This window comes from Paenibacillus sp. FSL M8-0212 (assembly GCF_038004645.1).
Lineage (GTDB): Bacteria > Bacillota > Bacilli > Paenibacillales > Paenibacillaceae > Paenibacillus.
This window is the reverse complement of record NZ_JBBORP010000001.1, coordinates 2,364,147-2,421,817: the sequence shown is the minus strand read 5'-3', so window position 1 is coordinate 2,421,817 and position 57,671 is coordinate 2,364,147. Positions and strand designations below refer to the sequence as shown.

Below are 57,671 nucleotides of genomic sequence, written 5' to 3'. Positions count from 1 at the left end.
TGGGACTGTCCCAGCTGTATCAGCTGCGCGGACGTGTGGGTCGTTCCAACCGTATTGCGTATGCCTATTTTACGTACCAACGGGATAAAGTGCTTACTGAAGTTGCTGAGAAACGTCTGCAATCAATTAAAGAATTCACTGAACTGGGTTCAGGATTCAAAATTGCCATGCGTGACTTGTCGATTCGTGGTGCGGGAAACCTGCTAGGAGCGGAGCAACATGGTTTCATCGCTTCCGTTGGGTTTGATCTGTATTCCCAGATGCTCGCAGAGGAGATCAACAAACGCAAAGTTACGATGCTTGGCGAAGAGCCGGTACCTTCAGACCAGTGGAACACAACCCTGGATCTCAGTATCGATGCCTACTTGCCGTCCGATTATATCTATGACAGTATTCAGAAGATTGAGATCTACAAAAAAGTGGCGGTTATTGCATCCTTCGACGATGCGATGGAGTTGGAAGACGAATTGGTTGACCGATTCGGTGATCTTCCGGAAGCCGTCATTAACTTGCTGGCTGTTGCGCGGATGAAAGTATACGGCAAAATCTACGGTATTGAGTCCATTTCCCAACGTGGTGAGGACATTACCGTGAAGTTTTATGAAGGGCGTGAACATGCCTTTGAACTCTCGAAAATCGCGCACATTGGAAATCAGTTCGAAAGACGTGTACAATTTGAACAAGGACCCCATATGCTGATTCACGCTAAAGGCAAGGGGCTTGGGGATAAGCAACTGATGGAGCTGGTAGAGAAAATTCTGGAGTCCATGAAAACTGCTTTTAAATCAAAGGGGGAACTAAAGGATGTTACCAAAGTATAAAAAAGTAGGAAAAGTACTGTCTGTGAGCATGGTCGCAGTACTATCCTTATCACTGCTTGCTGCATGTGGCAAGAAGGAAGAAGCAAAAACACCGGAATCGACGGATACAAGTGCTGTAGTCGCTACGTATGATGGTGGTACTATTACAGCCAATGAATTCGACATGGAGCAACGTGTCATGAAATTCCTCTATCCGGAGTATGCACAAATGATGGATATGGACGATTTCAAAGAGTATCTGGTGAAACAGGAAGTTGCTTATGAATATCTGAGTGGCAAAGCAAGCGAAGATGCCAAAACAGCCGGTACCAAAGCGGCAACTGAGCAATTCGATAAAATGAAAGCTTCTGTTCAGGCAGATCAATGGACAGAAATGCTCAAAGCTCAGAACCTGACAGACGATAACATTAAAGACTACATGACTCGGATCATGACAGTAATCAAAGACAAAGAAACAGGCGTTACGGACGATGCAATTAAGGCTGAGTTTGAGAAAAACAAAGATCAGTTCACAACGGCTTCCGTTCGTCACGTGCTGATTAACTTCACAGATCCAAAAACGCAAAAAGAGCGTAAAAAAGAAGATGCACTTAAAATTGCAAAAGAAGTAAAAACCAAGTTGGATGGCGGCGCTGATTTTGCTGAAATTGCAAAAAAATATTCAGAAGATCCAGGTTCTGCTGAAAAGGGTGGACTGTATGAAAATACACCTGTAGGCAGCTGGGTAGAGGCATTTAAGGAAGCTGCAAAAACGTTGCCGCTGAACAAAATCAGTGATCCAGTAGAGACAGAGTACGGTTACCACGTCATGAAAGTGGAAGCTCGTACTGAAGCGGACTTCACCAAATTGACGGCTGAGCAAAAAGAAAGCCTGAAGAGCCAATTGGCAGCTGCTGAGATCGATACGTTCATGCAAAATGAGTTGGACAAAATCGTAAAAGAAGTGAAGTTGCCAAAAACAGAAAAAGCTGAAGAAGGCACAACTGAAGGTACGACTGAAGGAACAACGGGTACAGGAACTGAAGGAGAGAAAACAACCGAACCAAAAACGGATGACTCCACAGGTACGGATACCAAGACTGACCAAGGTACGACTGGAACAGACAAAGATGCAACTACAGATGAAGGTACAAGCAGCAAGTAAGCTGGCAAAATTGCTGTGTTAGCATACGTTCAGGGTTAAATTCGCCCGAATGAATGCCTTGTACTACGTAAATATGGACAACCATACAGAGAAGCAAGGGGAGGACTTAGGACCTCCTTCTTGCTTCTTCTTGTATATATTCAAGCCGTATGGGTACATGGTCGCCTTCTTCGAAAGTTACACAACTATATTCTCCGAAGCATGTATAAGGAAATGGGAACAGATGAATACTATGGTCAAGATATCACACTAAACGTTCTGGGACTTTCCTCTACCCATTAAGGAACAGTAGTTGAAAAATCTTCTCGAGAAAGTGGGGCAACATGTGAAATGAAAGCTACTGGTATTGTCCGCCGTATAGATGACCTTGGTCGTGTGGTCATTCCAAAAGAAATCCGCCGTACGTTACGTATTCGTGAAGGTGATCCACTGGAAATTTTCGTGGATCGTGATGGAGAAGTTATCCTTAAAAAATATTCGCCAATTGGCGAACTTGGTGATTTTGCCAAAGAATATGCAGAATCCCTGTATGAGAGTACAGGACATGTAACGATGATTTCTGACCGGGATACCATTATCACGGTGGCAGGTGGTTCGAAAAAAGAGTATTTGGACAAGCAGGTAGGTCAACTGTTAGAGGGATGTATGGAAAACAGGAAGACCATTCTGGAAACAAACAACGGTTCTTATGAGCTTAGCAAAGATCATGACGAGACGTTATCCTCTTTTGTTATTGCGCCGATTATTTCAGGTGGTGACCCCATCGGAACGGTTATCCTGTTCAATAAGGATGAATCGGTGAAGATGTCTCAGATGGAAGTGAAGATGTCCGAGACAGCTGCTGGTTTCCTTGGCAAGCAAATGGAACAATAGACCGCAGATCAACTCCTGGTGCCCTGTCTTGGGCATACGGGAGTTTTTGCATTTTAAGGGGCAACGAAGTTAATCCGGATGATTGTGATGGGGAGGGTTAGTCTGTGTGCCTTCAGGCAGTTATAATAGCAAGGTATGCTTAAAAGGATTACGCGGGAGGGACTTATGAAACAGCCGTCTACAGGCTCAAGGCTGCTACAGGGTGCATTTATACTTGGGCTTGCTGCCATTATCTCTAAAATCATTGGTGCTTTTCAGAAGATTCCGCTGCAGAATCTGGGGGGAGACGGTGTATTTGGCATCTACAATACGGTATATCCGTTATATATGCTCATTATTACACTTGCTGCTGCAGGACTGCCTCTGGCCGTATCCAAATTCGTAGCAGAGCAGAATGCACTTGGAAGACCAGACGAGAGCAGAAGAATTATTCGACTATCTTCCTTACTGCTCGGGGGAATTGGAATTATAATGGCGCTCTTGATGTATGCAGGTGCGCCACTGATCGCTGACATGATTGGCAACCGCCATGTGGTTCCATCGATTCGTGCAGCTTCATGGGCGTTATTGTTCGTCCCGGTGATGACAGGGCTGCGTGGATATTTTCAGGGATTACAACAGATGGTTCCAACAGCGGTATCACAAGTGGTGGAGCAGACGATACGTGTCACCGTCATGATTGTTCTGCTTCTGTGGTTGATGAGACGGGACGCATCGCTTGAGACTATTGCTGCTGGTGCCATGATGGGATCCGTTGCCGGCGGAATGGTTGGGCTGCTTACCATGTTAGGGTACATGGCTCGTCATCGGCGGAAAGGCAAGGAAGTGCGAACTGGGCAACTGGTTTCGGAATGGAGCAGTAACGGCGGAGAGGTTGGATCAAATCGATTAAGATCCAATGGGGAATGGATCAGGACGCTGCTCATGTATGCCATTCCCGTCTGTCTCGGGTCACTCGCCGTGCCGTTGATGAATCTGGTGGATACCTTCACCGTACCCCGGTTGCTACGGGGAGAAGGGCTGGATGAGCTTCAGTCGATGGTTTCCTTCGGCATCTACAACCGTGGATTGCCGCTGGTTCAACTGGTGACGATGCTGGCCACGTCACTATCTGTGCTGTTTATTCCGGCGATGGCGGAAGCCCGGTTAAAGGGCGGGCCAGAAGCCGTCCGGCAGCAAGCAGGCCTCGCGCTGCGCTGGTTCTGGTTGATCGGCCTGGCGGCATCCGCGGGTCTCGCGGTGCTGGCGGAGCCGATTAACCGCATGCTGTACGGAGATGCCGCAGGCACCGAAGCACTGCGGTACATGGCGCTGACGGCTGCGGGCAGCACCGTCAGCATTATTGCGGCGGCGCTGCTGCAAGGCCTCGGCGCCGTGCGCGCACCCGCGTTCAGCATGCTGGCCGCCGCAGGCGTCAAGGCGCTGCTGAACGTCATGCTTGTGCCGGCGCTGGGCATCAGCGGCGCGGCCCTGGCAGGCGCAGTCGCCTACATGCTGGCGGCTGGCCTGAATGTGGCGCTGCTGGCGCGACTTGTCGCCCTGCGCCCTGCCCCTGGCGCCGTCCTGGCGAAGCCGGCGCTGGTGATCGCCGCCATGAGTCTGGCGGCGGTAGGCACGGCCTTGGCCGCCGAAGCGGTACTCGGCGGCATGGGTATCGCGGCCGACCGCCGGCTGGCCGCGATGGGCGTGAGCCTGCTGGGCATTGCCGCAGGCTCGGCCGTGTTCTTGCTGGTGGCGGCCCGGACAGGGCTACTGACCGCCGCGGAGCTGGCGGCTGTGCCCAAGTTGGGGCCTCACCTTGCCAAGCTGCTGCGCAGACTCCGTGTGCTGCGCTAGCTTCATGCTCACGGTGCTTCTGCATCATGCACCACGAATATGCAATTATAGGATATCGAATGATTCTGGTATAATACGTGTAATTAGTCCTGTTCAGGCACGATGAATCAGTGAGCCTGAACAGGATAGTCCGGATGGAGGTTTACGTAATGAGTGCAGCTTTAACCGTAGTGGGTCTTGGATCTGGAGATGCAGACCAACTGACCGTAGGTATTATCAAAAAAATGAAACATGCAGCTACGCTGTATGTACGTACCCTGGATCATCCCGTATTGAATGTTCTGAAGCAAGAGGGGCTGGAGATGACATCATTTGATGCTATCTATGAGGCGAAGTCCTCCTTCCCTGAAGTATATGATGAGATCGCGAATCAACTCATAGAAGCCGCTCGCAAGGGTGAGGCCGGAACCGAGATTGTGTATGCCGTACCGGGTCATCCGATGGTGGCAGAAGCAAGTGTACGCCTGCTCAAAGAGCGTTGTCCGCAGATGGGCATTTCACTGCGTGTCATGGGCGGGGAGAGCTTTCTGGATGAAGCTTTTATACGGCTTGGATTCGATCCAATCGAAGGGTTTCAACTCCTGGATGCCAGCAGCCTGAACACGGAATTGGTACAACCACAGCTACATACATTGATTGGACAAGTCTACGATGTGTTCACTGCTTCGGATGTGAAGCTATGCCTGATGGAGGTTTACCCGGATGATTATCCGGTATTTGTGGGTCACGCGTTGGGTGTACAGGGCCAGGAGGTCATTCACAAGATTCCATTGCACGAACTGGACCGGATCGAAGGATACGGCAATCTGTCACTGATCTATGTCCCGAAGAACACCGATGATGCCCTGCGTCGTCGATCCTTTGCACGTTTGCATGAGATCGTCAATATTCTTCGCAGTCCGGGTGGCTGTCCATGGGATCAGGAGCAGACACATCAATCCATTCGCAAAAACCTGATTGAAGAGACCTATGAGGTCATTGAGACGATCGATGAGGATGATCCCGACCATATGAAAGAAGAGCTGGGTGATCTGCTGCTGCAGATTTTATTGCACTCCCAGATGGAAGAAGAAGTGGGCACATTTAATGTGTATGATGTCATCGAGGGCTTGAATGATAAGCTGATCTTCCGCCATCCACATGTGTTTGGAGATAATCAGGCAGAAGATGCGAATGAAGCTCTTCTGAACTGGGAACAGATGAAAGCAGAGGAGAAGAAGCGCAAAGGCCAGGATCAGCAGAACGTTTCCGTGCTGGACGGTATACCGCGTGACTTGCCTGCATTGATGAAGGGATACAAGTTACAGAAGAAAGCAGCCAAAGTTGGCTTTGACTGGGATGATGTTGAAGGTGTGTTTGCCAAGATCGAGGAAGAACTGGCGGAGTTGAAAGAAGCGGTGCAACAAGGCCAGTCTGCGGAAGAACGGAAGCTTGAACTGGGGGATTTATTATTCGCAGCCGCGAACGTTGCAAGATTTATCGATACGGACCCGGAAGAGGCACTTGCTGCGACCAACCGCAAGTTCGTTGGGCGGTTCCAGTATATCGAGGAGCGTTTGCGTGAACAGGGAAGAACACCAGCAGATAGCAATGTAGAAGAGATGGAGCAATTCTGGCAGGATGCGAAGAAGGCAGGATTATAACGGGTTCAATTTTCTGGAAAATACCGATAAACCTTATTCCATCATGTTATGCAGTGTGTTATGATATACGAACATGTGTTCATCTGTGTAAACTGGAGTTGGTGTTTAGCGCCGGATAGTTTCGGGTACTGGTCTTAGACTGTTCCCTGCGGACCATCGACAAAAAGCTAAAAAAAGTCGCGGACCAAGGCAGGATTTCAGATGCCAAGCCAGAATACATGTGTAGTGACCTAACGCGAATCAGCGGCAATCCATGTATTGTCAGGAATCGCAGATACTTTTTTTTCAATTTGGGAGGCTTTTAAAAATGAACAAAACAGATCTGATTAACAACATTTCAACCAAAAGTGGTTTGACTAAAAAAGACGTTGAGTCCGTATTGAACGGCTTTTTGGGAGAAATTACAGATGCACTTGCCAGCGGAGACAAAGTACAATTGATCGGCTTTGGCACTTTTGAGACCCGCAAACGTTCCGGTCGTACCGGACGTAACCCACAAACAGGGAATGAAATCGTGATTCCTGAGTCTACTGTTCCTGCATTCAAAGCAGGCAACAAACTTAAAGAAGCCGTAAAATAATGCGTCTTGATAAATTCCTGAAGGTCTCCCGGCTAATCAAACGCCGCACTGTGGCCAAGGACGTCTCTGAACAGGGACGTGTTCTGGTGAACGGACGTGAAGCAAAGCCTAGCGCCGCTGTCAAAGTGGGCGATGAGCTGACGGTTCAGTTCGGTCAGAAACTGGTCACCGTGAGGGTGGAACGAATTGCCGAGAGTACTAAGAAGGATGAGGCGAGCAGCCTCTACACCTTGGTGAAGGAAGAGCCGATCGTCAAGGATAACGGAATGAACTGGTAACAGTACATCTGGTATTAAATATTCATTCAATGCAAGTTAAATCGAAACGTCCTCCTGTAAAAGGGAAGGGCGTTTTTGTTTTTACTGGATGCCCAGTTATTTGTTCAACAACGCTGGTTCTATTCGAACCTCCACACCCATAAGCTAGGTGTAAGAAGGAGGGGTACATGCCATGGTTGAGCACGGTAAGGCCAAACAGCATCATCTGAGCATGCAGAATCGGAAACTGCTGGATCTGACGGGTGTCTCCAACGTGGAGAGCTTCGACAGTGAGGAATTTTTGCTGCAGACTGAACTTGGGCATCTGACCATCCGGGGGCACAATTTACATATCAAAAACCTGAGCCTGGAGGAAGGTCTGTTATCCATTGAAGGCACAGTCAGTTCGCTCCAATATCTGGACCCCGGTTCCCAGTCCAAAAATGGTAAAGGCCTGTTTGGCAAGATGTTCCGATGAGTCCGGACACTCAATGGATCACATTGATGTGGATGCTTACTTCGGGGGTCGTGATGGGAATGGCCTACGACAGTTACCGGGTACTGTCCGGACAGCTGCGGTTTCCGAGATGGAGTATTCACACGCTCGATCTGTTGTACTGGGTTGCTTCCGCGCTGTTCGTTTTTCGGATGCTATACGCCGGAAACCACGGACAGTTGCGGTTTTATGTCTTTTTGGGGCTGATTATAGGGGTTTGCTTCTATTTTTGGCTTTTAAGTGTTACAACCCAGCGTTTTGTGGTAATGTTAATTAAACTCGCAAGAACGCTGATTCATTGGTGTGGACATATCCTTAACATCCTGATCGTTATGCCGGTTAAAGGAATTTATAAGTTAGTTCGCGTATTATTCGGTTTTGTAATTGCGATACTATTATTCCTGGGCAGGCTGGTGCTGCAGTGTTTGGTACCTTTCGGCAAGTTGTTCCGCTGGATGTTTAGGCCGCTCCTGAAACATTGGGTAACGCCACGCTTCATGATCCGTGTGGGTACAAGAATTGCAGCGATGTGGAAACGCTGGTTTTAAGGAGGTCCGTAATGGGTAAAACACCTGTGGGCAGAGCAAAGGCTCCAACTAACCAAGGAAAATCTGCCGGTGCAAAAAGGCGCCTCATGCTTTGGATGACGTTTATGATTGTATTTGTAATATGGGCAGGATATACATTCCTTGTGCAGACTGCACAAATTTCGGACAAGAGTTCTCATCTGGCCACTCAGCAAGCTTCAAAGGAAGATACGTTGAAGAAGCTGGAACAGTTGAAGTACGAAGTCAGCCGGTTGAATGACCCTGAATACATAGGACAACTGGCACGGAAAAAAGGATATTATCTTCCTGAGGAAACGCCGATTCAGGTTGAAGAGTCAGGGAACTGATGGAATTTGGTCTATTACCGAGCTAGGTTTGTTATCCGTGTGTCTGAAGCCGTTAAACCGGAAAAAATAGGCTCTCTGATAGGGTAGTGTTCAGTTGACCTTGGTTTACGGCATAAGGTATAATTACATTAGCGCAGCATTGATTTTGGCATTCAAAAAATCGGGTTGTATATTTTTAAGGGAGGATCATTTTATTCTATGGCAATTGAAGTGGGCACCAAGTTAGAGGGCAAGGTGACAGGAATCACGCATTTTGGAGCATTTGTGGATCTGTCAGGAGGTGTCACGGGTCTCGTTCACATCTCGGAAATCGCCGACAATTACGTCAAAGATGTCAACGACCACCTGAAGCTGAATGACCTCGTTACAGTGAAGGTTATCAACGTTGACAAGGATGGCAAGATCGGACTTTCCATTAAGCAAGCTGTTGACAAACCGGTTGAGCAACAAACCCAATCTAGACCCCCGAGAGCTCCTAGACCGGAACGCAGTGGAGGAGATCGCGAACGATTCAGCGGCGGAGGCCCAAGTGGTGGCCAAGGTCGTGGTGGTGGCGGCGGTGGATTTAACCGTGGTGACCGCGGAGGCCGTTCTTTCAAGCCCGCAGCAGGCAAACCTTCATTTGAGGATAAAATGTCACGCTTCCTGAAAGATAGTGAAGAGCGGATCTCTTCGCTTAAGAAGAACACAGAAGGCAAACGCGGAGGCCGTGGAGCCAAGCGTGTGTAATCTGTCACAACCTGATCTAAACATATAAGTAAAACCGTTAGCCCATGGGCTAACGGTTTTTTTGCGTTTCTTTCACAGATAAGTAGTTGAATAGCTTTTTTTGTAAGGTGAAGCTCCATATCCCCAGTTTTTCTGCACGGCAAAATGGAACCATAAGAACATTTGTCGTCTACCATTTTTTACCGACAGGTTTCCGTGGCATTCCACAGTTATCCTGCTCAAATGATGGCGAGACCCAACCATCGCCGGTTCAAAATCAGACATTCCGATTGTCTGAATCAAGTAGCAGAATGAATGAAACCACAATAAGGCCGGGGGTTTCGCTCCACCGCGCCAGGCTTGTTTCTTTTGTCGTAAACTTTTTGGACCCTGCCCACCTATTCTGACAAACTACGTCTTCTAATCTATCTATAATCAGAACCATCGAGAACGAAACACGAAAATTCAAATTAATCGAATGGGGTGCCTTGAGGATGATGGAAAAGTGGAATGTCATTCAATTTCCGGGAATGAAAGCAGGTAAAGGAGGTACGGAAGCTCGGGAGGAGCTGTCTGTACGTCTGAAACAATGGCTTGGCTCCCGCAAGGCTGTCCAGATGGTTGCTTCCCGCAAATGGGTACTGCTGCTAACGTTTATGGGATTCCTGCTCGGAAAGGCGATGATCCTGAATGAGTTATCTCCCTTTGCCATTGCTTACTTCGCCGTGATTGCTTTCATGCGCAGGGATTACATCATTCCGGTAGGCGCCGCTCTACTCGCAGGTAGTCTCTTTGCACCGTTTCCAGTACCACTCATTGTTGCATCGGAGATCGCTATCTTTTATCTGCTCTTTCGTGGGCTGGAGTCATATGATCGTGCTGAATTATCTTATGCACCAACGATGGTGTTTACGACTACATTTATGGTCAAATTATTCGCGGTCGTGATCGGGCCATCCTTCAGCTGGTACGCGATGCTGATGCTCACGATGGATTCCGTACTAAGTTTCGTGCTCACCCTAGTTTTTATACAAGCCATACCGATTTTCACTTACCGCAAAAAAAAGTTCAGCCTAAAGAACGAGGAGATCCTCTGCCTGATTATATTGCTCGCTTCCGTTATGACGGGAGCCGTAGGGTGGACCATTCAATCCTTATCCGTCGAGCATATGCTTTCCCGTTATCTCATATTAATCTTTGCGCTGGTGGGCGGAGCCCCCCTCGGAGCCTCGGTTGGGGTCATTACCGGCTTGATTCTGAGTCTGGCTGACATGTCAGCGGTGTATCAGATGAGCCTGCTTGCTTTTGCCGGGATGCTTGCAGGTATGCTTCGAGAGGGTAAACGTGCGGCGGTTGCACTGGGCATGCTGCTTGGTTCGTCCATTCTATCCATATACTTGGGTGGTCCAGGTGATGTGATGAATTCATTATGGGAGACGTGTGCAGCTATTGTTCTGTTTATGTTGACACCTAAGAGCCTGATGACGGCGATATCCAAATATGTACCGGGTACGCAGGATCATACGAAATCCCAGCATGAGTATGCCAAACGGATACGGGATATCACAGCAGAACGGGTAACCCGGTTCTCGCAGGTATTCCGTCAATTGTCACGCAGCTTCGATCAGATGTCCGGTGCAGGCGAAACGGTACAGAAAGAAGGTGGAATGGATCATTTCATGAATGCGGTTGCCGAGGGCACATGTGCAAGCTGCTTCAAGCGTACGCAATGCTGGGATGCAAAGTTTATTCAAACCTACAAATATATGACGGACGTGATGAGTACCATTGAAGGAAACCCGGAGATCTCAGGCAAGCAGATTCCAGTGGACTGGAACAGGGTATGTGCGAAACCGGAAGAAGTTCTTGAAGTCATGCGTGCCCAGTATGGGTTGCATCAACATAACATGCAGTGGAAACGCCAGATTATCGATAGCCGGCAGCTGGTTGCAGAGCAATTGTCCGGTGTATCTCAGGTCATGGAGGACCTGGCCAAAGAAATTCAGCGGGAAAGTGAGGAGATGGTACAGCAGGAGGAGCAGATTCGGGACGCACTGGAGTCACTGGGCCTGTCCATTCACTCTATCGAGATCATCAATCTGGAAGCGGGCAATGTTGAAATTGAGATTGTGCATGCATATACACGTGGATTTGATGAGTGCCGGAAAATGATTGCTCCGCTGATCTCGGATGTATTGGACGAACATATTGCCGTCTTGCATGAGACCATGACCGATCCTCGTCAGGGACTGGCGACTGTTACGTTTGGTTCAGCCAAAACGTTCGAGGTAACTACCGGTGTTGCTGCTGCTGCCAAAGGGGGAGATGTGATGTCAGGCGACAGCTTCAGTACGGTTGAATTAGGCAACGGTACATTCGCGGTGGCGCTCAGTGATGGAATGGGCAATGGAGAACGGGCACGTATGGAGAGCAGCGCAGCGCTGAATATACTGGAACAGTTGCTACAGTCCGGCATGGACGAGAAACTGGCGATCAAATCCGTGAACTCCGTTCTGATGCTGCGCTCCCCTGAAGAGATGTATGCCACAGTAGATATGGCGCTGATTGATGAATATACGGCAGAGACAACGTTTATGAAAATCGGATCGACGCCAAGTTTTATCAAACGTGGACAGGAGGTTATTCAAGTTTCAGCTAGTAATTTGCCAATCGGTATTATTAAAGATATCGAAGTGGATTTGGTGACGGTACAGCTGCAACCTGGGGATATCCTCATTATGATGACGGATGGCATCTATGATGCACCGGGGTATGCTGTGAACAAAGAGTTATGGATGAAACGGCTCATTCAAGAGATTGATACAGATGATCCGCAAGATTTGGCCGATTGCCTGCTTGAAAGTGTCATAAGATACCAGCAGCATGAGATTTTGGATGATATGACCGTCGTTGTTGGAAAAGTAGAGCATTTCCGCCCTGAATGGGCCACACTGCGTGTGCCTGGCATCAACCGGATGGAGCGTCCACGGACCGTCAGCTAATTGCATATTCTTCTGTTTGAAGTCTCTTCATTCTGGCAATGCTAGTCATAGAGTTGGAGAGTAACGAATAACGGAGGGATATCGGATGAAGCAAATCTTATTAATCACCGACGGTTGTTCCAATGTAGGACCAAGTCCGGTGCTGGCAGCGGCCGAAGCACAGGAAGAGGGGATTACGGTTAATGTGGTTGGCTTGATTGATTATGGAACCATTGGTGAGTTGGGCAGTCGGGAGATTGAGGATATTGCCAGAGCCGGAGGTGGAATCAGCCAAATTGTAGGTACACGGCAGCTTGCCCATACCATGCAGATGATGACAAGGAAAACGGTGGTTCAGACCATTCAGCAGGCGGTTAATAGAGAGTTAACACAAATTTTGGGAGAGAAGGAGCCCAAAACGGTAACCGATCTGGAGCCTGCACAACGCGCCCGGGTCGTGGAAGTGATGGATGATATGGCTGAAACTACAGCCTTACAGGTTATATTGCTAATAGACGTCAGTGCCAGCATGAAGCCCAAACTGGCTGCGGTAGAAGAAGGCATCCGTGATTTAATGTTGAGTTTGCAGGCGCGTATAGGTCAGAGCAAGCTTTCCGTATTTCATTTTCCGGGACGACACAGTGGAGAAGATGCAGTAATGGATATTGACTGGACAACGGATCTGGGCCGTGTCCGGTCCTTGTTTGGAAGGTTGCAGATGAAGGGTGCAACGCCGACAGGTCCTGCAATTCAGAAGGTGATTGATTTTTACCGTTATGGTACACTGGAGAAACAGCAGGAAATAGAAGGGAACTATCGCATTGAAAGAGAAGGGATGCTCGGTGACAACGTTGTCTGACGCCTCTTTCCCGCCAGGAACAGTGGTTACAGGGAAATGGAATCGCAGTCGTTACACGATTCGGAAGCTACTGGGCAAAGGAGCTAATGGCATCGTTTTTCTTGTCCAACGGGGTGAAAATGGCAAACACTACGCGCTAAAAATGGGATTTGATCCGGTTGATCTGCAATCGGAAGTCAATGTGCTCAAATCTTTTCAACTACAGCGTAATCATGAGGCCCTTCGGCAGAGCGGCATTCCTTCCTATCTTAAAGATGTGGATGATTATGCCGTTCGTGGCCGGGATATTCCCTTTTATGTGATGCGTTACGTTAGAGGTGAGGCACTTCATCACTTCATTCGGCGTCAGGGGACAGACTGGACACTTCTGGTGGGACTTAGACTCTTGCAGAAGCTGGCACAATTGCATCAGGCGGGATGGGTGTTTGGTGATCTCAAACCTCAGAATGTGTTGGTATCCGACTATGGGCAGGTGGAATTGATCGACTACGGCGGAGTTACGTCGATTGGTCGAAGCGTCAAACAGTTCACCGAATGGTATGATCGGGGCTTCTGGAATGCAGGCAGCCGTACGGCAGATGGTACCTATGATGTATTTGCATTCGCATTATTGTTGATTCATGTACTTGAAGCAGACGCGCTTAAGGCACTGGCAGCCGAAGGATTACCGCAACTGCGAAGTGTGAACCAGCTCGTAGCGCTGGTGGAGCGCAGTGAACGACTGGGTCCTTTTCGCAATTGGACGATTCAGGCCTTACGAGGTCAGTTTCGTGATGCAGGTCATGCGGCACAAGGGTGGAAGGAAATGATGGCACGCCCCACGCCTCTTCGTCGTCGTTCCAAAAGTACAACACCGCGCTGGCTTAAGAACGCATTTGTTGCATCTGTGATATTACTTATTGGAGTGCTCATCTATGCACTACGTTTCTGATTCTGTGAGAGTGCATATACATAACGCAAGGAATGAGGAACAGGTATGGAGGCTTTACGCTGGAACATGCTGGTGAAGAACGTGCTGGATGCAGCGGAAGAGCATCAGTTATGGGTTCCCGGGGATCGGATTGTCGTCGCAGTATCGGGCGGGCCGGACTCGGTAGCTTTTTTGCATATCATGCACGAGATCAGCAAGCGACATGTCCCGCTTGAATTGATCTGTGCCCATGTGCATCATGGTTTCCGGACCGAATCTGATGAAGAAGCGGAGAAAATGATGGAACTGGCACAGCAGCTTGGTATTACATTTGAATGGACCAAGGCCGATGTACCTTCATATATGGAGTTGACGGGTCAAGGACCACAGGAAGCAGCCCGCAACAAGCGATATGCTTTTCTGTACGAAGTGGCTTCCAAATATAATGCGACAAGCATCGCTTTGGCACATCATGCGGATGATCAGGCGGAGACGGTCATGCTTCATTTGCTTCGTGGAACCGGCTTGTCGGGACTCTCAGGAATGAAGTTTAAAAGACGAGAAAAAAATGTGGAACTTATTCGTCCATGCCTTCGTATAAACAAGACAGACCTTGTAGAAGCTTGTAATACCCAGGGTTTTATGTATTTCAATGATGAGAGCAACGCCTTGCGTAAATATCGGCGTAATGCCATTCGCTTGGATGTGCTTCCTTTTTTGGGGCAGTATAATGGACAACTCACGCCGTCATTGAATCGGCTTGCCGAAATTGTGGGTGATGAAGACGATTTCATGGAGCAGAGTGCATATGACACATACAGGTGTCTAGTGCAGGTGAACGGCGGAAGGCAAACCTTTGAGGTGCCTTCCTTCTTGAAGTTACATGTCGCTTTACAACGAAGGTTGATTAAACTAATATTGAATTATCTGCCTTTGGACAGTGATTTTGTCGACTTTACCCGTATAGAAACCATTCGACGCAAGGTCATGGAGACCCATGTGACGACCTGGAGCCTGGATATAGGACAGACACTCGCCTGCACTCGGGAGTATAATCTGATTTCTTTTGGCATACGGACAGACGTACAGGATCAATCTTACGAGTATCGTCTTGCGCAATGGAGTGGAACTTCTGAGCTTTCACTCACCCCAATTAACCGGTATATTCGGTTGATGACGGTGAGTCCCGAGGACTATCATGTACCGGAATCGGCGGATCAAGCCGCGTTTGATGCGGATCAACTGCTTTTGCCGCTGGTTGTGCGTTCACGGTTACCTGGAGATACCATGAAAGTGATGGGATTAAACGGAAGCAAAAAGGTGAAAAATATTTTCATCGATGAGAAAATCCCCCCATCTGTCCGTCCACGAATTCCTGTGGTATGTGATGGAGCAGGTCATATCATCTGGTTACCGGGTGTTCGACGGTCCAATGTGGCCCCTGTCAGGGAGGGCACTTCCGCAATCCTGTACATGACTGTAGGCGATTCAGCGATTCAGGGGTAGTGGTTATGGTTCAGGTAAGGCTTTCATAGTATAACTTAGGAGGTTCGCACAGTTGCAGAACGACATTCAGGAAGTATTGATCAGTGAAGAAGAAATTCAGAGTAAAGTCAAGGAATTAGGCGCAACACTAAGTGCCGAATATGCAAATCGCAATCCTTTGGTCATTTGTGTGCTCAAGGGTGCGTTTATATTTATGGCTGATTTGGTTAAAAACATAACGGTACCTGTTGAAATGGATTTTATGGCGGTATCCAGTTATGGCGCTTCCACCAAGTCATCAGGTGTTGTTAAAATCATTAAGGATCTGGATGTATCCGTTGAAGGACGGGAAGTTCTGATTGTCGAAGATATTATCGACAGCGGACTTACACTCAGCTATCTGATTGAACTGCTGGAAAACCGCGGTGCCGAGTCGGTGCGTGTGGTTACGCTCTTCGACAAGCCTTCAGGCCGTAAAGTTGAGTTGGAAGCTCATTACACAGGCTTTGACATTCCTGACGCGTTCATCGTTGGTTACGGTTTGGATTTTGCGGAGAAGTACCGGAACCTGCCCTATATCGGGATTTTGAAGCCGGAAGTCTATAGTAGCTAATATCCTGCCCGACCCAAGCCTTGAGCTGTTCTTGGCTTCTGTTGAGAAGCCATGTCGGGCTATGTTAAAATAATTAAAGTGTCTCGAGAGGAGGTAGGGGATGAATCGGTTCATCCGGAATTCTGGTTTTTATTTGATTCTTTTTTTAGTTGTGGTGGGGATAGTCCAGTTCGTCAGCAATGGCGGCGAAGCCACCGATAATCCTAGATATGATCAGTTGCGTGCAGCGATCAAAGCCAACAATGTCTCTGAATTGACGGTTCAATTCAACGGTCAAACGTATCTCGTGACCGGTCAATACAAGAAGGCACCTGATGGCGCCAAATCAGAAAATTTCTCAACGTATATTCCTCCTACGGATGAGGCAATTAGTGAACTTGTAGCTGCAAGTGAAACTAACAATTTCCAATATCATCAGGAGCCAATGAAAGGTGACAGCATCTGGTTGACGTTGCTGACTTCCTTTATTCCTTTGATCATTATGTTCCTGCTGTTCTTCTTCCTGTTTAATCAGGCTCAAGGCGGCGGCGGTAAAGTAATGAACTTTGGTAAAAGCCGTGCTCGTCTCTATAACGAAGAGAAGAAGCGGGTTACATTCGAAGATGTTGCGGGTGCTGACGAAGAGAAACAGGAACTTGTTGAGGTTGTAGACTTCCTCAAGGATCCTCGTAAATTCGCAGCAGTAGGTGCACGGATTCCTAAGGGCGTATTGCTCGTAGGTCCTCCAGGTACCGGTAAAACGTTGCTCGCTCGTGCCGTAGCCGGTGAAGCGGGTGTACCATTCTTCAGTATTTCAGGTTCCGACTTCGTTGAAATGTTTGTCGGTGTCGGTGCATCACGTGTACGTGATTTGTTTGAAAATGCGAAGAAAAATGCGCCATGTATCATCTTTATCGATGAGATTGATGCTGTAGGACGTCAGCGTGGTGCTGGTCTTGGTGGTGGTCACGATGAGCGTGAGCAAACACTCAACCAGTTGCTCGTTGAAATGGACGGTTTCGGAGCTAACGAAGGTATTATCATCGTAGCTGCAACGAACCGTGCAGATATTTTGGACCCTGCCTTGCTGCGTCCAGGACGTTTTGACCGTCAAATTACGGTTGACCGCCCTGATGTAAGAGGTCGTGAAGCTGTCCTGAAAGTACATTCCCGTAATAAACCACTGACCAAAGATGTGAAAATGGATATTATCGCGAAACGTACAACAGGTTTCTCTGGTGCGGATTTGGAGAATCTCTTGAACGAAGCGGCATTGCTTGCAGCGCGTCGTAACCGTAAAGATATTTCCATGAAGGAAGTTGACGAAGCGATTGACCGTGTCATCGTTGGTACGGAGAAGAAAAGCCGTGTCATCAGTGATCGCGAGAAACGAATCGTTGCTTATCACGAAGCAGGTCATACCATTGTAGGATATTTCCTCGAACATGCTGATATGGTACATAAAGTGACCATTATTCCGCGCGGACGTGCGGGTGGATATGTAATCATGTTGCCAAAAGAAGACCGTATGCTGGTTACCAAGCAGGAACTGTTGGATAAAGTAACCGGACTTCTCGGGGGTCGTGTAGCTGAAGAATTGTTCATCGGAGAAATTGGTACTGGTGCATACAGTGACTTCCAGCAAGCGACAGGTATTGTTCGCAGCATGGTTATGGAATACGGTATGAGTGAGAAATTGGGACCTATGCAATTCGGAAGTTCACAAGGACAGGTATTCCTTGGTCGGGATATCGGTCATGAACAGAATTACTCGGATTCCATTGCTTATGAGATTGATCAGGAAATGCAACGCTTTATCAATGACTGTTATGAGAAGTGTAAAGACTTGCTTGTTAAACATTCAAAAGAGATGCACCTGATCGCTCAAACTTTGCTTGAGGTAGAGACTTTGGAAATGGATCAGATCAAGCAATTGATCGAAACAGGTTCTTTGACTCCAAAAGCAGAGAATGACAATGATGGTGAAGGCACACCAACTGAAGGCGGAGAGCCAATCATCGACAACATCGGTGATGTGCGTGTCCGTATTCAAGGTAAAGATGAAACGCCTGAGCCACCAGCCGGAGATATTCCAAACGAAGCTCCGAATCTGGAAAAGGGTAATAACAATAACCCGGATGATGGCGGAACAAAGCCAACGTCTTAATGTATAATACATCTGGCTATGATAGCAGGTGAAATCAAGAGAGCCCCTGGGGCTCTCTTTTTTTATCCATTATTTTAAAAGAGGATAGATAAAGATAAACGGGAGTTAGATGGCGAACCAGTTAGCAAACAGGTGGTTACAGCGCTGTTCCGGGCCTTTTTCATTTATTGACAGAGTCGTGAACGTTGTGTAAATTAGTTGTTAAACCGCTTGTGATTCGTTTCTCAAGCGAAGATAACGACTTAGGTTAGCCCACGAAACAGCGCATGACGCTGTCCCGATAAAGGAGAGGATCACAGGTGGAAGCTCTGGCTTTAGAGCGCAAGGCTGAGATGAACCGCGAGCTGCGTGCGCGGCTTATGGAGTTGAAGAAGGAACGTAATGCCATTATTCTTGCCCATTATTATCAACGTGACGAAGTACAGGAGGTTGCCGACTTCCGTGGAGATTCGTTTCTGTTAGCCCAGAAGGCAGCACAAACAGATGCGGATGTGATCGTTTTCTGTGGTGTTCATTTTATGGGTGAAAGCGCTAAAATTCTTGCGCCAAATAAAACAGTTATTATCCCGGACGAACGTGCGGGCTGCCCAATGGCAGATATGGTGAATGTGGATGGACTACGCAAATTGAAAGCACAACATCCTAATGCCAAGGTGGTTACGTATATCAATTCCTCGGCTGAGATCAAAGCAGAGACTGACATCTGTTGTACATCGGCGAACGCAGTCCGGGTTATTCAATCGGTGGATTCCGACGAAATTATCTGGGTACCGGATAAAAACCTGGGACATTATGTGCAGCAGCATACAGACAAGAAAATGATTATCTGGGAAGGTTATTGCAACACTCACGATATGCTTACAGTCAAAGATGTGGTGGAGATGAGAGCCAAGCATCCGAATGCAGAGTTTGTTGTCCATCCAGAGTGTCGCCCTGAGGTTGTAGAAATGGGTGATTTTGTAGGCAGCACAACAGCTATTCTGGAGTATTGCAAAAATTCATCAGCGAAGGAATTTATCGTAGGTACCGAAGATGGTACAGGATATCAGCTTCGTCTGGATAGTCCGGATAAACAGTTCCACTTTGCTACCAAGTTCCTCGTATGTCCCAACATGAAGGTGAACAACTTGAAGAAACTGGTGAAATGCCTGGAAACGATGAAGCCGCAAATCTACGTGCCACCGGCCGTTGCCGACAAAGCCAGAGAATCACTAGAGCGCATGTTGTTGGTAAAGTAGGATGCGCTACTCTTGCTCCAAGACAGGTGAATAACATGATACCGCAATATTTAGTTGATTTTGATCTGTCTGCGCTACACATGGTAGAGACGGATGTACTGGTTATAGGCTCAGGGATTGCTGGTTTGTTTACTGCCATTAAGGCAAGTGAACAACAACGTGTGTTAATGATCACGAAGAAGTCATTACTTGAAAGTAACACCAGATATGCGCAGGGAGGCATCGCTGCGGTTATTGCTGAGGATGATTCACCTGCTTACCACTTGCAGGACACACTTGTAGCAGGAGCGGGCTTATGCCGCTCCGAAGCGGTAGAGGTATTGGTGAATGAGGGGCCGGACGGAGTGAAGGAACTGATTCGTTTGGGTACTTTATTTGATCTGGAGAACGGCGAGTTGGCGTTGACGCAGGAAGGTGCGCATAGCCACCGCCGTATTTTGCATGCCAACGGAGATGCAACGGGATATGAGATTGTACGTGCGCTTGCTGTTGAAGTGAATGAGCATCCCGGGATTGAAGTATGGGATGAGCATTTTGTTGTTGACCTGATTACAGATCGAGATCGAGGGGAGTGCATTGGCGCTCTGGTTCAGACGGACGACGGATCGCAAGTGTTCGTGAAGGCACAGGCAACTGTTCTTTGCTCTGGTGGGGCAGGACAACTGTACCGATACACGACGAATCCGGATGTAGCTACTGCCGATGGTGTAGCCATGGCCTATCGGGCTGGGGCTATTGTTCGTGACATGGAATTTATCCAATTCCACCCCACTTCTCTTTGTTACCCGGGGGCCCCGCGTTTCCTTGTGTCAGAAGCCGTACGCGGCGAAGGGGCATATTTGCGCAATGTGAAGGGCGAGCGCTTTATGGATCGTTATCATGCCCAGCTTGAACTGGCCCCACGCGATATCGTGGCACGAGCGATTGTTAGTGAGATGGAGTCCACCAACAGTACCTTTGTGTACTTGGACATTACGCATGAACAACCAGAGATGATCAAGCATCGGTTCCCTACCATATATGAGACTTGTATGCGTTATGGATTGGACATGACAACGGACTGGATTCCCGTTGCACCTGCTGCCCATTACATGATGGGTGGAGTGAAAACGGATCTTAGTGGAGAGAGCAGCATCTCCCGGTTATTTGCTTGTGGTGAGGTGTCTTCTACAGGAGTGCACGGAGCTAATCGCCTGGCAAGTAACTCTTTATCAGAAGCGATTGTATTTGGGCGGAGAATTGTTGATCGTATTCAATCTCTTCCTCCGCTTGGTTTATTACAAGTAAGAGGGGCTGCGCCTTCATCTGTAGAGATGAATAACAAGATCAATAAGATCACGGAAGAGCAAAAGCCGGTATCCGAAAGACGTTTACGACTACAGAAAATGATGGTTCGTCAGGTAGGCTTGCGCCGGAATGGTGAGGATCTGCAGAAGGCCATGGACAAGCTGCAACAGGAATTGCAATTTTTTGATCAGACTCTCACCCATAAGGAAGAGCTGGAGTATGCCAACCTTCTGACCTGTGCCTGGTTAGTTACCAGCGGAGCATTACACCGCGAGGAGAGTCGGGGGGCTCACTATCGTGAGGATTTCCCGGCGCGTGATGATATCGTGTGGCAGAAGCATAGTCTGCAGCAGCGAGAACAAGCGATTGTGGAGGAATTGATGTCATGATACTGAATGGATATAATGAAGGGCTTATCGAATCAATCAAAAACTGGCTTCGTGAAGATGTTGGTGCAGGTGACGTTACAACAAGTGTGACGATCCCGGCAGGCAACCAATCCAAGGCCATTATACACGCCAAAGACAATGGTGTTATTGCAGGCATGACCGTAGCTGAACTTGTATTTCAGGTCGTTGATCCTGATCTTGTATTTACACCGAAGGTAACAGACGGAGACAAGGTTACCCATGGCACGATTTTGGCCGAGGTAGAGGGAAGTACACATTCTCTGCTTACGGGGGAACGACTGGCACTTAACTTGCTGCAACGTATGTCGGGAATAGCTACGCGTACGCGTGCCTACGTGGATGTTCTGGATGGTCTTGAGACCAGGCTTGTGGATACACGTAAGACAACGCCTGGCCACCGATTACTTGAGAAATATGCAGTGCGCGTGGGTGGCGGAGCGAATCATCGATTTGGACTGTACGATGCCGTTATGATTAAGGATAACCACATCAAGGGTGCAGGTGGAATCACCGAGGCGGTACAGCGTGCGCGAACCGTTATCCCACATACGATGACGATTGAAGTGGAGACTGAAAATCTAGAGCAGGTGAGAGAAGCCTTGCAAGCCGGGGCAGATATCATTATGCTGGATAACATGCATCCAGAGCGGATGCGTGAAGCAGTTGAGCTTATTCGTGAACAGGCTCCTCATGTGAAGGTTGAAGCATCCGGTAACGTGTCCCTCCAGACCATTCGTGGTATTGCAGAGAGTGGTGTGGATGTAATTTCGGTTGGCAGGTTAACCTATTCCTTTGAGAGCCTGGATATTAGTCTGGATTTAAATGAAAAGAAAGAGGGGTGAACCTCTTTGATTCTAGTTGTAGACGTGGGGAACAGCAATATGGTGCTCGGCGTATATCAAGGCCGGGAATTGCTGCACCACTTTCGTCTGAGTACATCACGTCAGTCAACAGTGGATGAATACGGCGTATTGATTTATAATTTATTTCATATGTCCGGCATCAGGGCAAGTGACATCGAAGGTGTCATCATCTCATCTGTGGTTCCGCCACTGGTGAATGTAATCGAAGCGATGTGTGAGAAGTATGTAGGCAAAAAAGCTTTGCTTGTCGGGCCTGGTATCAAAACTGGCTTGAACCTGCGATATGAGAACCCTCGTGAAGTGGGTGCAGATCGTATTGTTAATGCAGTGGCAGCCGTTGAGAAGTATGGCGGCCCTCTCGTCGTGGTCGATTTTGGTACCGCAACGACCTTTGACTGTATTGACGAGAAAGGCCACTACCTGGGGGGCGCTATTGTACCTGGCATTCAGATCGCCACTGAAGCGCTCTATGAGCGGGCATCCAAGTTGCCTCGTATAGAGTTGGAGAAACCTAAAAAGGTCATTGGCCGTAATACTATTCATGCCATGCAAGCGGGTATTATATTTGGCTATGCAGGCCAGGTTGATGGTATTGTAGAACGTATTCGCGAGGAGATGGGAGCGAAGCCCCGAGTTATCGCGACGGGTGGTCTCGCTACACTTATCGCAGAAGAAACCCGTAGTATAGAGGAAGTTGATCCGCTGCTTACGCTTGAAGGGCTGCGTATTATATATGAGCGGAACCGGGAAAGGTGAGCATAGAGACGGCATACAGCGGGCTGAGATTACAGCTTAAGTGTTGTGCCGTTTTTTCTGTGTTACTACTATTATGGCGATACGCCAAAGGAGGCTGAATGACTTGGAAAACAACAACAAGCATGACCGGTTAATTCGTGGTACAGCAATGAATGGAAAGGTAAGAGCCTTTGCTATCCAGACTACGGAACTGGTTGAGGAACTACGCAGAAGACACGATACGTTTCCCACGGCTACAGCTGCCATGGGGCGTACGGTTACAACAGCAGCCATTATGGGTGCAATGCTCAAAGGTGAAGAGAAGTTAACGGTACAAGTCAACGGTGATGGCCCTATTGGACAGATTGTAGCTGATGCCAATGCCAAAGGCGAAGTACGAGGATATGTTTCTAATCCGCATGTACATTTGCCAAGCAATAGTGTGGGAAAACTGGACGTTGCAGGCGCGGTTGGAACGGAAGGTTTCATCAATATAACGAAGGATCTGGGACTGAAAGAACCATATCGTGGCAGTGTGCCTATTATTTCAGGAGAACTGGGCGAAGACTTTACGTACTACTTTGCTCAATCGGAGCAAACACCTTCTGCTGTAGGCGTTGGTGTGCTCGTTGATACGGATAATTCCGTTATTGTCGCAGGCGGATTCATTATGCAGCTGTTGCCGGGATTGACAGATCCAGAGATCACGGCGATCGAAAACGCCATTAGTACGTTGCCGCCAGTGACCACGTTGCTGGAGCAGGGGCTTGAATTGGAAGAGTTGCTTCGCCGATTGTTGCCAGATGTACAAGTGATGGAAGGATTGGATATTCATTTTAGCTGTGAGTGTTCACGTGAGCGGGTAGAGAAGACACTAATCAGCCTGGGCCAAACGGAGATGGAGCAATTAATTGAAGAAGAGGGCCGAGCTGAAGTGGTCTGCCAATTCTGTAATGAAGCCTATGACTTTAACAAAGAACAACTTGAGACCATCCTAGAGCAAGCCAAGAACTGATCTATGCGGGGACGGGATGCGGAATGACAAGACAGGAAAAAGGGTTGTGGACGGCTGTAATTGTCTTGACGCTAGGCATGCTGGTCATGGGTACAGTGATGGCTATGCATGGTCTCAGACAGGGCAAAGACGAGGCAGATGCATCCCATGATGCCAATACGGAAGAAGGAAGCACCGTAGCCACGATCAACGGAGAAGTTATCACGGACAAAGAGTGGACCGATGCGCTGAAAAGACGTTATGGCAGTGAGTTATTACTCCAGATGTTAAACCGCAAAGCGGTATATGCCGAAGCAATTGAACGCAAGCTGATCGTCACTCCCCAAGAGATTGCAAGAGAACTAGCGGCCGCGATGGATGGGTACGATTCAGAGAAATCATATTTTGACGAAATGAAGTCCCAGTTGGGTCTGTCCAAACAGGAACTTGAATTGGAAGCCGGCTACAGGCTACTGCTTGAGAAAATCGCAACGATTGGCATACAGATCAAGGATGCAGATATTGAGCATTACTGGACTGAACACCGTGAGGATTACGTCTCCCCCGAGAAATATGACTTGTCCATCATCGTAGTGGAGGAAGAAGAGGAAGCCGATTCCTTACTGGATGCGTTGGAGAAGGGGGAAGGCTTTGAAGAAGCTGCTCGCAAACAATCAACAGACAGCTTCTCTCGTGATGCTGGTGGGAGGCTGGGATGGATTGAGCGGAATGATCCATTCCAGTCAGAAGAAATCCTTCAACTTGCTGCCGGGCTGGATGTAGGCGATATTGCCGGACCGGTTCGAGTGGAAGAAGGTTATGTTATTATCAGACTTAATGATAAAGAAGAACGCCAGGTGCAATCGGCTGAAGAGGTCCGTGAGGAGATTCGAATGCAACTGGCTCTGAGTCAGGCTGATCCGTTGCCGCAGGTAGAGCAAATGCTGCGTAACAAGTATGAAGCCGTAATCCTGTCCGAGATTCCTGCCTCCTGAATTCAATGGAAAAGATTGTATCGTACTGCTGCATCTTGATAAAAATACTCTGTCTGCGGTCTTAGGGCCAAAGGCAGAGTATTTTTTTTGAGTACTCATATTGACAATAAGGGTTAACGTTGATAAGATGAAAATAATAAATACCTACTCGTTTACTCGGATATAAAAGATTTACTTATGAACAAAGAAACTTTCGGAAACCTCCGCCCTGTCTAGAAATCTTAGCAGTAAGGGATAGGATCAACAGGATTTCCGCAGTTCTTCTATAACAGCTAGAGGCTAACGGCCGCACAGTATAGGTTAACAGGACTCAAGTTTTATTCATCCACTAAGGAGGGCATTCATATGGCTAAAGTAGTTAATAACGTAACAGAACTCATCGGAGGTACTCCGCTTGTTCGTCTGAACCGTATTGTACCTGAAGGCAGTGCTGAAGTATTCGTGAAGCTGGAGTACCAGAATCCAGGTTCGAGCGTGAAAGACCGTATCGCAATTAGCATTGTGGAAGAAGCGGAAAAAGAAGGCAAGCTAAAACCAGGTGATACCATTATTGAAGCAACAAGTGGTAACACGGGAATTGGACTCGCGATGGTGGCTGCAGCCAAAGGCTACAAGTCCGTTATTGTAATGCCTGAGACGATGAGCTTGGAGCGTCGCAACTTGCTTCGTGCGTATGGTGCCGAGCTTGTGCTTACACCTGGAGCTGAAGGTATGAATGGTGCTGTTAAAAAAGCCGAAGAACTGCTGAAAGAAAACCCATCCTATTTCATGGCTGAGCAATTTAAAAATAAAGCCAACGTGAAGATCCACCGTGAAACGACTGGCCCTGAGATTGTTGAAGCAATTCAATCTGTAGGCGGTACGTTGGATGCTTTCGTTGCAGGAATCGGTACAGGTGGAACAATTACAGGTACAGGCGAAGTGCTGAAAGAAGCTTTCGCTGGTATTAAAATTGTTGCAGTTGAGCCAGCAGCTTCACCAATTCTCGCGGGCGGCAAACCAGGACCACATAAGATCCAAGGAATTGGTGCCAACTTTATCCCTGAGATTCTGGATCAGGAAATCTATGATGAGATCATTCACATTGAGAATGATGATGCATTCGAGACGGCGCGTCAGGTAGCGAAGGAAGAGGGCATTCTGTCCGGTATTTCTTCCGGTGCGGCGATCCGTGCAGGTCTTCAGGTTGCGAAACAGTTGGGTGAAGGCAAGCGTGTTGTCGTAATCGTGCCAAGTAACGGCGAACGTTACCTCAGCACACCTCTTTATAACTTCGAAGGCTAAGTCTACAAATGACAAAACCAATCCTCCTTGCCCATATGACGGGTATGGAGGATTTTTGGCGTAATGCTTTTAAAAGGGGCGGCGCTTTAGTATACTATCAGACAATAGAACTAGCGACAGATGGAGGGCGGCACACCGCAATGACACACCTGATGACAACATACGCCGACTGGATGGAGTGGGCTGAACAAGGCTGGACCATGATGCCCTATATCACCAAGTCGGATGAGGGGCCGTATCATGGCGGTTTACCGTTATCGTGGGAGGCAGCCTGGGAGCAGGCGTCACCATACGCAATTGTGCTGGAGAATGGCAAAGGCGGGAGATATACATTTCTGGGGTTAGACCCGGTATCCGTAATTTCTGGTAAAGGTCAAGAAGCGGTTATTCATGATTTGACGCAAGGAACCACCTCGACGGACAGCGGCAACCCGCTTGATGTATTGAAGAGATGGACTGCCACGTATAGCGCACCCAAGGTTAATGGGGCTCCAGACTTTGGGGGTGGGTACGCAGGTTATCTCAGCTACGATGTAGCAAGATCATTGGAGAAGCTTCCAGTGTTGGCTGAAGATAACCCGGCTCTGCCGGATTATTGGTGGATGCGTTTTGAAGAAATATGGGCGTATGACCATGAGCAGCAGGCACTTTTCTGCATGGTTCATCTGGCTATAGAGCCTAACCGGAATGAAACTGATATCCGTAGCCTATATTTAGCGGCAGAAACACGAGCGACAGCGATGCAGCAAAGATGGCTTCATATTATGGGGGCTGCACAGGCCGAGGAACAACAACAGGCACTGGAACGCCGCAACAAGCAGGTAAATCTTACACCGCAGCCTGAAGATGCGGAAAGGGAATCCGAAGGGTGGGAGACCTCCTTTCCCCAAGAGGACTTTGAACAGGCTGTACGCACAGTACAGGAATATATCAGGCAGGGCGATGTGTTCCAGGTGAATCTGTCCTTGAGACAGGAAAAGCGGCTTCATTCGAGCGCTGAGCATATTTATGAATGGCTGCGTCTCGTGAATCCATCACCGTATATGGGTATGCTGCGTAGTCCAGACTTTCAACTGGTAAGTGGATCTCCCGAACTTCTGGTCAAAGTGGAGAATGGCAGAGTCAGTGCACGTCCCATCGCAGGGACCCGAAGAAGGGGCCGTGATGAGGCAGAGGATAAGGCTATGGCGGATGAACTGCTGGGTAGTGAGAAGGAACGTGCGGAGCATATTATGCTCGTTGATCTGGAGCGTAATGATATCGGACGGATTGCATCCTACGGTTCGGTTCATGTGCCCGAATTGATGACCATCGAGAAGTATTCCCATGTCATGCATCTGGTTTCCCAAGTGGAAGGCAGGCTGGCAGAAGGGTTATCCGTATTTGATGTGATCGCTGCGACATTCCCGGGTGGAACGATTACAGGAGCGCCCAAGGTCCGCACCATGGAGATTATCGAGGAACTTGAGCCTGTGCGACGTGGGCCTTATACGGGTTCCATCGGCTGGATGGATTACAGTGGAAATATGGAATTGAACATCGTCATTCGTACACTTGCCATTAAGGACGGCATTGGTTATGTACAGGCTGGGGCAGGGATTGTTATTGATTCCAATCCATATCGGGAATACAAGGAATGCCGCAACAAGGCAAGGGCCATGATGAGAGCTGTGAACTACAGCGAAGAGGCGGAAGCAAGCAGAGCTATTGAACAAGAACAAGCGGAGCGAACAGATGCTGTTAAACTAAAATAAAACGAAGCAACCGTCATTAGCATTGACGGAAGATGAGGAGGAGCAGGCATATGATACTGGTTATCGATAATTACGATTCCTTCACGTACAACCTGGTTCAATATCTGGGTGAACTGGGTGAGACGGTGGAAGTTCGCCGCAACGACGAGATTGATTTGGCAGGCATAGAGGCACTGGCACCTGATCATATTCTGATCTCTCCGGGCCCCTGTACACCAAATGAAGCCGGCATTAGCCTGGCAGTCATTGAGCATTTCAAGGGAAGCATTCCGATCTTTGGTGTTTGCCTGGGTCATCAGTCCATTGGACAAGCCTTTGGTGGCAATGTTATTCGTGCGGAGCGCATGATGCACGGTAAAACATCCGAGATGCATCACAATGGGACATCGGTATTTGCCGGATTGCCATCTCCATTTACAGCTACCCGTTATCACTCCCTGATTGTGGAGCGCAGCAGCTTGCCTGACTGCCTGGAAATTACAGCGGAGACAGCTGAAGGTGAGATTATGGGTTTGCGTCACAAAGAATATGCGATTGAAGGTGTTCAGTTCCACCCGGAATCCATTATTACTGACCACGGTCACCAGATGCTTCGCAACTTCCTGTCCCAACAGGTGAAGGTATAACATGCAATATGCCGCGATAAACGGAGAGTTGGTTAATATGGCGGCAGCCGTGGTTCCTGTAACGGATCACGGCTTTTTGTACGGACTTGGGTTGTTCGAGACGTTTCGGACCTATCAGGGTGTCCCTTATCTTCTGGAACGGCATCTGGAGCGTATGGCCTCGGGGTGTAAGGAACTTGGCATTCCTTTTACAACGACCGCAGCAGAGGTGACAGATTGGATTGAACGTCTGATGCATGCGAACGGACTTCAGGATGCGTATGTACGTTATACGGTATCAGCCGGTGAAGCACCGCTAGGGTTACCTTCTGGTGACTATTCGAAGCCAAATCATATTTTACTGGCAAAAGCATTACCTGAACCTTCTCCCTCTTTATATGAGTGCGGCAAAATGCTCCAACGGTTGTCTACACCTCGCAACACGCCTGAAGGAGAAGTGCGTCTCAAGTCGCTACATTACATGAACAGCATTTTGGCGAAACGAGAGATGAACCGCTACGGGCAGCATGTGCAGGGTGCGGAAGGGTTACAATTAAACCGGGATGGTCATGTAGCGGAAGGGATCGTCAGCAATGTATTTTGGGTACGGGAAAATGTGCTCTACACGCCAGCAATCTCAACCGGCATTCTGCCGGGTATCACTAGAGCTGTGGTAATTGAGATCGCCACGCAGCAAGGAATCTCCTGCATAGAAACGTTAGCGGCTTGGGAGGATCTCCTGCAAGCCGATGAAATATTTCTAACAGGCTCGGTTGCCGAACTGGTTCCGGTTACGACTCTGCGGGATCAGGAGGGAGCCGAAACGATAATCAGCAACGGACATATAGGCCCAGTTACAGCAGTCCTTCTGGGTATGTACCGGCAGAAAGCGGGGTATACTTCATGACACTTACACCTGTCATCTATGAACGGAACTATGTATGGGGGCCAGCTGAGTTGAAGCTGGGGGCAAGAACACAGATTATGGGCATTCTTAACGTCACGCCTGACTCGTTCTCGGATGGTGGACGTTATACCAACGTGGAGCGCGCGGTTGCGCATGCCAAACAGATGATGGAGGACGGGGCGGACCTGATTGATATCGGCGGGGAGTCCACCCGTCCGGGTTCAGAGGTTGTGGGCGCCGATGAAGAGCTGAGCCGAATCATTCCGGTTATTGAAGCATTGCATCAGCAAGCGCCGCATATTCCAATATCGGTAGACACGTATAAGGCCGATGTTGCACGTCAGGCTATTCTGGCAGGTGCCCATATCATTAATGATGTGTGGGGTGCCAAGGCAGATCCAGATATGGCCCACACGGCAGCAGAGCTGGGGTGTCCCATCATTCTGATGCATAATCGGCAGGAGCGAAACTATACCGATTATCTGAGTGATGTCATCAGCGATTTGCAGGAGAGCATTCAAATTGCACTGGCAGCCGGTGTGAAAGCAGATCAGATTATCCTGGACCCGGGTATTGGTTTTGTGAAGGACTTGAAGGAAAATCTGAAGCTTATGTCATCGCTCGGTTTGCTCAATGAAATGGGATATCCGGTCCTGCTAGCCACTTCACGCAAAAGATTCATCCAGAACACCCTGGATGTCACTGCGGATGATGCGCTGGAAGGAACGGCTGCGACCGTTGCATTTGGCATTGCCCAAGGCTGCCAGATGGTTCGGGTTCATGATGTGAAGCCGATTCGGCGGACGGCAGACATGTGTGATGCCATGTTATATGCGTCTCCGGGTCTACGGAGGAAATAATGCTGGCGGGTCCGAGTGACCCGTCCAGTGGAAGCGCAGCGTTTTTCAAAGGCAAAGCAAAAGATATCTTTAAAATAGAGAACTATTTCAATATATATAGAGGGCAGGCGGATCGTATGGATAGAATGGTATTGCATCGTATGGAGTATTACGGATATCATGGCGTTTTTGCAGAAGAACGGAAGCTTGGGCAGCGGTACTATATTGATCTGGAGATTGATATGGATCTGAGTGAAGCTGGACGTAACGATGATCTGACCAAAACAATCAATTATGCAGAGATCCATGAGTTGGTAAAACAGATTGTTGAAAATAAATCATTCCAGTTAATTGAAGCCTTGGGCGAACATATTGCATCTTCTTTACTAGACACTTATACTATTATCAATGCATTGACAGTCAAGGTGACGAAGCCACATCCGCCATTCGATATTCATTTTGAGGGCGTAACGGTAGAGCTTCGCCGCACAAGAAAGTGAGAACCGATCATGATTGCACATTCGACCTCTGAATCTTCAGAGGCTTATATTGCTTTAGGGGCCAATTTGGGTGACCGGGAACAGACGCTATTTGAAGCATTGTCTTTGCTGGATGAACACCCTCATATATCCGTTCTACGTTGTTCTGCACTATATGAGACGGAGCCTGTAGGATATGTAGATCAGCCTGCGTTTCTGAATATGGCAGTCGCCGTACAGGTGATGCTGTCACCGGAGCAGTTGCTCACGGAACTACTGGATATCGAGAACCGGCTCGGACGTGTCCGTGATATTCGCTGGGGACCGCGTACCGTTGATCTGGATCTGCTCTGGATGCACGGTGAGACACGAGATACCGAATTGCTTCAATTGCCTCATCCCCGTATGGGCGAACGGGCTTTTGTACTGGTGCCACTGTCGGATATCGTACCGGAGGGCGAGATTTCAGGTTTGTATACCTTTGTACACTCATCGTTGTCTGTACTGGATGGAAAGGATGGAATACAGCTTTGGAAAACATGCAATTGGCCAATCGAATCCGGGCATTCCGGAAGCTGAAAGGTTTAACACAACATGAACTTGCGGCCGAGACCGGCATCTCGCTGGCTATTCTGGGAACCATTGAACGGGGAAACCGTAAGGTATCACAGCAAGAGCTCGATCGAATTGCTGGTGTGCTGGCAATCAGTATTGAGGAGTTGCAGGGCAACTAGGACCGTTTCGGTTTCGTCATGGTTACAACAACCAACACAAAGATCGAACTTTATATCGTTGATTTATACAGAATTAAAAAAGGAGTGGAACGACTACCGTGCTTAACATTGGTGGCATTGAAATGAAAAACCAGGTCGTACTTGCGCCGATGGCTGGCGTATGTAATCCGGCTTTTCGTTTGATCGCAAAAGAATTCGGAACAGGCCTCGTATGCGCGGAGATGGTGAGTGGCAAAGCCATTGTCCATGGCAACCAGCGTACACGTGAGATGTTATTTGTAGATGAGCGTGAGAAACCGCTGAGCCTTCAGATTTTTGGGGGAGATCGTGATTCCCTCGTAGAAGCAGCCAAAATCGTGGACAAAGAAACGAATGCAGACATCATCGACATTAACATGGGATGCCCTGTGCCAAAAGTGACGAAATGTGATGCAGGTGCACGTTGGTTGCTTGATCCGAACAAAATCTATGAGATGGTATCCGCTGTCGTGGACGCGGTTGAGAAGCCAGTGACCGTCAAGATGCGTATCGGCTGGGATAACGAGCATATCTTCGCGGTGGAGAATGCGCTCGCGGTTGAACGTGCTGGTGGACAGGCGGTAAGTGTGCACGGCCGTACGCGTGAGCAACTCTATACAGGCACAGCTGACTGGTCACACATCAAAGATGTAAAAGAAGCTGTCTCTATTCCCGTGATCGGCAATGGTGATGTCCATACTCCAGAGGATGCACGCCGTATGCTGGATGAAACGGGTTGTGACGGAGTTATGATCGGTCGTGCTGCCCTGGGTAACCCATGGATGCTGTATCGTACCATTCAATACTTAAGCACGGGGGAATTGCTTCCTGACCCGAATGGTGAAGAGAAGATCCGTGTTGCGATCCTGCATATGGATCGCCTGATCGCACTGAAGAATGAGACGGTTGCCGTACGCGAGATGCGTAAACATCTGGCTTGGTATTTGAAAGGCTTGAAAGGGTCTGCCCGCATTAAGGACGTTATTATGGAAGGTACCAAGCGTGATGAGATGGTACAGATTCTGGAGAACTTTGTGAGTCAGCTGAAAAGCGAAGGCAATTTGGAGTCAGAACCGGTAATTGCCGGAAGTGCATCGTAATTAAGACTGTAAAACGTTTACAGCTATAGAGGACGTAACATTGACTTTTCGAGATCGTTCCCCTATACTTTCACAGTATAAATTCGCCATGTGCGTTAATTAAAGGCTAGTCATCAGGAGGAATATTCTATTTCTCTGGAGAACTTCATATAGTTTTGAAGATGTATGCGGGCGGAGCTATGTAATTGGCACTGATTCCGTTGCCGTACAATCCAAATTATTCCCATGACAGGAGAATCGGTTGAGATGAGCGACAAGGAAGTTATCCTTACACCAGAGGGACTTAAGAAGCTGGAAGAAGAACTGGAAACATTGAAATCAGTGAAGCGCCGCGAAGTGGCTGAACGGATTAAGGTAGCCATCGGGTATGGAGATATCAGTGAGAACTCTGAATACGAAGATGCCAAGAACGAACAGGCTTTCATTGAAGGTCGTATTATTACTTTGGAGAAAATGCTTCGGAACGCACGCATTATTAACAGTGATGAGATTGACACCGATGTCGTGAGTGTAGGTGCAACAGTTACTGTGGAAGATTTGGAATTCGGTGATATCACAGAATATACAATTGTAGGTTCTGCTGAATCTAACCCGCTTCAGAACAAGATCTCAAACGAAAGCCCTGTTGGTAAAGCGATCCTGGGCAAGAAAAATGGTACAGTGGTTGATGTAAGTGTGCCTGCTGGCGTAATTCAATATAAAATTGTAGATATTAAAAAGCTATAGTAACGAAGCAGTTGGGCACGGTAAACAAAAGCTTCCTTAGGGAAGCTTTTTCAACATTTGAGGAAGAGTGTCCTCACGGGATGCCTGCAATGTAAATAAGGAGATGAATACAGATCATGACGGATGAAGTCTTGAATCAGGAAACCGAACTTAGCGAGCTTTTACAAATTCGCCGTGACAAATTGGACGAGCTCCGCAAATTGGGAATCGACCCTTTTGGCCAAAAATACGTACGTACCGAAGAAGCCGGCTCCATTCTGAAGAAGTATGAAGAACTGACCAAGGAAGAGCTGGAAGAGAAGCACATCGAAGTCAGTATTGCCGGACGGATTATGGCGAAGCGGGGAATGGGTAAAGCAAGCTTCGCACATATTCAGGACCTGAGCGGCAGAATCCAGATCTATGTTCGTCAGGATAGCGTGCCTGAAGACAAGTATGCGGCATTTAGCCTGCTGGACCTTGGCGATATCGTTGGGGTAACGGGTGTGATCTTTAAGACCAAAACAGGTGAAACTTCTGTCAAAGTGAAAGATCTTGAAGTGCTGTCCAAATCGCTCTATCCGCTTCCGGATAAATTCCATGGTCTCACCGACGTAGAGCTGCGTTACCGCCAGCGTTATGTTGACCTGATTATGAGCCCGGATGTACAACAGACCTTTATCGCACGTTCCAAAATCATTCAATCGATGCGTCGTTACCTGGATTCCCTCGGATATCTGGAAGTGGAAACACCTACGTTGCATACCATCGCAGGAGGAGCGGCAGCACGTCCGTTCATCACACATCACAATGCGTTGGATATGGAACTGTACATGCGGATTGCGATTGAACTTCACCTGAAACGTCTGATTGTTGGCGGACTGGAGAAGGTATATGAGATCGGCCGTGTATATCGGAATGAAGGGATGTCCACACGTCACAATCCGGAGTTCACAATGATTGAATTGTATGAGGCATATGCCGACTACAAGGATATTATGCAATTGACGGAGAACCTGGTTGCTCATATTGCACAGGAAGTACTGGGTACGCAAGTGATCCAGTATGGAGATTATGAAGTAGATCTTACGCCGCAGTGGCGTCGTGTTACGATGGTGGATGCGGTTAAGGAAGTTGTGGGCGTAGACTTCTCCGTACACATGACGGATGAGGAAGCACATAACTTGGCGAAGGAACATAAGGTTCCGGTTGAAAAACATATGACATTTGGTCATATTCTGAACGCGTTCTTTGAAGAGTTTGTGGAAGAGACGTTGATTCAACCAACCTTCATCACGGGACATCCTCTTGAAATCTCACCGCTGGCGAAGAAAAATGATGTAGATCCGCGCTTCACGGATCGCTTCGAATTGTTCATCGTTGGACGCGAGCATGCCAATGCCTTCACAGAGCTGAATGATCCAATCGATCAACGTCAGCGCTTTGAAGCACAGATGCTGGAGAAAGAGCATGGGAATGACGAAGCTCATGAGATGGATGACGACTTTATCCGTGCACTCGAATATGGTATGCCACCAACAGGCGGATTGGGAATCGGGGTTGATCGTCTGATCATGCTGCTTACCAACTCCCCGTCGATTCGTGACGTACTGCTCTTCCCGCACATGCGTCCTCGTACGCAAGATTAAATAAGGAACGTAGGATACGTTCATAATAGAAGAGGAACCTGCCGTTCAGTATGATGCTGAGGCAAGTTCCTCTTTAGGTTTACATAGGCGCCAAAAATAAAGTTTGTCAGAACGCCCTGTTCACAGCAAGCCATTATGGTGGAACTGCGTCTTGGATTTCGGTTAGAATAACCTGTTCGTATTTTGTTAAAAGAGGTGCCCTTCATGAAGTTCAGGCTTCACTTTGCCAAATTCTTATCTCCCCCGTTAATTCTGGTCGGTGGTTTTCTACTTATCATTGCGATTGGAACGGTGCTTCTCATGTTGCCAATCTCCAACCAAAGTGGTATGCATTTGGCGTTTATTGACGCGCTCTTTACATCAACCTCTGCCGCATGTGTGACTGGATTGGTTGTTGTGGATGTAGGGACGACGTTTAATTTGTTTGGTCAGATCGTCATTATGGTATTGATGCAGCTTGGTGGGCTCGGCTTCATGACCATGGCTACCCTCTTTGCGCTTGTATTGGGCAAGCGAATCTCGCTCAAAGACAGGTTATTACTCAAAGAAGCCATTAATGCAGACAGTATGGAAGGGATTGTACGCATTATCCGCAAGGTGTTGATTTTTTCCTTTACGATTGAAGGGGTGGCTGCTGTCATACTGGCGCTGCGTTGGGCAACGGAGATGCCATTGGGGCAGGCGGTATACTATGGAGTATTTCATTCCGTTTCATTGTTTAATAATGGCGGATTTGATCTGTTCGGCAATAGCTTTCAATACTACACCGGAGACTGGATATTCAACCTGACTGCTTCCGTGCTCGTTATCTCTGGTGGACTAGGTTTTGTTGTGTTAAATGATCTGTTTGAGTATCGCAAGCGCCGCCGTCTATCTCTTCAGTCCAAACTAGTGCTGTCTGTATCCGGAGCGCTGATCGGTATAGGAGCGATTGTGTTGTTTGTTTTCGAATTCACCAATGGACATACACTGGCTTCACTCACCTGGAGCGAGAAAATCTATGCGTCCTTCTTCCAGTCTGTCTCTACACGCTCGTCGGGAACAAGTACAATCGATATCACGGAGATGAGGCAGGCTACCCAATTTTTCTTCATTCTGCTGATGTTCATCGGGGCTTCCCCGGGATCGACCGGGGGCGGGATCAAGACGACTACATTCCTGATTATGATTGGTGCAGTGTATGCCATGATTCGGGGAAATAAGGATATTGTGTTTTTCCGCCAGCGTGTTCCGAAAGAACTGCTGATGAGGGCGCTGACCATTATTATGGTTTCTCTGATCATATTCATGATCGTGGTGATGCTTCTGCTTACGACAGAGGATGCGCCATTCCTTTCACTAATGTTTGAAGCTGCATCCGCAATCGGTACCGTGGGTCTTTCTGTGGGAGTGACTGATGAGTTGACCAATTGGGGAAAAATCATTATTACCTTTACCATGTTTGTAGGTCGGATTGGGCCATTAACCATCGCGTATGCCCTTCGTCCGCGCAAAGAGAAGAAACTGTATCGTCATCCGGAAGGCCGGATCATTATCGGATAAAAAGAAAAACCGTCAGACATTCAGAACTAACTCCTGTTATTGTAACAGGCCTTAGTCACAACGAATGTGCTGCGGTTTTTTTGGTTTAACGGCACAAGGAAGCAAGATGCAAAGTGAGAACATCGTCCATGAGCTGGGCATTCATCTGATCCGGTCTAAGCACGGTATGTATGCCTAAGCCATCCACCAGTGCATACAATCTCTCAATCTCCAGTTCTCTGTCCAGATCAGGTCTGGAGAGGTCGAGCTTCATCAGGTAGGTGATAACAGAACCTACAGCGTGTCTGAGTTCATCATATACGGTATTAGCAAGTTCTTTGAGTGTAGGATCGGTATTCGATCTGGCTGTAAAAGCGTACCACACCTCCATTTCGGCCAGTTTTTCTTCCGTGTTTGGTAAGAATTCGAGCAATAGGCGTTTCATATTGTCCATGGGAGAGCCGGTAAAGGTCATTTTTTGGACTCGATGGGATACCCGTTCGGATACCAGATTCATGGCATATCGTAGTAGTTCCGACTGTGTAGAAAAGTAGTGACGCATCGAACCGACCGAAACTCCAGCTTCTTCAGCAATATTCCGAACAGAGGCCTGTTCCATGCCATCTCTTCGTATAATACGCCAAGCTGCCTCGGCTACGAGCACACGTTGTTTATCATGATCAACAATTTTAGGCATAGATGTATTATATCATTGTTGATTATTATAATACATACGTGCTAAATTATATTTAATACATTTGTATCAAAAAAGGAGAGACTGAAATGATTGGTTATTTCATTATAGGTTGTGAGATTGCCTTTTGGGTATTTGTGTTTGCGGGTCTGAGCGTCAGGTATCTCCTTGGCATGAAGCGGTTAGGCATCGGTTTGTTAACGGTCACGCCGGTTATTGATCTGTTATTGCTGGTAGCTACAGTTATGGATCTACAGCGAGGAGCTACAGCAAGTATGATTCATGGTATAGCTGCGGTGTATATAGGAGTAAGCATTGCTTATGGTCATCAGATGATCGCTTGGGCGGATCGATATTTCCTATATTGGTTCAAGGGTGGAGAAAACCCTCGCAGCAGCAAGTTATATGGTAGAGAACATGCGAGTCGTGAGCGTAGTGGATGGTTTAGACATCTATTGGCTTGGGCTATAGGAAGTGCTTTTCTATTCGCCATGATATGGTGGATTGGAGATGCTGAACGTACAGCTGTCTTCAATAATCTGATCAAAGTGTGGGGAATGATACTCGGTATCGATTTTCTGATAAGCTTTAGCTACAGTTTATGGCCAAGAAAGGTTCCTGCTAGGAGTGTTAAACATTAAAATGATAATGGGCGTGCGTATGAACTTGCTATGTTGGGAGATAACATATGTACGTCCGTATTAGATCAAACCGATTGTATATATAGTTTCAAAAAAAGACTTGCAATCAATATCTGTACATGGTATATTCTAATTCCGGCCAAGAAAACACGGTTTACACGGTGCGGCAAGCGAATGAATTAAGCTTCGAAAGAAACTTAAAAAAAGAGCTTGCAAAGTTGGTTCGGATGTGGTAAGATATAAAAGTTGCTGAAGAGAACGACATTCGGTAACGGAACAAGTTTGATCTTTGAAAACTGAACAACGAGTGAGTAAACATTCTGCTTGCAGAATGAACGCGAAAGTTCGAGACAAGCCTTGGCTTGAATCGACTGGAGCACAAATGAGATTTTTAATCTCGTCAGATTCAAAATGAGCTTATCGCTCTTTTCAATACTTTATTGGAGAGTTTGATCCTGGCTCAGGACGAACGCTGGCGGCATGCCTAATACATGCAAGTCGAGCGGACTTGATGAGAAGCTTGCTTCTCTGATAGTTAGCGGCGGACGGGTGAGTAACACGTAGGCAACCTGCCCTCAAGTTTGGGACAACTACCGGAAACGGTAGCTAATACCGAATAATTGTTTTCTTCGCCTGAAGGAAACTGGAAAGACGGAGCAATCTGTCACTTGGGGATGGGCCTGCGGCGCATTAGCTAGTTGGTGGGGTAACGGCTCACCAAGGCGACGATGCGTAGCCGACCTGAGAGGGTGATCGGCCACACTGGGACTGAGACACGGCCCAGACTCCTACGGGAGGCAGCAGTAGGGAATCTTCCGCAATGGGCGAAAGCCTGACGGAGCAATGCCGCGTGAGTGATGAAGGTTTTCGGATCGTAAAGCTCTGTTGCCAGGGAAGAACGCTTGGGAGAGTAACTGCTCTCAAGGTGACGGTACCTGAGAAGAAAGCCCCGGCTAACTACGTGCCAGCAGCCGCGGTAATACGTAGGGGGCAAGCGTTGTCCGGAATTATTGGGCGTAAAGCGCGCGCAGGCGGTCATTTAAGTCTGGTGTTTAATCCCGGGGCTCAACCCCGGATCGCACTGGAAACTGGGTGACTTGAGTGCAGAAGAGGAGAGTGGAATTCCACGTGTAGCGGTGAAATGCGTAGATATGTGGAGGAACACCAGTGGCGAAGGCGACTCTCTGGGCTGTAACTGACGCTGAGGCGCGAAAGCGTGGGGAGCAAACAGGATTAGATACCCTGGTAGTCCACGCCGTAAACGATGAGTGCTAGGTGTTAGGGGTTTCGATACCCTTGGTGCCGAAGTTAACACATTAAGCACTCCGCCTGGGGAGTACGGTCGCAAGACTGAAACTCAAAGGAATTGACGGGGACCCGCACAAGCAGTGGAGTATGTGGTTTAATTCGAAGCAACGCGAAGAACCTTACCAGGTCTTGACATCTGAATGACCGGTGCAGAGATGTACCTTTTCTTCGGAACATTCAAGACAGGTGGTGCATGGTTGTCGTCAGCTCGTGTCGTGAGATGTTGGGTTAAGTCCCGCAACGAGCGCAACCCTTATATTTAGTTGCCAGCACTTCGGGTGGGCACTCTAGATAGACTGCCGGTGACAAACCGGAGGAAGGTGGGGATGACGTCAAATCATCATGCCCCTTATGACCTGGGCTACACACGTACTACAATGGCCGGTACAACGGGCTGCGAAATCGCGAGATGGAGCCAATCCCAACAAAGCCGGTCTCAGTTCGGATTGCAGGCTGCAACTCGCCTGCATGAAGTCGGAATTGCTAGTAATCGCGGATCAGCATGCCGCGGTGAATACGTTCCCGGGTCTTGTACACACCGCCCGTCACACCACGAGAGTTTATAACACCCGAAGTCGGTGGGGTAACCGCAAGGAGCCAGCCGCCGAAGGTGGGATAGATGATTGGGGTGAAGTCGTAACAAGGTAGCCGTATCGGAAGGTGCGGCTGGATCACCTCCTTTCTATGGAGAATCGTTTCCCGAGTGGAAACATTCAAATAGCAGACTAGATCTGCACAAACTACTCACTCGTTGCTCAGTTTTGAGAGCTCAAACTCTCAAACAGCTTGCTTTTGCATGGAGCTTGTTCTTTGAAAACTAGATATCGAAACGAAACAAACGCGAATTAGAACATTCCTTTTTAGCTGAACTTGTGTAAACAAGTTTCAATAAAAACGGTAGTCAAATTGCTTTTGTGATGGTATCGGGTGAGAGTGACTTTTGGCTTTGCGTAAGCAAAACAAGGGAAGCGAGCGACCGAAACCGGAACAAAATGGTTAAGCTACTAAGAGCACACGGAGGATGCCTAGGCGCTAGGAGCCGATGAAGGACGTGGCGAACAACGAAACTGCCTCGGGGAGCTGTAAGCAAGCTTTGATCCGGGGGTGTCCGAATGGGGAAACCCAGCTGGGGTAATTTCCAGTTACTCATAACTGAATACATAGGTTATGTAGAGGCATACCAGGGGAACTGAAACATCTAAGTACCCTGAGGAAGAGAAAACAATAGTGATTCCGTCAGTAGCGGCGAGCGAACGCGGAGAAGCCCAAACCAAAGAGCTTGCTCTTTGGGGTTGTGGGACGTCTCACATGGAGTTACAAAGGAACCGGTTAAGCGAAGAGGTCTGGAAAGGCCCGCCAAAGAAGGTAAAAGCCCTGTAGTTGAAAGTTGGTTCCCTCCGAGACGGATCCCGAGTAGTGCGGGGCACGTGAAACCCCGTATGAATCCGGCAGGACCATCTGCCAAGGCTAAATACTTCCTAGCGACCGATAGTGAAGCAGTACCGTGAGGGAAAGGTGAAAAGCACCCCGGAAGGGGAGTGAAATAGAACCTGAAACCGTGTGCTTACAAAAAGTCAGAGCCCGTTTTAGGGGTGATGGCGTGCCTTTTGTAGAATGAACCGGCGAGTTACGTTCCCGTGCAAGGTTAAGGTGAAGAGCCGGAGCCGCAGCGAAAGCGAGTCTGAATAGGGCGACTTAGTACGTGGACGTAGACCCGAAACCGGGTGATCTACCCCTGTCCAGGGTGAAGGTGCGGTAACACGCACTGGAGGCCCGAACCCACGCATGTTGAAAAATGCGGGGATGAGGTGGGGGTAGCGGAGAAATTCCAATCGAACTCGGAGATAGCTGGTTCTCCCCGAAATAGCTTTAGGGCTAGCCTCGGAAAACAGAGTCGTGGAGGTAGAGCACTGATTGGGTGCGGGGCCCGCAAGGGTTACCAAGCTCAGTCAAACTCCGAATGCCATAGACTTACTTCCGGGAGTCAGACAGTGAGTGCTAAGATCCATTGTCAAAAGGGAAACAGCCCAGACCATCAGCTAAGGTCCCCAAGTGTGTGTTAAGTGGGAAAGGATGTGGAGTTGCACAGACAACCAGGATGTTGGCTTAGAAGCAGCCACCATTGAAAGAGTGCGTAATAGCTCACTGGTCGAGTGACTCTGCGCCGAAAATGTAACGGGGCTAAACACACCACCGAAGCTATGGCTTGATGCTTTGCATCAGGGGTAGGGGAGCGTTGTATAAGGGTTGAAGGTGTACCGTAAGGAGCGCTGGACATTATACAAGTGAGAATGCCGGTATGAGTAACGAAAAGATCAGTGAGAATCTGATCCGCCGAAAGCCTAAGGGTTCCTGAGGAAGGCTCGTCCGCTCAGGGTAAGTCGGGACCTAAGGCGAGGCCGAAAGGCGTAGTCGAAGGACAACAGGTCGAAATTCCTGTACCACCGTAAGCCGTTATGAGCAATGGGGGGACGCAGTAGGGTAGTGACGCGGACTGATGGATGTCCGTCTAAGCAGTAAGGCTGATGTGTAGGCAAATCCGCACATTGTAAGGCTGAGCTGTGATGGGGAGCGAAAATTATAGTAGCGAAGGTCATGATCTCACACTGCCAAGAAAAGCCTCTAGCCAGGTGATGGTGCCCGTACCGCAAACCGACACAGGTAGGCGAGAAGAGTATTCTAAGGCGCGCGGAAGAACTCTCGTTAAGGAACTCGGCAAAATGACCCCGTAACTTCGGGAGAAGGGGTGCCCCGGTAGTGTGAATAGCACGAGGGGGCCGCAGTGAAAAGGCCCAAGCGACTGTTTAGCAAAAACACAGGTCTGTGCGAAGCCGTAAGGCGAAGTATACGGGCTGACGCCTGCCCGGTGCTGGAAGGTTAAGGGGAGTGGTTAGGAGCAATCCGAAGCTGTGAACCGAAGCCCCAGTAAACGGCGGCCGTAACTATAACGGTCCTAAGGTAGCGAAATTCCTTGTCAGGTAAATTCTGACCCGCACGAATGGCGTAACGACTTGGGCGCTGTCTCAACGAGAGATCCGGTGAAATTTTAATACCTGTGAAGATGCAGGTTACCCGCGACAAGACGGAAAGACCCCATGGAGCTTTACTGCAGCTTGATATTGAATTTGGGTACGATCTGTACAGGATAGGTGGGAGCCTTTGAAACGTGAGCGCCAGCTTGCGTGGAGGCAACGTTGGGATACCACCCTGATCGTATCTAGGTTCTAACCTGGTACCGTAATCCGGTGCGGGGACAGTGTCAGGTGGGCAGTTTGACTGGGGCGGTCGCCTCCTAAAGAGTAACGGAGGCGCCCAAAGGTTCCCTCAGAATGGTTGGAAATCATTCGAAGAGTGCAAAGGCATAAGGGAGCTTGACTGCGAGACCTACAAGTCGAGCAGGGACGAAAGTCGGGCTTAGTGATCCGGTGGTACCGCATGGAAGGGCCATCGCTCAACGGATAAAAGCTACCCTGGGGATAACAGGCTTATCTCCCCCAAGAGTCCACATCGACGGGGAGGTTTGGCACCTCGATGTCGGCTCATCGCATCCTGGGGCTGAAGTAGGTCCCAAGGGTTGGGCTGTTCGCCCATTAAAGCGGTACGCGAGCTGGGTTCAGAACGTCGTGAGACAGTTCGGTCCCTATCTGTCGTGGGCGTAGGAAATTTGAGAGGAGCTGTCCTTAGTACGAGAGGACCGGGATGGACGTACCGCTGGTGTACCAGTTGTTCCGCCAGGAGCACCGCTGGGTAGCTATGTACGGACGGGATAAACGCTGAAAGCATCTAAGCGTGAAGCCCCCCTCAAGATGAGATTTCCCAGTATGTAAGACCCCTTGAAGACGACGAGGTAGATAGGCTGGGGGTGGAAGTGCAGCAATGCATGGAGCTGACCAGTACTAATCGGTCGAGGGCTTATCCAATAGCAAGTTGTAATTCGCGTGTTTCGTTTCGAATCTAGTTTTCAGAGAACGATCTCTGAAATGTAAGCTACGCGTTTGGTGGCGATGGCGGAGGGGTTCCACACGTACCCATCCCGAACACGACCGTTAAGCCCTCTAGCGCCGATGGTACTTGGACCGCAGGGTCCTGGGAGAGTAGGACGCCGCCAAGCAAAGAACCACTGCCGATGTTATTCGGTGGTGGTTTTTATTATATAGTTTTATTATGCAGTATGGGATTAAAATACAGATTGAATTTGGTAATTTATCAGCACAATAGGTTGTATAAATGTAACGTTATTCGATACGAATTGACGTTTTTTTGTGTAATAACTAGACTTGTCCGCTCTGGAAAAACAGTTGTGTTCATCAGGCAATACACCTGATATAACCAAGTACTTTTCCTTGACAGTCTAAATATCGCTTTGCTAAGATGGCAATAATAAATTTTTCAGAAAACGTATTTTCGGCGTAAAATACAGCCTGGAATCTTCGGGTTTTGGACCGTAAAGCTGAGCAAACATAAGGAGGAACACTTGCGTGTGGGAAGATAAATTTGGTAAGGAAGGCCTCACCTTTGATGATGTATTGCTAGTGCCACGGAAATCCGAGACACTGCCTAAAGAAGTAGATGTATCTATTCGTTTGAGCGATAATGTAAAGCTAAATATTCCTTTGATTAGTGCGGGTATGGATACGGTAACTGAAGCGACATTGGCTATTGCCATTGCACGTGAAGGCGGTATCGGTATTATCCATAAAAATATGTCGGTTGAACAACAGGCAGAAGAAGTAGATCGTGTTAAGCGTTCGGAGAGTGGCGTAATTACGAATCCATTCTCACTGACGGCAGATCATCTGGTATCTGATGCGGAAGCAGTAATGGCGAAATATCGGATCTCCGGTGTACCTATTATTGAAGGAGATCAGAAGCTGGTTGGTATTTTGACTAACCGCGATTTGCGTTTTATCCATGATTACGGCATCAAGATTAGCGAAGTCATGACTCGTGAGAATCTGGTTACCGCTCCTGTAGGCACTACACTGCAAGAAGCTGAAGGTATCCTTCAGAAGCACAAGATTGAAAAACTTCCATTAGTTGATGAGACAAACACATTGAAAGGTCTTATCACGATTAAAGATATTGAGAAAGCCATTCAATTCCCTCATGCAGCCAAAGACGCTCAAGGACGTCTGTTGGTTGGTGCAGCGATTGGTATTTCCAAAGATACATTTGAACGTGCTGATGCTTTGGTACAAGCTGGTGTTGACCTGATTACGGTAGACTCGGCTCACGGACACCACATCAATATCATTGAAGCTGTACGTCAGCTTCGTGAACGTTTCCCTAGCCTGACCATCGTTGCAGGTAACGTTGCTACTGGCGCAGCCACTCGTGACCTGATCGAAGCAGGGGCTTCGGTAGTTAAAGTGGGTATTGGTCCAGGTTCGATTTGTACAACACGTGTTATCGCTGGTATTGGTGTACCTCAAGTAACTGCAGTGTACGATTGTGCAACAGTGGCACGCGAATATGGAGTTCCGATTATCGCGGACGGCGGAATTAAATATTCCGGTGAAATTACGAAGGCACTGGCTGCAGGCGCACACGCGGTGATGCTGGGAAGTTTGTTTGCCGGCACAGCTGAAAGCCCGGGGGAAACTGAAATCTTCCAAGGACGTAGCTACAAAGTATACCGCGGTATGGGTTCAATGGCCGCAATGAAACAAGGTAGTAAAGATCGTTACTTCCAAGATGATGACAAGAAACTGGTTCCGGAAGGAATTGAAGGTCGTGTTGCTTACAAAGGACCATTGTCTGATACGATTCACCAACTGATTGGTGGTCTGCGTTCGGGTATGGGATACTGTGGTACAAGTAACTTGGAGCAGCTTCGTAACGATACAGGCTTTATCCGAATTACAGGTGCGGGACTGCGCGAAAGTCATCCCCATGATGTACAGATTACCAAAGAAGCACCTAACTACTCGTTGTAATCTGAAGAGAGTTAATCATTTCCAGGACAGGCTCGGTGATTTTCACCGGGTCTGTCTTTTTTTGCTGATACCCCTGTGATAGAATAGAACAAGCGGTGACGATCCATGGATGGATTAAGGCGTTGCGGCGGCTATTTGACGTGAATCTATGAATATGGTTTTGAAAAGCAAATGCAGTTCCAGAAAAGGCTGCCAGTTAAACAGAAGCGCGGACGTCCTTTTACATAAGCATTTGCAAAATGCGGACTAAGTGACAATCGATAACGAACTTTAGGGGCAATAATATTGCTCGTTCGATACAGCGCATATAGCACACATCTCATACATCAAACACACAGGTTAGGGAACAAGAAAATCGCAGCATAAGCTGCACTGAAGCATTTCACAATGCTTTGGATCGAAGGGAGTATTCATCATTGAAAGCCAAACACATGAATAAGAAGAAACGCCAAATGCTCAAAAAGAGCGTAGCCTCGGTAATGCTAATTAACATGCTTTGTATGTCTGCAGTAATGCCGGTCATGGCTGCTGCGGATAACTCCGGTCAGGTTCTGACTGCTGCAGCAACAACAACAAAGACAGAGAAAGCGGTACAGGTTCCTGGGGTAGACTCACTTGGGCTTGAAGTTAGATCAGCAGTACTCATGGAGGCATCCACGGGTCAGATTCTGCTCAATGTCGATGCAGATAAAGCCATGCCACCTGCGAGTATGACCAAAATGATGACAGAGTACATTGTCGCTGAACAAGTCAAACAGGGAAAACTCAGCTGGGACGATATTGTAACGGTTAAAAAGAATGCTGCACAAAGTGTCGGGTCGCGTATTTTCCTCGCGGAAGGTGACCAGCACACCGTTAAGGATCTCTATATCGCTATGGCTGTTGGCTCAGCCAATGATGCTACGGTTGCTTTGGCTGAACATGTTGCAGATTCGGAAGAGGCTTTCGTGAAAATGATGAATGATGAAGCGAAGCGTATGGGCATGAAGGATACGTACTTCATTAACTCTTCCGGTCTCGATCGAGCAGATATGCCTGCCGACTTCCGTCCAGCTGAAGACAAAGAAACAGTGATGTCTGCACTGGATGCTGCGATTCTATGCAGATATATCATCATGGATCACCCGGACTACACAGATTTTACAACTATTCAATCCTATAAGTTCCGTCCAAACGATAAAGCTCCAATTATTAATTACAACTGGATGCTGGAAGCGAATAAAAATATAACCAATTTCAAAAGCTATGCCTATGAAGGTCTGGATGGAATGAAAACAGGCCATACCACGAACGCAGGTAATAACTTTACAGGTACAGCGGAACGTAACGGTATGCGTCTAATTAGTGTCGTTATGGGCACAGATTCGGAATCCGCACGTTTCAGAGAAACTAAAAAGGTATTGGACTTTGGATTTAACAACTTTGAAGTGAAACAGGCTGTTGCAGGCAAGACCAAAGTGACGGGCTGGGAAGCTGTGCCTGTGAAAAAAGGTAAAGAAACAACCGTTCCTGTCGTAACAGATAATGCGGTAAGTTTCGTTGTACCCAAAGGTACCCAGAACCTGGATGTGACGTTCAAAGCCAACGTAACTGAGGCTGACAAGCTGGTAGCACCCATCAAGGCAGGTACAAAGGTTGGTACAGTAACGTACACGTATAAAGCAGATGGAATTGAACCTCAGGAAAAAACAGTGAACTTGATCACAGCGGAAGAAGCCGATAAAGGCGGATGGTTCCGTCTGTTCTTCCGTGCTGTTAAAGATTTCTTCGTGGATCTCTTTGACGGAATCAAAAACCTGTTTTAGCCCATAACGTACTTCTTGAAAAATAGTACGATCATGAATTTGATGTTTATGTGGTCATATCATTGCTAAAATACAAGTTATTCTGACCGGATGGATTGTATAATTACAATTTTTCCGGTAAAATATCAAGTTAGAATTCACGTATATGGAAGCAAAAAACTCCAATGTTTTTTAGAACGACATATACATTACGGGCCGAAGTGTCCAAGTATCTTGGAGCACCGATGAAGGGCATAGAGATATCCAAACTTGTACCTTCCGAGCGTATGCAAGATCGTGGCTGGTAAGAGAAGGGGAATGTGCAAATGAAGATCGGCGTATTAGCACTTCAAGGGGCTGTCACAGAGCATATACGGAGTATTGAACGCGCTGGAGCAGAAGGTGTGGCTATCAAACAGGTTCAGCAATTGGACGATCTGGATGGTCTTATCCTTCCTGGCGGGGAAAGTACAACGATTGGCAAACTGATGCGTAAGTATGGGTTTATGGATGCCATTCGCGCGTTTGCTGCTGAGGGCAAACCGGTATTTGGTACCTGTGCTGGATTAATCGTTATGGCTAAGCATATTACAGGACAGGCAGAAGCTCATTTGGAGCTAATGGATATGACTGTATCCCGAAATGCATTTGGACGGCAGAGAGAAAGTTTTGAAACAGACTTGCCTGTCAAAGGCATTGAGGAAACGGTGAGAGCTGTGTTTATCCGGGCTCCCTTGATTGAGAGTGTGGGAGATCAGGTGGAGGTTCTCTCCACTTACAAGGATGAGATTGTAACAGCTCGGCAGGGACATTTGCTGGCTTGCTCGTATCATCCGGAGTTGACGGATGACTACCGTCTACATGCTTATTTTGTAGACATGGCCAAGTCCTACAAACATGCGGTAAATCCTAAATAATGTATGATGTACAACCTATGATCTCCCGGTCATCGGATCACTTCCCCAGCAGCCTTGTAAGGCCGCTGATTGGCAGTTGCATCTGAACGGATGCCTTATGTTGCCTGTATCTGCTTCATAGCGGGAATCGCAGCGGAGGGTCACACCGGGGACATAGGTTGTTTTTGTGGTTACAGATTCCGATAAGTATATAGTAAGGTATACACAGTAGAGTTTTGAGAATCGATTTAACATAAGGCTTCACTTCGTGGGGTTATTTAGGAGGGGTATATCGTGCTTGATGTGAAAATATTGCGGAATGAGTATGCACGTGTAGAAGAAGCATTGACTAAACGTGGCAAATCGCTGGATCTTATCGCTGGATTTACCGAGATGGATGCCAAGCGTCGGGAATTGCTTCAAGAGAGTGAAACACTGAAGAGTCGTCGGAATACAGTCTCCGCGGAAGTTGCTAGACTGAAGAAGAATCGTGAGAATGCGGATGATCTGATTGTGGAGATGCGTGAAGTCTCTGATCGAATCAAAGCCATGGACGAAGAAGTTCGGGAACTGGAAGTGAAGATCAATGATCTCACAATGGCGATTCCGAACATTCCTAACGAAAGTGTACCTATTGGAGCTTCTGAAGACGACAATGTTGAGATTCGTCGTTGGGAAGAGCCGAAGTCATTTACTTTTACACCAAAAGCACACTGGGAAATTGCACAGGATCTTGATATCCTTGATTTTGAAGCGGCTGCCAAAGTAACTGGTTCCCGTTTTACCTTTTATAAAGGTCTGGGTGCGCGTCTGGAACGTGCATTAATTAACTTCATGATGGATCTGCACAGCGATCAACATGGATATGAAGAGATTCTGCCTCCTTACATCGTTAATCGGGACAGCTTGTTTGGAACAGGTCAACTGCCTAAGTTCGAAGAAGATCTGTTTAAGTTAAAAGATACTGAATATTATCTGATCCCGACTGCTGAAGTTCCGGTAACGAACTATCATCGCGAAGAGATTCTGAATGTAGATCAATTGCCTAAGCACTTTGTAGCGTACAGCTCTTGTTTCCGTTCTGAAGCCGGTTCGGCTGGACGGGATACACGCGGATTGATTCGTCAGCATCAGTTTAACAAAGTAGAGCTGCTCAAGCTCTCTACTCCGGAGACTTCGTATGAAGAGTTGGAGCAAATGACTCAAAATGCGGAGCGTGTGCTTCAATTATTGGGATTGCCATATCGCGTTCTAACATTGTGTACCGCAGATATGGGCTTCACTTCAGCTAAAACGTATGATATTGAAGTATGGTTACCTGAGAGCAATACCTATCGTGAGATTTCTTCTTGCTCCAACTGTGAGGACTTCCAGGCACGTCGTGCCAATATCCGTTTCCGCAGAGAGCCAAAAGCCAAACCGGAATTTGTACACACATTGAACGGGTCAGGATTGGCCGTTGGACGAACAGTAGCCGCTATCCTGGAGAACTATCAACAGGAAGATGGTACGGTTGTCATTCCTGAAGCATTGCGTCCTTATATGGGCGGCACAAGTGTGATTACACGTCGCTCTTAATAGTAATTAACCAACCTCATCAAGAGGAATACAAATTCAATCCGTCATTTCAGAATGGCGGATTGGAGTCTTTTGTATAAACTGAGGCTGTTGTCTGATATGGATTATCAATTTTATTATAAAAAGGTTGCATTATGATGTCGAGATGTGGTATGATACTTTTCGTGGCAAGTTTATAAAAGTTAATTTCCCTGGAGAGGTACCGAAGCGGTCATAACGGGGCGGTCTTGAAAACCGTTAGGGGGCAACTCCACGTGGGTTCGAATCCCACCCTCTCCGCCATACTACACTTATAACAAGGATTCGAGCGATCTCGCTCGGGTCCTTTTTTGCGTTGTGAGTTTATTCAGCGTAATGAGCATACAATTTGGTGACCGATGAATAGGTTGCACAGTACAACGTTATATTTTGAATAAAGCTCATATGTATAAAAACATCTTCATCGCCGCACTTTATAGGAGTGGAGGTGGTAAGATGAACCGCGAGTTAAACATCGATCAGACAGAGCTTGTAGGGGCTTGGCAAGAACGTTTGCCTCAAGTCTTGAATGTTGGCGATCAGGCTCAAGTGATGGCGGATGAAGCCGATCAGCAGGCCATTCGGATACACATTGCGACAGCAGGTCATGAGATGTATTCTTTTGATTTCAAATGTGCATATGTCGATTCCCGTGAAGTCAGTGTACAGCTGATTGATGTGGAACGGGATGGGCGAACGACAGATGAGCGTACAGAACCGATTCAGGAACTGGCTCATGATTATACACGGCACATTCACGAATGTGCCCAGTCGTTACAATCCCAGACGAGATAATAGCCTGAAATCTGAAGGAGTGAATTCAATTGACTAAAGCCAAAGCGGGAGTAGACGAAAACCTGCAAAATGTAGTCGATGATCTGGAGCAGCCTGGCGTAAACAGTCATCATGCCCAGCAAATTCAGCAAGATATTAATGATCGCCGTCATCAGGATGCACTGAATCATGACAAAACGGAAGATAGGGACCCATCCCATTCCTAACAATGATGAGGGGGCAATAATATGAGCAAACCAAAAACAATTCCCGTACCGGAAGCACAAGCATCCGAACAGCATCGTCATTCATCCAAACGCTCTTCCATGCAGGAGCCATTATCCGGTTCCAAAAAAGTAAAAAATCAAAATCATGTGGATCATTTGAATCCCCAAGGTTAATAGAAGAAACAGATTCACGCAAAAGTCCCTTGTTACCTAACAGGGGGCTTTTGCGTATTCATACATATATAAAGACAGGCACACGCATATTCCCAAAGCTGACATAGGTCTTTGTAGCCATTTTAAAGAGGAAAGATCACATTTTTCCCAAATTAGGTTTCGGTATCTGGTGATATGGTATATCATTGATATTGAATTACTTTTTTTGGGGTTATCACGAGAGGAGAGAAACAAATGACTAAACGTATGGGGGCGCTTCTTCTTACGTTGCTGTTGACCGTATCTATGGCATTGACAGCATGTAGCAGCAAGCAGGAGCCAAAAGAGGCATTGAAGACGGCTGCGGCCAATGCTTCCAAATTGACTTCGTATGAAATGAGTTCCAACTTTACAATTAATGAATTGAGCTATAAACCTGGGGATGCTTCACAAACTGATCCTACTATGACTCAGTTTATGAGCATGCTGAAGGATGCTCAGTTGAATGTAACAGGTGTATACCAAAGTGAGCCAATGCAGACAGAGATGACTCTTGGCATCGAGCTTAAAGGCGATATGGGTATGACCTTCACCATTCCAATGGTGATGACAGCTGAGAAACTCTATGTGAAAGTGCCGAATATTCCGTTCTTCCCAATTCCGGAGAACGTTGTTGGCAAATTCCTGGAACTTGATCTGAAAGAACTGGCTGAGCAAGAGGGTACGGAATGGAACCCGGATGCTATGGACGCAGCCAAAACGCAAAAGCTGAGCAACGAAGTAATGGACGCAGTGCTGAGCGAGTACGATCAAGCTAAATTCTTCAAAAATCTAGACACCAAAGATGCACAACTTCCTGAAGGCGTAGATGCGAAGCAGGTTGTACAATTCTCGGTGAATAATGACAATGTTAAAGAAGCAGTTACTGTACTGGTAACAAAAGCTATGCCTAAAGTATTGGATATTCTGTCCAAAGAGGAATATCGTGAAATGCTGCAAATGGATCAGGCTGATATCGACAAAGCTAAAGAAGATCTGAAGATCACTGAAGCAGATCAGGCTGAAATGGCTAAAGACTTGGATAAATTGAAAGATGTTCTGACAATCAACCAATTCAACATTGATTTCGCATTGGACAAAAACGACTTCCCTGTATATCAAAAGATGGTCGCTGATGTGCTGATCAAGCCAGAAGGTACAAAAGACGAAGTGAAATTGGCATTTACCGGTTCCAATACGTACACCAAGATTAACGAAAAAGCAGCATTCAAAATCAATATCCCTACTGGCGATGACGTAATTACTATGCAAGAGTTCGAAGAACTGATGAACGCTTCATACGGATACTAAGCTCGTCGAGTCCAAATCAAACCGTTTGTTATTCAAGTGATGGATAATTTCCTTCCGCTTGGATACAGGCGGTTTTTTTGTTCCACAGCGTATGAGGGGGATCCGCAAAATAATTGATCTTTGATTTTAAATCGTGGCTGGTGATACATACAAATAAAACCGCACTCTCTCCTACATAACTAGGGTAGTGCGGTTTGGAATATTAAATTTGTATATTGTTGAATTGGAAATACAGACAGCTTTGTGGTGGAAATTCTAAATCAATTAATTCGCAAGTTCGTCCAAGTCTTCAGCAAGTACAGCATAGATCTGATGATCCTGATATTTGCCGTTGATCTTGAGGTATCTGCGAGCAGTACCTTCAAACTGGAATCCGTTCTTCTCCAGTACGCGCTGTGAACCTTTGTTGGTAGGCAATACCGCAGCCTGAACCCGATTCAACTTCAGCGCACGGAAGCCATAAGCTACGGCTAGTTTAACCGCTGCGGTCATTCGTCCGCCGCCCTGATAATCTGGATGGATAAAGTAACCCATATCAGCATAATTGGCAACGCCCAATACGACATTGTTAAGACTTACTTGTCCAATCAACAGGCTGTCTTTAATGGTGTAGATTCCAAACTGATATCCTGTACCTTCTTCTGCTGCCTTGACCCGATCCTCAATCCGCCGAGTCTGAGCATCCAGTGTATAAAAATCATTCTCTCGAACCGGTTCTACAGCCTGATATGGGACGCGTGTAATCTGAATCAGGTCCAGATAGGACTGTGTATCCTGGGGTGTGAGCAGCCGAAGGCTTATGCCATGGGCTGTATCATAGAGTGTTAGTGCCATTACAGCACACTTCCTTTCTAATTGGGATGGTTGTATTCGGTGACTACTTTAACTTTTGGCGCAGACTTCTAAAAAATTGAGTTAGCATGGTGGAGCATTCAGGCTGAAGGATATCCGGGATTACCTCGGTGCGATGGTTAAATCGAGGCTCCTGTAGCAGGTTCATCAGTGTACCTGCACAGCCTGCCTTGGGATCAGCCGTACCAAAGATTACGCGGGGGACCCTCGATTGTACAATTGCACCTGCACACATCGGACAAGGCTCCAGTGTGACGTACAGAGAACAATCCAACAAACGCCAAGCTCCGATGGTCTCGCTGGCCTGACGAATAGCCACCATCTCTGCATGGGCGGTGGAATCCAGTGTAGTTTCACGCAGATTGTATCCTCGGCCAATAATTTGGTTGTTTTGTACAATTACAGCGCCAATCGGCACTTCCCCAAGAGCCTCAGCTTTGTAGGCCTCGGCAATGGCCTCGCGCATCCAGTGCTCATGCTGAGCTTCCTCAGATAAATGCGCAAGATCGGGCTGGAGAGAATGGTCATTCATTACGATATAACTCCTTCCAAAAAGCATTTATTCAGCGAACAAGTATTCGGGTTGTTAACATGTTGTGTATAGATATGTGGATAACCATAGAGTTGCTCACATAGTTATAAACAAACTATCCACAAGCCTGTGGGTATGTGGATAAATATAGTGATTAATTTCATTGTAGAGTTCAAAAATGCAAAAAACAACGAATTTCGAGCTTTTCATTCATTCGGTAACTTTTGGACACAGGTCAATTATCCTTTTCAAAAAGTCATACAAGCGTTATGATGGAGATAGGTTTTGCCATATATCGCCAGAGGGTACAAGCCGAGAGGTGAACTTAAAAACTTGTCTATTAAAACGAAATTATCCATGATTATGTCGTGCTCAGTGCTCGTTATTTTAGTGTTGAATATCGCACTGAGTTATTATACTACAGAAGAGAATCTGCGGCAGGACAGTGAAACCAAGATGGTGCTCACTGCAAAGCAGATTGCAATTGCTGTCGAACAAAATCAATACAGTTCGGATTATGTAAAAAGGCAGATTGGAAACAATCTGTGGCTTGCTGCTGTCATGGCAGCGGAAGAATTGGACCCGGATATTAATAATATCACAAATGAAGAACTTGTTCGCTTGAGTCAGAAGGTTGGCGTCTCACATATTTCGTTGATGGAGCAGACGGATGATGACATTGTGGTTAGCCGTTCATCAGATCCAAGAGAAATTGGACTGTCCACCAAATCCATGACTTACTGGTATCAGGCCTTTAAGCAGCTGTTTGAAAAACAACAGGTGACGATTCCCCAAGGGCAGAAGTTAGAGCATTTCTGGTCAGATGGATTCGAATATTCGACATCCAGTCCTTCGGATATTGATATCTGGGGTTACTACCATGATGGAAAGAGAAACTACATAATCAATCCCTTCTATAATAATACGGAAGTTGATGACTATGTGAAAATCTCTAGTCCGGATGAGATTTTGAATAAAATCCGTGAGGTCAATCCCTCCATTCTGGAGATTACAGGCATCAATCCGTTGACTTTTGGCAGCCCGAACATGGGTGATGACGGAAGAGATACGAACTTTAGCAAGTTGAATAACAGACCGATTCGTTTCGGTACATACCAGTATGGTTCTAAGGATGAGGATCATCGTGCTGTGGTGCGCGCCATTCGAACAGGGCAAAATGTATCTTTTGTCAGTGAAACGCACGAACAGAAGGTATTGAAGAGTTTTATTCCCATTTTCACACCCAATCAGTCTTCCTATGTGATCAGTATTGTCATGGACTATAAGCAAATATCCTCGATGGTATCTGAGCAGTTGGTGAGCCATGCCTCCATATCGTTGGTTTTGCTGGAGATTGTGATCTTTGGCAGCTATCTGCTCGCAGGGTATATTACGCGTCCGATCCAATCCATACTGGGCAAAGTGAATGATGTAGCAGATGGGCACTTTGATTTCAGGTTGAAAGTCCGGAGGAAGGATGAACTTGGCCAACTGGCCAATCGTATTAATGCCATGATTCGTAATCTGGGTCATTATACGAGCCGCCTGAAACAGATGTATGAAGAGAATCGAGCGGTGAAAGAACATCTGGAGTCCATTATCAATCAGACAGCGGATGCCATTCACATTACGGATCTTGAAGGGAAAGTGCTGCGGGTTAACCGGGCATTTGAACAATTATATGGCTTTCGAAGTCGCGAGGTGGAAGGTCGTCATCTGAAGATCATCCCGCCAGAGGCAGAAGAAGAAATGAAACGTCAGCATGCCCAACTCGTTGAGGGGATGTCCATTACGTCCAACGAAACCACATGGATGAAGAAAGACGGGACCCGAGTAGAGGTCAGTGTCAGTACGGCTCCGGTACGAGACGAGGCTGGAGAGATTACCGCACTTATTAGTGTCTCCAGGGACATTACAAGTCGTAATCGGATGGAAGAGCTGCTCAGACGTTCTGAGAAGCTAACAACCGTAGGCCAGCTTGCAGCAGGTGTAGCACATGAGATTCGTAATCCATTGACCACACTGCGCGGATTCCTGCAGTTACAGCAAGAGAGCAACAAGCTGAATCATCGTCATCTGGATCTGATGTTATCGGAGCTGGATCGCATCAACCTTATTGTTGGTGAATTTCTGATTTTAGCGAAACCGCAGGCGGTTCATTTTCAGAATCGGGATATTCGTTTTATTCTCGGCGATGTCATCTCGTTACTGGATAGTCAGGCGCATCTGCATGGTGTAGAATTTGTACTGCGTGCCTCATCCGATTCGGCTATGGTACACTGTGAAGAGAACCAGTTGAAGCAGGTATTCATCAATTTGCTGAAAAACGGTATGGAGGCCATGCCAAATGGAGGAAGCATTCATATCAAGCTCAAGCATGACGAGCAGTCGAAACGCGTCAGAATTGAGATCAGGGATGAAGGCATTGGTATCCCGGAAGAGATGATGCCCAAGCTTGGGGAGCCTTTCTTTACGAATAAAGAGTCTGGGACAGGGCTTGGTCTGATGGTCAGTCAGCGCATTATTCAATCACATAAGGGCATGATGGATATTAAAAGCGTCATGAACAAGGGAACAACGGTTATCATTGAACTGCCTGCATCCGAGCAACAACCGGAAGCCATTGAGGTAGATCAGGTAACGGATGAACCACTTACAGATGAAGAGAAATAGATGAGGTGAGATTACCTTTTGCGTATTAATAAATTTATTAGTGAAACAGGTTACTGCTCCCGGCGTGAAGCCGACAAGTTGGTGGATAGTGGTCAGGTAACTATTAATGGAGTTAAGGCTGAGCTGGGCAGTCAGGCAGAAGAAGGCGACGATGTACGAATTAATGGCAAGCCGATCAAGGAAAAGAGAAAACACGTATATATCGCGCTGAATAAACCGATTGGAATCACAAGTACAACTGAGCAGCATATTCAGGGCAATATCGTTGATTTTGTCGGACACGATGAACGTATCTTTCCTATTGGACGCTTGGATAAGGACTCGGAAGGTTTGATCCTGATGACCAATGATGGAGATATCGTTAACCGGATACTTAGAGCAGAAGGACGCCATGAGAAAGAGTATATCGTTACTGTTGATCGATCTGTAACCCCGAGTTTCCTTAGAGGTATGAGCACTGGGGTGAAGATATTGGGTGAAATGACCCTCCCTTGTACCGTGACCCGGATGACGGATCGAGTATTCCGTATCATCCTGACTGAAGGAAAGAACCGTCAGATTCGGCGGATGTGTAGTGCCTTTGGCTACGAGGTTCGTAAGTTGAAGCGTATTCGGATCATGAACATTCATCTTGGAGAAATGGCGACAGGTTCATGGAGAGAGCTTACCCCTGCTGAAAAAGCGGAGCTGGGCGGTCTGTTGGACTATTCACTGGAATAGTTGATTCGACTTTGACTAATTAACTGATTGAAGCCCTGCTTTCCGAAAAGGAGCGCAGGGCTTTTTGGTATAAGGTCAATGACGACAGGTGAATCTTCGCAAATAGTGTGAAAAAATGTAGAGATAAACCAAGCATAAGCTTTATATAAACCAAAAAGACCGTTCTCCTTGTACCTGGAGAACGGTCTTTGGTTAATGAATCGCTGCAGGCCTCTAGTTTCCTCCGCCAACGGCTTTTACATTTGTATTGTTACTTTGATACTTCCGAATGATAGATACCTCTACACGGCGATTCTGTGCCCGTCCGGTATTGGTGTCATTACTGGCAATCGGATGATACTCTCCATAACCACTTGGTGTGAATTTGGAAGGGTCCAATTGTGTGTTCAGTAACAGGATTTTCAGGAAGTTGAGCGCACGATCTGCACTCAGATCCCAGTTATCCTTATATTGGTTGTTCGAAATGGGAATATTATCGGTATGACCGGATACCACCACTTCATATTCAGGGAACTCCTGCAGCATGCTTGAGATTGCTTTGGCCAGGGATCGTGATTCAGGCTTCACATCTGCTCGGCCTGAGGAGAACAGGGCGTTATCACTGATGGTGATCTTCAATTCAGACTGATTCAGCTTGGTATTCAGCTGGTCCGAAAGTCCGTTCTTCGAGATATACTGGTCAAGCCTTTTCTTAAGCTTCTCCAGATCTTCCTGTTCTTTTTGAGCCATCTGTGCATCCGTTATCTGAGCTGGTGTTTTCTTGGTGATTTCTGTAGGTTCCTGTTTGTTCTTACCCAGATCGGCTCCTGGCGTATCCGGATTCATGGACGTATGATCCAGAACACCGGAGCCTCCATTCAATGCACTGCTTAGTGCGGAAGCCATCTGCTCGAACTTGGCTGCATCGAGTGAACTCATGGAGAACAACGTGATAAACAGGGCAAGCAACAAGGTCATCAAGTCAGAATAGGGAAGCAACCAGCTCTCGTCTATATGTTCTTCATGTGGTTCGTGCTTTTTAGCCTTTTTCACCTGATGATCCCTCCTTCTCTTCCAGTTGTTTACGTTCGGAAGGTGTCAGGAATACGGATAACTTTTGGTTGATGGCAATGGTGGATACACCAGACTGTATGGATAACAATCCTTCAACCATCATCAGCTTGATCTCCAT

General features: G+C 47.5%; 51 protein-coding genes, 1 tRNA gene, 3 rRNA genes and 1 pseudogene (2 of these 56 cut by a window edge). 51 read left to right on the top strand and 5 right to left on the bottom strand.

Features of this window, described 5'->3' with window-relative positions; genetic code table 11:
• The 35 genes from mfd to MKX68_RS10650 form a co-directional block, all read left to right on the top strand.
• A protein-coding gene (gene mfd / locus MKX68_RS10820; protein WP_338589727.1) for a transcription-repair coupling factor crosses the window boundary here: on the top strand, window positions 1-821 show its 3' end. 2,707 nt of this gene lie to the left of the window's left edge; the window shows 821 of its 3,528 coding nt (coding positions 2,708-3,528); its start codon lies off the left edge, out of view; its stop codon occupies window positions 819-821.
• Window positions 805-1,965, top strand: coding sequence for a peptidylprolyl isomerase (locus tag MKX68_RS10815; RefSeq protein WP_340911417.1), 1,161 nt, complete (start codon window positions 805-807; stop codon window positions 1,963-1,965). Before mfd ends, MKX68_RS10815 begins: the two co-directional genes overlap by 17 nt.
• A 330-nt stretch (window positions 1,966-2,295) precedes the next feature.
• On the top strand, window positions 2,296-2,838 hold the full coding sequence (gene spoVT / locus MKX68_RS10810; protein ID WP_036606123.1) for a stage V sporulation protein T: 543 nt from the start codon (window positions 2,296-2,298) through the stop codon (window positions 2,836-2,838).
• A 165-nt stretch (window positions 2,839-3,003) separates the two neighbouring features.
• Window positions 3,004-4,674 (top strand): putative polysaccharide biosynthesis protein, encoded by a 1,671-nt coding sequence (locus MKX68_RS10805; RefSeq protein WP_340911414.1) that lies wholly within the window; start codon window positions 3,004-3,006, stop codon window positions 4,672-4,674.
• Between the two features lie 149 nt (window positions 4,675-4,823).
• Window positions 4,824-6,317: a nucleoside triphosphate pyrophosphohydrolase gene (gene mazG / locus MKX68_RS10800; RefSeq protein WP_340911411.1), complete on the top strand. Its 1,494-nt coding sequence runs from the start codon at window positions 4,824-4,826 to the stop codon at window positions 6,315-6,317.
• A 307-nt stretch (window positions 6,318-6,624) separates the two neighbouring features.
• Complete coding sequence (locus tag MKX68_RS10795) at window positions 6,625-6,897, top strand: HU family DNA-binding protein (protein WP_017691362.1); 273 nt, start codon at window positions 6,625-6,627, stop codon at window positions 6,895-6,897.
• The gene (locus MKX68_RS10790; RefSeq protein ID WP_340911408.1) at window positions 6,897-7,175 is read left to right on the top strand and encodes an RNA-binding S4 domain-containing protein; all 279 of its coding nucleotides are present in this window, start codon (window positions 6,897-6,899) and stop codon (window positions 7,173-7,175) included. Before MKX68_RS10795 ends, MKX68_RS10790 begins: the two co-directional genes overlap by 1 nt.
• 172 nt (window positions 7,176-7,347) lie before the next feature.
• Complete coding sequence (gene yabP / locus MKX68_RS10785; RefSeq protein WP_036606119.1) at window positions 7,348-7,632, top strand: sporulation protein YabP; 285 nt, start codon at window positions 7,348-7,350, stop codon at window positions 7,630-7,632.
• Window positions 7,629-8,198, top strand: coding sequence for a spore cortex biosynthesis protein YabQ (gene yabQ, locus MKX68_RS10780; protein WP_339787455.1), 570 nt, complete (start codon window positions 7,629-7,631; stop codon window positions 8,196-8,198). The genes yabP and yabQ overlap by 4 nt, the downstream gene beginning before the upstream one ends.
• Window positions 8,199-8,209: 11 nt before the next feature.
• Window positions 8,210-8,545 (top strand): FtsB family cell division protein, encoded by a 336-nt coding sequence (locus MKX68_RS10775; RefSeq protein WP_278297461.1) that lies wholly within the window; start codon window positions 8,210-8,212, stop codon window positions 8,543-8,545.
• 198 nt (window positions 8,546-8,743) lie between these two features.
• Window positions 8,744-9,274 (top strand): S1 domain-containing RNA-binding protein, encoded by a 531-nt coding sequence (locus MKX68_RS10770; protein ID WP_017691357.1) that lies wholly within the window; start codon window positions 8,744-8,746, stop codon window positions 9,272-9,274.
• Window positions 9,275-9,747: 473 nt separating this feature from the next.
• Window positions 9,748-12,255, top strand: coding sequence for a stage II sporulation protein E (spoIIE, locus tag MKX68_RS10765; protein WP_338589742.1), 2,508 nt, complete (start codon window positions 9,748-9,750; stop codon window positions 12,253-12,255).
• Between the two features lie 85 nt (window positions 12,256-12,340).
• Window positions 12,341-13,093, top strand: coding sequence for a VWA domain-containing protein (locus MKX68_RS10760; protein ID WP_340911404.1), 753 nt, complete (start codon window positions 12,341-12,343; stop codon window positions 13,091-13,093).
• Window positions 13,077-14,024 (top strand): serine/threonine protein kinase, encoded by a 948-nt coding sequence (locus MKX68_RS10755; RefSeq protein WP_338589745.1) that lies wholly within the window; start codon window positions 13,077-13,079, stop codon window positions 14,022-14,024. The genes MKX68_RS10760 and MKX68_RS10755 overlap by 17 nt, the downstream gene beginning before the upstream one ends.
• A 45-nt stretch (window positions 14,025-14,069) precedes the next feature.
• Window positions 14,070-15,509: a tRNA lysidine(34) synthetase TilS gene (gene tilS / locus MKX68_RS10750; protein WP_338589747.1), complete on the top strand. Its 1,440-nt coding sequence runs from the start codon at window positions 14,070-14,072 to the stop codon at window positions 15,507-15,509.
• 52 nt (window positions 15,510-15,561) lie between these two features.
• Window positions 15,562-16,101 carry a hypoxanthine phosphoribosyltransferase gene (gene hpt, locus MKX68_RS10745; protein ID WP_017691352.1) on the top strand — a complete coding sequence of 180 codons (540 nt, stop codon included), beginning with the start codon at window positions 15,562-15,564 and terminating at the stop codon, window positions 16,099-16,101.
• A gap of 100 nt (window positions 16,102-16,201) precedes the next feature.
• A complete protein-coding gene (gene ftsH, locus MKX68_RS10740; RefSeq protein WP_091039119.1) occupies window positions 16,202-18,247 on the top strand; it encodes an ATP-dependent zinc metalloprotease FtsH in 2,046 nt (681 codons plus the stop codon).
• A gap of 299 nt (window positions 18,248-18,546) precedes the next feature.
• Window positions 18,547-19,485 carry a quinolinate synthase NadA gene (gene nadA / locus MKX68_RS10735; RefSeq protein WP_091039121.1) on the top strand — a complete coding sequence of 313 codons (939 nt, stop codon included), beginning with the start codon at window positions 18,547-18,549 and terminating at the stop codon, window positions 19,483-19,485.
• Between the two features lie 35 nt (window positions 19,486-19,520).
• A complete protein-coding gene (gene nadB / locus MKX68_RS10730; protein WP_249913800.1) occupies window positions 19,521-21,161 on the top strand; it encodes an L-aspartate oxidase in 1,641 nt (546 codons plus the stop codon).
• Window positions 21,158-22,024: a carboxylating nicotinate-nucleotide diphosphorylase gene (gene nadC, locus MKX68_RS10725; RefSeq protein WP_091039124.1), complete on the top strand. Its 867-nt coding sequence runs from the start codon at window positions 21,158-21,160 to the stop codon at window positions 22,022-22,024. The genes nadB and nadC overlap by 4 nt, the downstream gene beginning before the upstream one ends.
• A gap of 6 nt (window positions 22,025-22,030) precedes the next feature.
• On the top strand, window positions 22,031-22,801 hold the full coding sequence (locus tag MKX68_RS10720) for a type III pantothenate kinase (RefSeq protein WP_026081372.1): 771 nt from the start codon (window positions 22,031-22,033) through the stop codon (window positions 22,799-22,801).
• A gap of 103 nt (window positions 22,802-22,904) precedes the next feature.
• Window positions 22,905-23,795 carry an Hsp33 family molecular chaperone HslO gene (gene hslO / locus MKX68_RS10715; protein ID WP_276324013.1) on the top strand — a complete coding sequence of 297 codons (891 nt, stop codon included), beginning with the start codon at window positions 22,905-22,907 and terminating at the stop codon, window positions 23,793-23,795.
• A 23-nt stretch (window positions 23,796-23,818) separates the two neighbouring features.
• Window positions 23,819-24,769, top strand: coding sequence for a peptidyl-prolyl cis-trans isomerase (locus tag MKX68_RS10710; protein WP_340911395.1), 951 nt, complete (start codon window positions 23,819-23,821; stop codon window positions 24,767-24,769).
• A 345-nt stretch (window positions 24,770-25,114) separates the two neighbouring features.
• Window positions 25,115-26,053: a cysteine synthase A gene (cysK, locus tag MKX68_RS10705; protein WP_036668448.1), complete on the top strand. Its 939-nt coding sequence runs from the start codon at window positions 25,115-25,117 to the stop codon at window positions 26,051-26,053.
• A 140-nt stretch (window positions 26,054-26,193) separates the two neighbouring features.
• Window positions 26,194-27,807 carry an anthranilate synthase component I family protein gene (locus MKX68_RS10700; RefSeq protein ID WP_340911392.1) on the top strand — a complete coding sequence of 538 codons (1,614 nt, stop codon included), beginning with the start codon at window positions 26,194-26,196 and terminating at the stop codon, window positions 27,805-27,807.
• A gap of 50 nt (window positions 27,808-27,857) precedes the next feature.
• Entirely contained in the window at window positions 27,858-28,433 is a 576-nt protein-coding gene (gene pabA / locus MKX68_RS10695; protein WP_124118817.1) for an aminodeoxychorismate/anthranilate synthase component II, read from the top strand.
• 1 nt (window position 28,434) lies between these two features.
• Window positions 28,435-29,319 carry an aminotransferase class IV gene (locus MKX68_RS10690; RefSeq protein ID WP_340911389.1) on the top strand — a complete coding sequence of 295 codons (885 nt, stop codon included), beginning with the start codon at window positions 28,435-28,437 and terminating at the stop codon, window positions 29,317-29,319.
• Window positions 29,316-30,179, top strand: coding sequence for a dihydropteroate synthase (gene folP / locus MKX68_RS10685; RefSeq protein ID WP_340911385.1), 864 nt, complete (start codon window positions 29,316-29,318; stop codon window positions 30,177-30,179). The genes MKX68_RS10690 and folP overlap by 4 nt, the downstream gene beginning before the upstream one ends.
• A 116-nt stretch (window positions 30,180-30,295) precedes the next feature.
• The gene (gene folB / locus MKX68_RS10680; protein ID WP_062838071.1) at window positions 30,296-30,658 is read left to right on the top strand and encodes a dihydroneopterin aldolase; all 363 of its coding nucleotides are present in this window, start codon (window positions 30,296-30,298) and stop codon (window positions 30,656-30,658) included.
• Between the two features lie 9 nt (window positions 30,659-30,667).
• Window positions 30,668-31,216 (top strand): 2-amino-4-hydroxy-6-hydroxymethyldihydropteridine diphosphokinase, encoded by a 549-nt coding sequence (gene folK / locus MKX68_RS10675; RefSeq protein WP_340911381.1) that lies wholly within the window; start codon window positions 30,668-30,670, stop codon window positions 31,214-31,216.
• Complete coding sequence (locus tag MKX68_RS10670; RefSeq protein WP_339242857.1) at window positions 31,177-31,371, top strand: helix-turn-helix domain-containing protein; 195 nt, start codon at window positions 31,177-31,179, stop codon at window positions 31,369-31,371. Before folK ends, MKX68_RS10670 begins: the two co-directional genes overlap by 40 nt.
• 98 nt (window positions 31,372-31,469) lie before the next feature.
• A complete protein-coding gene (gene dusB, locus MKX68_RS10665; RefSeq protein WP_339787444.1) occupies window positions 31,470-32,489 on the top strand; it encodes a tRNA dihydrouridine synthase DusB in 1,020 nt (339 codons plus the stop codon).
• A 246-nt stretch (window positions 32,490-32,735) separates the two neighbouring features.
• Window positions 32,736-33,215, top strand: coding sequence for a transcription elongation factor GreA (greA, locus tag MKX68_RS10660; RefSeq protein ID WP_076216743.1), 480 nt, complete (start codon window positions 32,736-32,738; stop codon window positions 33,213-33,215).
• Window positions 33,216-33,331: 116 nt separating this feature from the next.
• The gene (gene lysS / locus MKX68_RS10655) at window positions 33,332-34,843 is read left to right on the top strand and encodes a lysine--tRNA ligase (RefSeq protein WP_338589778.1); all 1,512 of its coding nucleotides are present in this window, start codon (window positions 33,332-33,334) and stop codon (window positions 34,841-34,843) included.
• Between the two features lie 204 nt (window positions 34,844-35,047).
• Window positions 35,048-36,385 (top strand): TrkH family potassium uptake protein, encoded by a 1,338-nt coding sequence (locus tag MKX68_RS10650; protein WP_338589780.1) that lies wholly within the window; start codon window positions 35,048-35,050, stop codon window positions 36,383-36,385.
• A gap of 85 nt (window positions 36,386-36,470) precedes the next feature.
• Here MKX68_RS10650 and MKX68_RS10645 read toward each other — a convergent pair whose 3' ends face one another.
• Window positions 36,471-37,061, bottom strand: a complete 591-nt coding sequence (locus tag MKX68_RS10645) for a TetR/AcrR family transcriptional regulator (protein ID WP_338589782.1) — start codon at window positions 37,059-37,061, stop codon at window positions 36,471-36,473.
• A gap of 86 nt (window positions 37,062-37,147) precedes the next feature.
• Here MKX68_RS10645 and MKX68_RS10640 point away from each other — a divergent pair, with 86 nt between their 5' ends.
• The 14 genes and pseudogenes from MKX68_RS10640 to MKX68_RS10575 all read left to right on the top strand — a co-directional run bounded on the left by MKX68_RS10640 (window position 37,148) and on the right by MKX68_RS10575 (window position 51,723).
• Window positions 37,148-37,699 (top strand): hypothetical protein, encoded by a 552-nt coding sequence (locus MKX68_RS10640; RefSeq protein WP_340911374.1) that lies wholly within the window; start codon window positions 37,148-37,150, stop codon window positions 37,697-37,699.
• A gap of 437 nt (window positions 37,700-38,136) precedes the next feature.
• Window positions 38,137-39,689, top strand: a 16S ribosomal RNA gene (locus MKX68_RS10635).
• Between the two features lie 312 nt (window positions 39,690-40,001).
• Window positions 40,002-42,927 (top strand): 23S ribosomal RNA (locus tag MKX68_RS10630).
• 74 nt (window positions 42,928-43,001) lie between these two features.
• A 5S ribosomal RNA gene (gene rrf / locus MKX68_RS10625) occupies window positions 43,002-43,118 on the top strand.
• Together the 16S, 23S and 5S rRNA genes form the textbook arrangement of a ribosomal RNA operon.
• Window positions 43,119-43,485: 367 nt before the next feature.
• Window positions 43,486-44,943: an IMP dehydrogenase gene (gene guaB / locus MKX68_RS10620; RefSeq protein WP_289390816.1), complete on the top strand. Its 1,458-nt coding sequence runs from the start codon at window positions 43,486-43,488 to the stop codon at window positions 44,941-44,943.
• Between the two features lie 416 nt (window positions 44,944-45,359).
• Entirely contained in the window at window positions 45,360-46,748 is a 1,389-nt protein-coding gene (locus tag MKX68_RS10615) for a D-alanyl-D-alanine carboxypeptidase family protein (protein WP_340911370.1), read from the top strand.
• 176 nt (window positions 46,749-46,924) lie between these two features.
• Window positions 46,925-47,035: pseudogene (locus MKX68_RS10610) on the top strand (pyridoxal 5'-phosphate synthase lyase subunit PdxS); the annotation flags it as partial.
• 18 nt (window positions 47,036-47,053) lie between these two features.
• Window positions 47,054-47,644, top strand: a complete 591-nt coding sequence (pdxT, locus tag MKX68_RS10605) for a pyridoxal 5'-phosphate synthase glutaminase subunit PdxT (protein WP_338589790.1) — start codon at window positions 47,054-47,056, stop codon at window positions 47,642-47,644.
• 273 nt (window positions 47,645-47,917) lie between these two features.
• Window positions 47,918-49,201, top strand: coding sequence for a serine--tRNA ligase (gene serS, locus MKX68_RS10600; RefSeq protein WP_340911365.1), 1,284 nt, complete (start codon window positions 47,918-47,920; stop codon window positions 49,199-49,201).
• Window positions 49,202-49,394: 193 nt separating this feature from the next.
• Window positions 49,395-49,483, top strand: a tRNA-Ser gene (locus MKX68_RS10595).
• A gap of 192 nt (window positions 49,484-49,675) precedes the next feature.
• Window positions 49,676-50,014 (top strand): hypothetical protein, encoded by a 339-nt coding sequence (locus tag MKX68_RS10590; RefSeq protein WP_036607297.1) that lies wholly within the window; start codon window positions 49,676-49,678, stop codon window positions 50,012-50,014.
• Between the two features lie 29 nt (window positions 50,015-50,043).
• The gene (locus tag MKX68_RS10585) at window positions 50,044-50,220 is read left to right on the top strand and encodes a hypothetical protein (protein ID WP_340911362.1); all 177 of its coding nucleotides are present in this window, start codon (window positions 50,044-50,046) and stop codon (window positions 50,218-50,220) included.
• 21 nt (window positions 50,221-50,241) lie between these two features.
• Entirely contained in the window at window positions 50,242-50,394 is a 153-nt protein-coding gene (locus MKX68_RS10580; RefSeq protein WP_036607296.1) for a small acid-soluble spore protein P, read from the top strand.
• A gap of 234 nt (window positions 50,395-50,628) precedes the next feature.
• Window positions 50,629-51,723 (top strand): hypothetical protein, encoded by a 1,095-nt coding sequence (locus tag MKX68_RS10575; protein WP_133387537.1) that lies wholly within the window; start codon window positions 50,629-50,631, stop codon window positions 51,721-51,723.
• Window positions 51,724-51,987: 264 nt separating this feature from the next.
• Here the strand turns inward: MKX68_RS10575 and MKX68_RS10570 are convergent, their stop codons facing one another.
• On the bottom strand, window positions 51,988-52,557 hold the full coding sequence (locus MKX68_RS10570) for a GNAT family N-acetyltransferase (RefSeq protein WP_340911357.1): 570 nt from the start codon (window positions 52,555-52,557) through the stop codon (window positions 51,988-51,990).
• 43 nt (window positions 52,558-52,600) lie between these two features.
• Complete coding sequence (gene tadA, locus MKX68_RS10565) at window positions 52,601-53,107, bottom strand: tRNA adenosine(34) deaminase TadA (RefSeq protein ID WP_340911354.1); 507 nt, start codon at window positions 53,105-53,107, stop codon at window positions 52,601-52,603.
• A 333-nt stretch (window positions 53,108-53,440) separates the two neighbouring features.
• On the opposite strand from tadA, the gene MKX68_RS10560 reads away from it, so the two are divergent.
• Both MKX68_RS10560 and rluF read left to right on the top strand, forming a co-directional pair.
• Window positions 53,441-55,780 carry an ATP-binding protein gene (locus tag MKX68_RS10560; protein WP_340911351.1) on the top strand — a complete coding sequence of 780 codons (2,340 nt, stop codon included), beginning with the start codon at window positions 53,441-53,443 and terminating at the stop codon, window positions 55,778-55,780.
• Between the two features lie 18 nt (window positions 55,781-55,798).
• Window positions 55,799-56,500: a 23S rRNA pseudouridine(2604) synthase RluF gene (rluF, locus tag MKX68_RS10555; RefSeq protein ID WP_338589806.1), complete on the top strand. Its 702-nt coding sequence runs from the start codon at window positions 55,799-55,801 to the stop codon at window positions 56,498-56,500.
• A 213-nt stretch (window positions 56,501-56,713) separates the two neighbouring features.
• On the opposite strand, the gene motB is transcribed toward rluF, so the two are convergent.
• Together motB and motA are read right to left on the bottom strand one after the other, a co-directional pair.
• Entirely contained in the window at window positions 56,714-57,532 is an 819-nt protein-coding gene (gene motB, locus MKX68_RS10550) for a flagellar motor protein MotB (protein ID WP_338589808.1), read from the bottom strand.
• Window positions 57,519-57,671 carry the final stretch of a flagellar motor stator protein MotA gene (gene motA / locus MKX68_RS10545; protein ID WP_017691317.1) on the bottom strand. It continues 648 nt past the right edge of the window, so 153 of the gene's 801 nt are visible here — the last part of the coding sequence; the start codon falls outside the window, past its right edge — the gene reads right to left on this strand; the stop codon is at window positions 57,519-57,521. The genes motB and motA overlap by 14 nt, the downstream gene beginning before the upstream one ends.

Excerpts from the sequence above, each read along its gene's own strand:
- MKX68_RS10815 (WP_340911417.1), top strand. The coding sequence starts at position 805 with ATGTTACCAAAGTATAAAAAAGTAGGAAAAGTACTGTCTGTGAGCATG.
- spoVT (WP_036606123.1), top strand. The coding sequence starts at position 2,296 with ATGAAAGCTACTGGTATTGTCCGCCGTATAGATGACCTTGGTCGTGTG.
- MKX68_RS10805 (WP_340911414.1), top strand. The coding sequence starts at position 3,004 with ATGAAACAGCCGTCTACAGGCTCAAGGCTGCTACAGGGTGCATTTATA.
- mazG (WP_340911411.1), top strand. The coding sequence starts at position 4,824 with ATGAGTGCAGCTTTAACCGTAGTGGGTCTTGGATCTGGAGATGCAGAC.
- MKX68_RS10795 (WP_017691362.1), top strand. The coding sequence starts at position 6,625 with ATGAACAAAACAGATCTGATTAACAACATTTCAACCAAAAGTGGTTTG.
- MKX68_RS10790 (WP_340911408.1), top strand. The coding sequence starts at position 6,897 with ATGCGTCTTGATAAATTCCTGAAGGTCTCCCGGCTAATCAAACGCCGC.
- yabP (WP_036606119.1), top strand. The coding sequence starts at position 7,348 with ATGGTTGAGCACGGTAAGGCCAAACAGCATCATCTGAGCATGCAGAAT.
- yabQ (WP_339787455.1), top strand. The coding sequence starts at position 7,629 with ATGAGTCCGGACACTCAATGGATCACATTGATGTGGATGCTTACTTCG.
- MKX68_RS10775 (WP_278297461.1), top strand. The coding sequence starts at position 8,210 with ATGGGTAAAACACCTGTGGGCAGAGCAAAGGCTCCAACTAACCAAGGA.
- MKX68_RS10770 (WP_017691357.1), top strand. The coding sequence starts at position 8,744 with ATGGCAATTGAAGTGGGCACCAAGTTAGAGGGCAAGGTGACAGGAATC.
- spoIIE (WP_338589742.1), top strand. The coding sequence starts at position 9,748 with ATGATGGAAAAGTGGAATGTCATTCAATTTCCGGGAATGAAAGCAGGT.
- MKX68_RS10760 (WP_340911404.1), top strand. The coding sequence starts at position 12,341 with ATGAAGCAAATCTTATTAATCACCGACGGTTGTTCCAATGTAGGACCA.
- tilS (WP_338589747.1), top strand. The coding sequence starts at position 14,070 with ATGGAGGCTTTACGCTGGAACATGCTGGTGAAGAACGTGCTGGATGCA.
- ftsH (WP_091039119.1), top strand. The coding sequence starts at position 16,202 with ATGAATCGGTTCATCCGGAATTCTGGTTTTTATTTGATTCTTTTTTTA.
- nadB (WP_249913800.1), top strand. The coding sequence starts at position 19,521 with ATGATACCGCAATATTTAGTTGATTTTGATCTGTCTGCGCTACACATG.
- nadC (WP_091039124.1), top strand. The coding sequence starts at position 21,158 with ATGATACTGAATGGATATAATGAAGGGCTTATCGAATCAATCAAAAAC.
- MKX68_RS10710 (WP_340911395.1), top strand. The coding sequence starts at position 23,819 with ATGACAAGACAGGAAAAAGGGTTGTGGACGGCTGTAATTGTCTTGACG.
- cysK (WP_036668448.1), top strand. The coding sequence starts at position 25,115 with ATGGCTAAAGTAGTTAATAACGTAACAGAACTCATCGGAGGTACTCCG.
- MKX68_RS10700 (WP_340911392.1), top strand. The coding sequence starts at position 26,194 with ATGACACACCTGATGACAACATACGCCGACTGGATGGAGTGGGCTGAA.
- pabA (WP_124118817.1), top strand. The coding sequence starts at position 27,858 with ATGATACTGGTTATCGATAATTACGATTCCTTCACGTACAACCTGGTT.
- MKX68_RS10690 (WP_340911389.1), top strand. The coding sequence starts at position 28,435 with ATGCAATATGCCGCGATAAACGGAGAGTTGGTTAATATGGCGGCAGCC.
- folP (WP_340911385.1), top strand. The coding sequence starts at position 29,316 with ATGACACTTACACCTGTCATCTATGAACGGAACTATGTATGGGGGCCA.
- folB (WP_062838071.1), top strand. The coding sequence starts at position 30,296 with ATGGATAGAATGGTATTGCATCGTATGGAGTATTACGGATATCATGGC.
- folK (WP_340911381.1), top strand. The coding sequence starts at position 30,668 with ATGATTGCACATTCGACCTCTGAATCTTCAGAGGCTTATATTGCTTTA.
- MKX68_RS10670 (WP_339242857.1), top strand. The coding sequence starts at position 31,177 with ATGCAATTGGCCAATCGAATCCGGGCATTCCGGAAGCTGAAAGGTTTA.
- greA (WP_076216743.1), top strand. The coding sequence starts at position 32,736 with ATGAGCGACAAGGAAGTTATCCTTACACCAGAGGGACTTAAGAAGCTG.
- lysS (WP_338589778.1), top strand. The coding sequence starts at position 33,332 with ATGACGGATGAAGTCTTGAATCAGGAAACCGAACTTAGCGAGCTTTTA.
- MKX68_RS10650 (WP_338589780.1), top strand. The coding sequence starts at position 35,048 with ATGAAGTTCAGGCTTCACTTTGCCAAATTCTTATCTCCCCCGTTAATT.
- MKX68_RS10645 (WP_338589782.1), bottom strand. The coding sequence starts at position 37,061 with ATGCCTAAAATTGTTGATCATGATAAACAACGTGTGCTCGTAGCCGAG.
- MKX68_RS10640 (WP_340911374.1), top strand. The coding sequence starts at position 37,148 with ATGATTGGTTATTTCATTATAGGTTGTGAGATTGCCTTTTGGGTATTT.
- pdxT (WP_338589790.1), top strand. The coding sequence starts at position 47,054 with ATGAAGATCGGCGTATTAGCACTTCAAGGGGCTGTCACAGAGCATATA.
- MKX68_RS10590 (WP_036607297.1), top strand. The coding sequence starts at position 49,676 with ATGAACCGCGAGTTAAACATCGATCAGACAGAGCTTGTAGGGGCTTGG.
- MKX68_RS10580 (WP_036607296.1), top strand. The coding sequence starts at position 50,242 with ATGAGCAAACCAAAAACAATTCCCGTACCGGAAGCACAAGCATCCGAA.
- MKX68_RS10575 (WP_133387537.1), top strand. The coding sequence starts at position 50,629 with ATGACTAAACGTATGGGGGCGCTTCTTCTTACGTTGCTGTTGACCGTA.
- MKX68_RS10570 (WP_340911357.1), bottom strand. The coding sequence starts at position 52,557 with ATGGCACTAACACTCTATGATACAGCCCATGGCATAAGCCTTCGGCTG.
- tadA (WP_340911354.1), bottom strand. The coding sequence starts at position 53,107 with ATGAATGACCATTCTCTCCAGCCCGATCTTGCGCATTTATCTGAGGAA.